This is a genomic window from Kribbella sp. NPDC055071 (genome assembly GCF_053608045.1).
The window spans coordinates 57,672-113,817 of the sequence record NZ_JBSGUS010000018.1; the positions used below are offsets into that span (position 1 = coordinate 57,672).

The window sequence follows — 56,146 nt, forward strand, 5'->3', positions numbered from 1 at the left end:
GCGACCAGCACGGCTGGCAGGGCAATGTGCTGATCGGCAACATCAACGGCGGCGTCGCGCGGATCGGCAAGACGCGCGCCTTCGACACGATCGAATCCGGTCCGCTCTTCGGAACCTACGCCTGTGCGGCGGCGGGGGAGCGGCATCGCGACGCGAAGGTGATCGCGATCGACGTCGGTGGTACGACGGCGAAGGTGAGCGCGGTCGAGAACGGCCGGGTGGTGAATCGGACCGAGGGCGACCTGTTCGGCATTCCGCTGAAATTCGACTTTCCGCTGCTGCGGTCGATCGCCCTCGGCGGCGGCTCGGTGGCTCGCGTCGCCGACGGTGCCGTGACGCTCGGCCCGGACAGCATGGGCGCCGCGCCGGGGCCCGCGGCGTACGGGCTCGGTGGACGGAACGCGACGGTGACCGACGCGTTCGTGGTGGCCGGATTCGTCGAACCGAACGGCTTCCTCGGCGGGAAACGCCAACTGGACGTCGATCGGGCCCGCAAGGCGCTGGACAAGCACATCGGCGGCCCACTCGGGATCTCCACCGAGGACGCGGCGCAGAAGGTCGTCGACGCGGCCTGGGACACGGTCGCGCAGCTCGCCCGGGAGACCGCCGAGGAGATCGGCTGGGATCCCGCGGACACCACGATCTACGCGTACGGCGGCAACGGCCCGCTGTTCGTGACAGCAGTGGCGGACCGCCTCGGCGCAACGGAGGCCCGCTTCTTCCGCTACGGGAACGTCTACTCGGCGTTCGGATCGGCGATCTCCGACGTCGTCCACGTGTACGAGTCCGCCGTACAGGACGCCGATCACCTCGTCCGGATCGGCGGCCGGCTGGCCGATGAGGCGACCCGGGACCTTCGCGGCGAAGGCTTCTCGCCCGAGCAGGCGAGCCTTCAGTGGGAGCTCCGTTCGGCTGGGCACATGGTGCGCGGAGAAGGCGGTACGCCGGAGGGACTCGTTGCCGACCTGGACGGCGAGGCGAATCTCGTCCGCCTGACGGCGCGGTACCCGCTGCCGTCCTTGGAACCGCTCGCGGCCGAGACCGGCACGACCGGCGCCTCGCGCACCAGTCGCGGCGGCATCCCGGCCTACACCGAGGCCGACCTCGTCGACTCGCAGCTCAAGGGTCCGCTGCTGGTGGACGGCGGCGAGTACACCTGGCTCGTCACCGACGGGTGGTCGATCAGCACGGACGCGTACGGCGACGCCGCGCTGCACCGAGAGGAAGCATGATGCCGAAACTTCACGTCGCCGAGTACCTCGACGCCGACCTGGACGCCGAACGCTGGCACTGCCACGACTGTGGACACGACCTGGGCGATCTGCGCGGGAACTACAAGCGCGGCCTGCTGGTCGCCGAACGCGACCCGCGGGAGATCCACGACCCGGTGCTGGAAGGCAAGTACACGTTCGCTCCCGATCCGGAGTGGATCCGGATCATCGAGTTCTACTGCCCCGGCTGCGGGCGCCAGGTCGAGAGCGAGTACCTGCCGCCGGGCCATCCGCTCACCCAGGACACCACGCTCGACGTGGACGCCCTGAAGACCCGCCTCGCCGCCGGCGACGTGCGGATCAACGACCACGGGAAGATCGAGGTGGCGCGATGAAGGCGATCGACATCGACGTCGGCGGCACGTTCACCGACCTGGTCCTGACCTGGGACGACCAGCGCTACGTCGCCAAGGCGCCGACCACGCCGTACGACCTCTCGGTCGGATTTCTCGACGTGCTGACGGCGGGCGTCGAGCAGCTCGGCCGCCCGTTGGGCGACGTGCTCCCGCACATCGACATCGTCCGCTACTCGACCACGGTGGCGATGAACCGGCTGATCGAACGCAAGGGTCCGCGCCTCGGCCTGATCACCACCGAGGGCCACGAGGACGCGGTGCTGATCGGTCGCGGCGCGCAGTGGACCGACGGCACCCGGATCGGCGAGCGGCGCAACCTGGCCGTGCAGTCGAAGCCGGAGCCGCTGGTCGAGCGCGATCTGATCGTCGGCGTGTGCGAACGCATCGACTCGGCCGGCGCCGTCCTGCGGCCGCTCGACGAGGACGACGTACGCCGGAAGTTGCGGCAGCTCGTCGACGGGGGTGCCCGGGCGATCGCGGTGTCGCTGTTGTGGTCCTTCCAGAACCCGGAGCACGAGCGGGCGGTCCGCAGGATCATCCGCGAGGAGTACAAGGGCTATCACGTCGGCTACCTGCCCGTCGTGTTGTCGCACGAGGTCGTCGGCAAGGTCGGTGAGTACGAGCGGACGATGACGGCGATCCTCGACGCCTATCTGCAGACCAGCATCAAGTTCGAGCTGGAGACCACCTGGGACCAGTTGCGCAGTCACGGGTACGCCGGAACATTCCTGCTGACGCACAACACCGGCGGCAGCGCGGAGATCTTCAAGACCACGGCGTCGCGAACCTTCAACGGCGGTCCGGTCTCCGGCCTGATGGGCTGCTACCACATCGGCCAGGCGCTCGGGTTCCGCAACGTGATCGCCTCGGACGTGGGCGGCACGAGCTTCGACACCGGCATGGTGGTCGACGCCTCCGTCCGCTCGTACGAGTTCCGGCCGGTCATCGACCGGTGGATGGTCGGCATCTCGATGCTGCAGACCGCGACGATGGGCGCCGGCGGCGGATCGATCGCCTGGATCAACGAACTGCTCGGCGGCCGGCTCGAGGTCGGTCCGCGCTCGGCCGGCTCGTACCCGGGCCCGGCGTGCTACAACCTCGGCGGCACCGAGCCGACGGTGACCGACGCCGACGTGGTCCTCGGCTACATCGCGCCGGACGGCTACTTCGGCGGCAAGATGCCGCTGGATCGCGAGCTGGCGGTCCAGGCGATCCGGACGAAGATCGCCGAGCCGCTCGGGCTCGGGGTCGACGAGGCCGCGGCGATGATCCGGCGGATCGTCGAGAGCAACATGGCCTCGGCCATCAAGCGCGAGGTCCACCTGCGCGGCTACCATCCCGAGGACTTCGCGTTGTTCGCCTTCGGCGGTGGTGGACCGACGCACGTGGCCGGCTACCGCGACGACGTACCGACGGCGGTCATCTTCCCGCAGGCACCGGTGTTCTCGGCGCTCGGCAGCTCGGTGATGGACATCATGCACGTCTACGAACAGAGCGGCCGGATGCAGTTCATGGCCCCGGCGACGCAGGAGCTGGTGCTGGACCGGGACGCGTTCAACGCCAAAGTCACCGCGATGATCGAGAAGGCGAAACTCGATCTCGACGCCGAGGGCCTCGGCGACGCGGAGACGGTGTTCAGCGTCGAGCTCGACATGCTGTACGGCGGTCTCGTGCAGGTGAAGCGGGTGTCGTCGCCGGTCCTCACGATCGACTCCGAGGACGACGCACATCGGGTCTACGCCGACTTCGAGAAGGAGTTCGCCGAGGCGTTCAGCCCGCACGTGATCAACAAGCCCGGCGGCGTGTACATCGACGGGATCGTGCTGAAGGCAACGGTGATCACCGAGAAGCTGGCGCTCGCGGTCCAGGAGCTGGAGGGGCCGGATCCGGCCGCGGCGCGGACGGGCACCCGGTCCGCCTACTGGCCGGAGCTCGGGCAGGGCGGCCGACGCGCGGACACCGACGTCTACTCGTTCGACGCGCTCCGGCCGGGGAACGTGGTGGTCGGCCCGGCGATCGCCGAGATGGACTTCTCGACGATCGTCGTACCGCCGCGGCAACAGTTGCGGATCGATCCGCACGGCCTCGGAATCCTCGAGGACGAAGGCACCACGGCGAAGGAGACGGCCCGATGACCTATCCGTCACTGGAAGAGAAGCTCGCGGCGCTGAAGGTCAGCGAGCCGACCGAGTACGAACTGAAGTGTGCCGGCCTGCTGCGGCCCGGCGACTACGAGATCGGGGTGCAGCGCACCGCCGACATCCTGGACGAGGGCTACGAGATCTTCATGCGCAGCTCCCGGTCGTCGATGGGGGTCGCGGGCGACTCGATCGTTGCCATCTTCAACGCGCAGGGCGATCTGGTGAACGCCTCCGCGGGGACCTACCTGCACGCGGTGATCCCGCCGATCGTGATCAAGTACATCCTCGACCGGCATGCGGTGAACCCGGGGATCAACGACGGCGACGTCTGGTACACCAACGACGCGCTGTACGGCGGTATCCACAACCCTGACCAGGTTGCGATCATGCCGGTGTTCTACGAGGGCGAGCTGGTGGCGTGGACCGCGGCGCTTTCGCACACGACCGAGACCGGCGCGATCGAGCCCGGCGGGATGCCGCTGACGGCGACCTCGCGCTTCGAGGAGGGGATGAACCTTCCACCGATGCGGGTCGGGCAGAACTTCGAGATCAGTCAGGACGTGCTGGAGATGTTCGCCGCGTTCGGTATCCGTGCCGAGGCGAACGTGACCGTCGACATGCGGGCGCGGGCGACGACCGCCGACCGGGTCCGGGTCCGGCTGCTCGAGATGTTCGACCGCGAGGGCAAGGACTTCGTGGTCGGCCTGCTGCGGCGGATGCTGATCGAGGCCGAGCAGGGCGCCCGTACCCGGATCCAGCACTGGAGCGACGGCGTGTACCGGGCCGTCACCTTCAGCGACGCGGCGGGTCTGCAGCCCGGGCTGATCCGGAACTGCTCGATGACGATGACGAAGAAGGGCGACCGGCTGGTCTTCGACTTCACCGGCACCAGTCCGGAGAACCCGTCGTCGTACAACGCCCATCCGCAGGCGGTCATCGGCCATATGGCCAACTACATCTACGAGTACGTGTTTCACGACCTGCCGGTCAGCTCGGCGACCTTCCAGCCGATCGACTTCGTCTTCCCGCCGAACTCGATGCTCTCACCGGACGCGCGGGCAGCGACCTCGTGCTCGGTGATGGCGGCCACCGGCGCGATGAGCGCGGTGGCGAACTGCGTGAGCCGGGCGCGGTTCGGCTCCGACGAGTGGAACCAGGTCGCGGCCAGCCAGGGCAACGGCGGGAACGCGATCGTGCTGGCCGGCATCAGTCAGTGGGGTGCGAATTTCGCCGACATGATCGCGTATCCGATCAACACCGAGGGTCAGGGCGCCCGCGCGGTCAAGGACGGCATGGACGCCTACGGCTTCCCGTGGTGCGCGTTCGGCCGGGCTCCGGACGTAGAGAGCATGGAGAACGAGTTCCCGATGCTGATCCCGTTCAGCTCGCACTGGAAGAACTCAGGCGGAGCCGGGAAGTACCGCGGTGGCGTCGGTACGGCGCAGCTGTGGGTCACCCACCACGTGCCGATGCTGTTCGAGATGGCGATCGCCGACAACTCGGTGATCCAGACCCCCCAGCCGCTGTTCGGCGGGTACGCGCAGCCGACCGTGCCCGGGATCGTGCTCGACGGCGTCGACGTGAAAGCCGCGCTCGAGACGGCCGCCTCCGGTTCGTTGACCCTGGAGGCGCTGCTGGCCGGCACGTTCGGTGGAACCGTCGTGTCGCAGCCGTACGGCAGCTCGATCCATCCGGTGATGGACGGACAAAGCGTGCTCGTCGGCCTGTCGACCGGCGGAACGGGGTACGGCGACCCGCTCGACCGCGATCCGGTCGCGGTGGAACGGGACGTGACCAAGGAATTGGTGTCCCCCGAGGTTGCCCGGCGCGTGTACGGCGTCGTGATCGACTCCGCGAGTGGTCGCGTCGACCCCGAGGCGACCAGCGAGCTCCGGGCTACCATCGTCGGCCAGCGTCTCGGACGCGGTGTCGGGTACGACGAGTTCGAGGCACAGTGGTCCCAACGCAAGCCGGCCGACGACATCCTGCGGTTCTTCGGATCCTGGCCCGACGGCGCCGTCGTCACGCCCGTGATGCGGCCATGAGCAGGACGCTCGCCCGCTCGCTGCTGGCCGGGGGCGGGGGCACCCTTGCGGTGCCGCTCGCCCTCGCGCCGGCGGCGCGGATCCAGGAGCGCGCGTGGCCGGGGTTCCTCGACGACGCGACGCAGCTCGCCAACGGGCTGCGCGATCTGGTGGACGCGATCGGGCCCGACGGTGTTGCCGTGAGCAACGACGACGTACTGGTCGAGCAGGCTGCCGGCGCAGGTCTGGCCCACGGGCCACATGCGCTGGCAGCCGTGGAGGCGACCGGGCGGCTCCGGCAGAGCCTCGGTGACCGGGTCGCTCTGGTCGCCGTGCTGCCGGGGCCGGGCCGGTCACCGGACACCGATGTGGACGCGGTGAACGACCTCGCCAAGCGGTTCCTCGCTGCCGGGGTCGATGTCCTCGTCATCCGCACCGCGGACGTCGGGGCCGATCTCGGCACGCTGGCGAACATCGCTCGCTTCCACCAGGCCCTGGCGGTCGCCTACGACGAGCCCGCATCGGGCCTGCCACTCGTGTCGAGGGTCCCGGTGCGTGCGCCGGTCTCGCGTGCGGGAGTCGTCCTGACCGACTGCCACCTGGACCGTGATATCGACTTCAGCCACCTCGAGGACTGGGTCGCCGACGTCCACTGACGTCGCCGCCCTGGAAGGAGTTCTGCCAATGAATGGTCAAGGCGTTCTGGTCACCGGAGGTACGTCGGGACTCGGTGCGGAGACCTGCCGAAGGTTCGCCGCGCTGGGCGCGAGTGTGGTGGTTGCCGGACGCAACGTCGAGGCCGGAAAGACGCTGGCCGATCAGATCGGCGGCCGCTACGTGCGCTGCGATGTGACGGACGAGGAATCCGTGGCCGGGGCCGTCGAGGCAGCGGCCGCCGCTGTCGGTGGGCTGCGCCTGGCAGTGTCCGCCGCCGGTATCGCGGCAGTGGCGAAGACCGTCGGCCGGGACGGGAGCCCGCATCCCATCGAGTCGTTCCGGCAACTGATCGACGTGAACCTGGTCGGAGCCTTCAACCTCCTCCGGCTGTCTGCCTCGGCGATGACCGGCAACGAGCCGAACGAGGACGGCTCTCGTGGTGCGATCGTCCTGACCTCCAGCGTCGGCGCGTACGAAGGCCAGATGGGTCAGGTCGCGTACGCCGCTTCGAAGGGCGGCGTGGTGGCGATGGTGCTGCCGGCCGCCCGCGATCTCGCCCGGAGCGGCATCCGGGTCGCCGGCATCGCGCCCGGAGTCTTCGACACGCCGTTCATGGACATCCTCAGCGCGGAGGCGAAGGCGGGGATCGCCGCGTCGATCCCGCACCCGTCCCGCCTCGGCCGGGCGTCCGAGTACGCCGCTCTGGTGCAGCACATCGCGGAGAACCCGATGCTGAACGGCGAGACCATCAGACTCGACGGGGCGCTTCGGCTGGGGATGAAGTAGGGGTTGCGGTGACCGTTGCGAAGCCGGCGATCCATTCGGGGACCGCTCGGTAGAAGCGGGACGTCAGCTCGTACGGCCCCGCGGCCGCCAGCGATGCGAAGGTGGCGATCCAGGTCCGGACCTCGTGACTGGATCCGCCGCCCTGCGCGCTCATCCCTTCGACCGTCCAGTCGTCGAACTGCTCCAGGGCACCCTTCTCGACGATGTCCAGCAACAGGTTGTCCCACTCGGGATTGATCGGGATCATCGTGGTGTCGCCGGCGGCGTACGCGCGACCCGCCTCGACGACCCGCTGCTCGCCCTTCAGCCGTTGCTCAGGAGTCGGCGGATGTCCCTGAATGAGCGCCTCGGCGACCCGCGGCGGTGCACCGTCGAGGACGGGAACCGGCGGATCGTGCGACAGGCCGCCCGAGCCGAGGAACAGGACCCGCCGGTCCAGGTTGGCGATGGCTCGGCCCACCGCCGTACCGAGGGCACGGATCCGCGCGACCGGTCCGAGCGGGGTCGCGACGCCGTTGACGAAGATCGGCACGACCGGCACCTGGTCGATCCCGCCGAACAGGACCTCGAGCGGCTGCACGAAACCGTGATCGACGACCATCCGCGCCGACACCGTCAGATCGATGCCCTGGGCAAGTACTCCCGCGGCGAGCGCGCGCGCCGCGCCGGCGTCGACGAGCAGCGGACCGGCCGTCGAGCCGAAGTCACCGACCGACTCCGCGGCGGTGGCCAGGCAGAACGGCGGCATCTCCTTGTAGAAGAAGCCGTTGTAGTGGTCCGGCGCGTACAGGACGACGAGATCGGGATCGAAGTCGCGGACGAAGGCACGCGTGTGCTCGACCGCCGCCGCGACGGCCGCGAGTACGTCGGGCGCCGGATCGTTCTTGCCGATCAGCGGGGAGTGGCTGAGCCCGACGGCGGCCAGTGCGGGGGATGCGGTCATGCCGGTTCCTTCGTGTGGTCGAGGACAAGCTTCCCGGTGAGATCACCGTCGATCAGATGCTGGAAGCCCTTGTGGATCTGGGTCAGCGGAAGCGTTCGGTCGATCACCGGTCGGACGCCCGTCGCCTCCATCATCCGGAGCATCGCCACCAACTCACTGCGGGTCGCACCGGTCGAGCCGATGATGCGCTGTTGGAGGTAGAAGACGCGGTTCAGGTCGGCCGGCGGGTTGGCGCCACTGGTCGCGCCCGCGACCACGATCGTTCCGCCCGGCCGCAGACATTTCAGCGAGTGACTCCAGGTGGCCTCGCCGACCGTCTCGATGACGATGTCGACGCGTTCGGGCAGTCGCTCGCCGGTGCCCACGGCGAGTCGGGCTCCCCAGGACTCGGCGTCGGAGCGCTTCGACTCGCTGCGGCTCGTCGCGTACACGACCGCACCCGCCGCGGCGGCGAGTTTGATCGCGGCCGACGCGACGCCGCCACCGGCGCCCTGGACCAGAACCCGGTCACCGGCTTGGACCCGTGCCTGGGTGAACAGCATCCGGTACGCCGTCGTCCACGCGACCGGTAGGCACGCGGCTTCCTCGAACGACAGCCACTCGGGTTTGGGCACCAGATTGCGGCTGGGGACCGTGACGTACTCCGCGAACGCGCCGTCGTGCCGCTCGGACAGCAACGCGCGACCGGGGTCGAGAGTCTCGTCACCCATCCCCGCGTCGGGGTCGGCGATCACCGGGTAGACGATCACCGCGCGGCCGTCCTCGTCGAACCCGACCGCATCGCACCCGAGGACGATCGGCAGCCGTTCGGCCGGATGGCCGACACCGCGAAGGGTCCAGACGTCGTGGAGGTTCAGCGATGACGCGACGACCCGGACGAGCGACCACCCGGGCGGAACCTGCGGTACGGCGATGTCGTCGAGGACGAGACCGGACAACGGATCCGATGCGCTCTGGCTGACGGCGCGGGCAGCGATCATGACCCTACGGTGCGCGGGCGATCGGCCGATGCCCACCGGGTGTGCCGCTCGACGGAACACGGGCTGGAAGCGGGCCCCGTCGTACCGTGAACTGTCGGCATGAGGAATCGTCCGCGCGAGCTCACCAGGAACCTCGACGTGTCGGGTTTGGTCGACAGCGATCGAGGCCTGATCGACCGGGTGATCTTCACCGACCAGACGCTGTACCAGCAGGAGCTGCGGCGGGTGTTCGCACCCAGCTGGCTGTTCCTGGCCCACACCGACCAGTTCCACAAGCCCGGCGACTTCTTCGCCACCTACCTGGGCGAGGACCCGGTCATCGTCACGATGACGAAGGACCGTCGGATCAAGGCGTTCCTGAACTCGTGCCGGCATCGCGGTGCGCGGGTCTGCCGCGCGGACAGCGGAGCAACACGCAACTTCACCTGTAGCTATCACGGTTGGTCGTACGACCTTGACGGCCGGCTCGTCAACGTGCCCAACCAGCCCGGTTACCCCGAGTCCTTCCGGACAGAGGACTGGGGACTGCTCGAAGTACCCCACGTCGAGTCGTTCCACGGTCTGATCTTCGGTACCTGGAATCCGGAGCCGCCGAGCCTGCGCGACGCGCTGGGCGACATGGCCTGGTACCTGGACGCGATGCTGGACCACGACGACCAAGGCACTGTCGTCGTGGGCGGGATTCACAAATGGATCCTCGAGGGCAACTGGAAGCTGGCCGCCGAACAGTTCGCCACCGACTGGTACCACGTGAACATGAGTCATGCCTCGGCGCTGATGGTGATGACGCCGGCGGGCAAGAAGCCCAAGGACGAGATCGTGCACCGGACCGGGCGTCAGTACGTCGATCCCAACGGTCACGGCGCGGGCTTCCCGGTGCATCCGAAGAACCGGTTCGACGCCGACGTCGTTCATCGGTGGACCGACTACGACGCGTTGCGGGAGCGCCTCGGCGACGCGCGGGTCGAGGGACCGTTGACCAACGGACACGCGACCGTGTTCCCGAACTTCTCCTACCTCCCGGTCAACGGCTCCGTCCGCGTCTGGCATCCGAAAGGACCGGACCGGATGGAGGTTTGGGCCTGGACGCTCGTGGACGCCTCGATGCCGCCCGAGGTGCGCGAGGCCCAACGGCTGTACAACCTGCGCACGTTCGGGCCGAGTGGGATCTTCGAGCAGGACGACGGCGAGAACTGGTCGGAGGTGCAGGCCATCTCGCACGGGTTCGTCACGAACGGCGTTGCGCTGAACTATCAGATGGGCATCGGCTCGGAGCGCGAGGACGGGACGTATCCGGGGCGCACGAGCGAGCTGTACAGCGACGCGGCCGGCCGCTCGTTCTACGCCCACTGGCGGGACCTGATGAACACGCCCGCCTGGCACGAGTCGGAGGAGGGGCGATGAACGAGACCACGACCGGTATCCGGGTGGCCGCGGTCGACGACATCGAGATCGGGGCCGGCCTCGCGATCGACAAGACCGTCACCGGAACCGATGACGACGTGGCGCTGCTGCGCGACGACGACGGCACGGTGTACGCCCTGGACGACACCTGCACTCACGAGACGGCGTCGCTGGCCGAGGGCTGGGTCGAGGACGGTCACGTCGAGTGCCCGCTGCACTCGAGCCGCTTCTGCCTGGCCACCGGTGCGGTCGAAGGGCTGCCCGCCACCCGCGACGTCGGTTGCCATCGGGTCGAGGTCCGTGACGGCGAGGTCTACCTCTTTCCCGGGCAAGCATGACCACGACAGTTGGGCGAGTGGTCGTCGTGGGCGGCGGGATCGCCGGCGTCAGTACGGCGGCCGCCCTCCGGGCCGAGGGATTCGACGGCGAGGTCGTTCTCGTCGACGCGGGGGAGCGGCCCTACGACCGGCCACCGCTGAGCAAGGACTTCCTGGCCGGCGAGGCCGACGTCAAGGAGCTCACCCTGCAGCCACCGGAGTGGTACGACGATCACCGGATCGAACTGTTGTCGTCGACGGTCGCGACCCGGCTGCGCCCACACGAAGCCGTCGTCGAACTGGGCAGCGGTGTGTCGCTGCGGGCGGACCGAGTTGTCCTGGCGACGGGTGGACGGGCCGCGCGACCACCGATCGCCGGGGCGGACAGCTCGCTCGTGCACACGCTGCGGACGGTCGAGGACGCCGACCGCCTGCGCGATCGGCTGGTGTCCGGTGCACGGCTGCTGGTCGTCGGCGCGGGCCTGATCGGCGCAGAGGTGGCGTCGACAGCGCGCTTCCTCGGCGTCGATGTCGTCCTGGCCGATCCGGTCGAACGACCACTCGAGGCCGTCATCGGTGCGGAGGCGGCCGAGCTCTTGCACGGTATGCACGTCGATCGCGGGGTCCGCACCGTTGCGGCCGGCGTCAGTTGCTTCGAGCAACGAGGCGACGAGATCCGGGCCGAGTTGCAGACCGGCGAGATCGTCACGGCCGACGTCGTCCTGCTGGGCGTCGGGATGCTGCCTGCCGTCGAGCTGGCCCAGGACGCGGGGTTGCGGATCGATCGCGGAATCGTGGTGGACGAGACGATGACGACATCGAACGCCGCGGTCCTCGCGGCCGGCGATCCGGCGCGGGTCCGCAGCGGCGGCCGATTCGCCGAGCCGGCCGAACACTGGGACGCGGCCCAGGTCGAGGCACGCCGCTGCGCGGGGACGATCCTCGGCAGGCCGCCGCAGCCGGCCACCGCTCCGTGGTTCTGGACCGACCGGCACGGCCATCACGTCGAGGTGGTGGGCCGGGTCGCGCGCTGCGATCGAACGGTCGTGCGACAGGCGCCGGGTTCGTTCGCGGTGTTCGGCCTGTCCGGCGGCCTGGTGGCCGGCGCGATAGCCGTTGACGACTCGCTCCTGGTCCGCGCGGCCCGTCGAATGATCGACCGTGGCGTGCGCGTCGATCCGGACGCACTGGCCGATCCCACCACCGATCTACGAAAGTTGCTCCGCCGATGACCACGACAGACCATCGAGTCCGGGCCGGCCGGCTCGCGGACCTGGCCACGCATTTCGCCGTACAGCAGCTGTACTACCGCGAAGCCGAGCTGCTCGACGACGGCCGGTACGCCGACTGGCTCGGGTTGCTGGCCGACGACCTGGAGTACTGGATGCCGACCCGGACCAACCGGCTGCGTCGCCAGCAAGCCCTGTCGGTGGCCAAGCGGGGCGAGGCCGCGTTCTACGACGAGACGAAGGATAGTCTCGCCTGGCGGATCCGGCGGTTCGACTCGGGCATGGCGTGGGCCGAGGATCCGCCGTCGCGAACCCGGCACCTCGTCACCAACGTCGTTGTGCATCACGTGGATCCGGCCGACCACCCGGGATTCGCCGCGACCGATCTCGCCGTTCGCAGTGCGTTCCTCGTCTACCGCAACCGCCTGGAGCGCGAGCAGAACGTGTTCGCCGGTCGCCGCGACGACATCCTGCGCGCGGCCGAGGACGGCTACCTGGTTGCGCGGCGCACGATTCTGCTCGACCAGAACCTGTTGCTGTCCAAGAACATCAGCACCTTCTTCTGAGAGGCCTCGATGACAACGACCGCTGAGACCGCCGTACCGGTCATCCGTCGTACGGTGACGACGTCCCTTGGCGACATCGCCGTGGCCGAAGCGGGCGAGGGACCAGCCCTCGTCATGCTGCACGGCGGCGGGCCGGGTGCGTCCGGGATCTCCAACTACCACCAGAACCTGGCACAGCTGACGCGGCACTTCCGGGTGATCCTGCCCGACCAGCCGGGGTTCGGTGGCAGCTACCGCCCGACCGACGACGATCTTGACGCCAGGTCGATCACCGAGATCACCGTGCACGCCCTGACGGAGACACTCGACTCTCTTGGCGTACCGACGTGTCATCTGCTCGGGAACAGCCTCGGCGGTGCCGCGGCGATCGCGTTCGCGCAGACGCAGCGGGACCGGGTCGCACGGCTGGTCCTGATGGCGCCTGGGGGTGGCTGGCTGCCGTTCGGCCCGACTCCGACCGAAGGACAGAAGGAGATGTTCCGGTACTACGCGGGGAGCGGACCGAGCGAGCAGAAGATGGCGAATTTCATCCGGACGATGGTCTACGACCACAAGCAGTTCGGGGACAGCGTCGTCCGGTCGCGGTACGAAGCATCGCTGGACGAGAGCCACATCGCGTTCTACCACCGGTACAACGCGGCCTTCACGAAACGGCGCGGCATGGATCCGCTGTGGCGGGACCTGCACCTGATCAAGGCGCCGACCCTGCTGCTGTGGGGACGGGACGACCGCACGATCACCCTCGAAGGCGCGCAGCTCATGCTCAAGCAGATCCGCGACGTACAACTGCACGTCTTCGGCAACTGTGGTCACTGGGTCCAGCTCGAGCGGCAGGCGGAGTTCGAGCAGCAGGTCCTCAGCTTCCTGGGAGCGTCGGCGTGAGCGGCTGGCTGGAGGGATACGTCGCCCTGGTGACGGGCGGGGGATCCGGGATCGGTGCGGCCGTTGCCGAGCGATTCGTTGCCGAGGGCTCCTGTGTGACGATCGTCGGACGGGACAAGGATCGGCTGCGGCAGATCGCCGACCGCAGCCCGGCGCGGATCCACCCGGTGGTCGCGGATGTCCGCAGTACCGAGCAACTGCACGCCGCCGTCGACGAGACCGTCGCGCGCTTCGGCAAGCTCGACACGTTGGTGACCAACGCCGGGGTGTGGGACTACCAGCGCCAGCTGACGCGGTTGTCCGGCGACCAGCTGAGCGCGACCTTCGACGAGTTGTTCGGGATCAACGTCAAGGGTTACCTGCTGGCCGCGGAGGCTGCCTGGCCCGAGCTGGTCAAGACCAGCGGGAGCATCGTGATGACGCTGTCGAACGCCTCCTTCTACGTCAACGGCGGCGGGCCTATCTACACGGCCAGCAAGCATGCCTGTCTGGGGCTGATGAAGGAGCTCGCCTACGAACTCGCGCCGAAGGTCCGGGTGAACGGCGTCGCCTGCGGTGCGATGAACACGGACCTGCGCGGGCCGGACGCGCTGGAGCTGAATGCGCGGTCGATCAGCGCCTCCTTCGCCAAGCGGACGGCAGACTCGCCGCCACCGCCGATCCCGTTGCACGATTCGAGCATCGACCCGAAGGACTTCACCGGGCCCTATGTGCTGCTCGCCTCCAAGGAGCAGAGTGGACCGATCACCGGTCACGCGATCAGGGCAGACGGTGGCATGGGGGTGCGGGGTTTCCAGCACGATGCAGGCGGTGAGCACTTATGACCTTCGCCCATCCGGTGAACTCGGGCCACCGCGTGGACATCAATCCGGCGACCGCGGTCGCCCGGAACGCCCGCTACTACCCCGGAACGCTCGCTGCGGTGTACTCCGGCGGTGACCTGACCTTCGCCCAACTGGACGACAAGGTCGCCCGCTGCGCCCGGGTCCTGGTGGACCGCGGCGTCGAGCTCGGTGACCGGGTCGCCTTCCTCGGAATGAACAGCACGTCGTTCCTCGTCACGATGCTGGCCGCGTTCCGGGTCGGCGCGATCTTCGTGCCGGTGAACTTCCGGCTGGCGGCACCTGAGCTGGCTCGGGTACTCGCGCGCAGCGGCGCGACGCTGATCGTGTCCGAGCAGGGCCACCGGGCCGTGACCGACGCGGTCAGCGGGTCCACCGCGCTGCGGCGATTCCTCTTGGTCGACGACGATCCCGAGATTCCGGCGGAGCCGGCCGACGAACAGTGGGAAGGCTGGCGGGACCTGCTGGCCGCCGCCACGCCGTGGACCGGGAACGAGCCGCGCACCTTCGACGACCCGGCGATCCTGATGTTCACGTCCGGTACGACGGGGACCCCGAAAGGTGTGGTCCTGACCTTCGGGAACGCCTGGTGGAACTCCGTCAACGTCGAGTGGATGGTCGACAGCCGCCGCGGCGACGTCACCCACGCGGTCGCGCCGATCTTCCACATCGGCGCGCTGAACTCGTTCGTCCTGCGTTCGTTGGTCCGCGGCGGCACCGTCGTACTGCGCAGGTCGTTCGATCCCGAGCTGTGGCTGAAGGATCTCGTCGAGTACCGGGTGAACAACCTGTTCGCTGTGCCGGCGATGCTGCAGGCGCTCGGCCGAGTGGCCGGCATTTTCGCGGCGGACCTGTCCGCACTCCGCACTGTGGTCGTCGCGGCAGCGCCGGTTCCACTGTCGCTGATCGAGTCGTACGCGCAGCACGGCGTCCTTCTGCAGCAGGCATGGGGCCTGACCGAGACGGCGCCGTTCGCGACGCACCTGCCGGCCGAATGGACGCTGGACAAGGCCGGCTCGGCAGGTATTCCGATGCCCTACACGCAGATCGGGATCGTCGACGTACACGACGGTTCAGTGCTCCCGGTCGGCGTCGCCGGTGAGATCGTCGTCCGGGGTCCCAACGTCACGCCCGGATACTGGGAGGACCCGGCCGCGACCGCTGCGGCGTTCGACGCGGACGGCTGGTTCCACAGCGGTGACATCGGCTACCAGGACGAGGACGGATGCCTCTACATCGTCGACCGCCTGAAGGACATGATCATCACCGGCGGCGAGAACGTGTACCCGGCGGAGGTGGAGTCCGCCCTGGCCGACCTCCCCGGGTTGACGGACGTGGCGGTGATCGGCAGGCCCGACCCGAAGTGGGGTGAGGCGGTGGTCGCGATGATCTCGGTCGAGCCCGGTGCCCGGCCCAGCCTCGAGGACGTCCGTGAGTATGCCGGGCGCCGGCTGGCGCGGTACAAGCTGCCAACAGCACTCGAGATCGTCGAGGTCGTTCCGCGCAACGCGTCGGGGAAGCTCGACAAGGTGGCTTTGCGCGCCCTGCCGGGGAGCAAGTGATGCGCGCGCGGCTCGAGCGCTGCCTGACCGGCCGGCTGCGTGACACCTACCCTCCGAGTGAGCACGATCTGGAGGTTCGGCTGGATCGCACCGATCCTGCCCAGGCGGTGACGGCCACGCTCGGCTCGGTGATCCGTCAGGTCGAGCACGAACATCCCGAGTGCCGCCGGCTGGTGTTCGCGGCTCCGGAGGAGGCCCACGACGTGATCGCTGCCGCGGTCGAGGCAGGCTTCCGCTACGTCGTGGATGTCGACGTGGACGGGGAATCGCTGAGCCTGATGGTTGCGGAGCCTTCCTGGGTCACCGCGGTCGACATGGACCTCGATCGAGTCCCGCAGACCTGACGAATCCGCCGCCGGTCAGGCCGTTCGCTGGCCGCGCCGCATGGCGTCGTGGGCGATCAGCCTGCTCGCACCGGACACCACCAGGCGCAGGGTCTTCTCGACGTCGTGGAGCTCACGCCGGCCGGTGCCGATCGACACCGACAACGCCGCGACCGGTCGGCCGCTCGGATCCAGGACAGGTGCCGCCACACAGGTCAGCCCGATGCGCACCTCCTCCAGGTCGTAGGCGACCCCTTCACGACGTACGCGGGCGAGCTGGGTCACCAGCTCGCCGTGATCGGTGATGGTGTGTGCGGTCAGCGGCTCGAGCTCCGCCGTTCGCAGACGCTCGAGCGACTCCGGCGAGTGCGCCAGCAGCGCCTTCCCGACCGCGGTGCAGTACGCCGGGACCCGGCCGCCGATGCGGGACGGACACGGTACGCGGCGGTGCCCGTACAGCTTGGCCAGGTAGGTGACGTCCAGGCCGTGCAGGGCGGCCAGGTGGACCGTCTCATGTGTCTGCTCATAGAGATCACTCAGATACGGGATGAGCAGATCCCGGATCCGATCGTGGTCGGGGGAGTAGACGTTGCGTCCGAGATCGTGCAGCTTGGCCCCGAGGCGGTACTGGCGGCCGACGCGCTCGACGACGCCGTTGCGCTCGAGCAGGCCGAGGACCCGGAAAGCTGTCGACTTGCTCAACTCTGCCCGGCGGGCCAGCTCGGCGACCCCGACCCCGGAGCTCGCGTCCGATCCGAAGCACAGCAGCAGGCTGACCGCCTTGTCGACGGCGGCCCGATCGTCACGGTCGTGGCTCGTGGTGGTATGCATCGCCGTCCTCGTCTGCCCGGCAGGGCCGTCACTTCGGATAACCCTGAACGTCACTTCTACGTGACATGATGGAAACGACGCGGTAGCCTGTCAAGAGTGACGCGCTGGCTATTAAAAGTGACGGTCGTTGATGAGTGACGAGAACGAGCTGGTCGCCCAGAACGTGCGGCGGTTCCGCCAGGAGCGGGCGATGTCGCTGGGTGAGCTGGCCCGGCGCGCCGGGCTGTCGAAGCAGACGCTGTCCAAGATCGAGCAAGGCATCGGCAACCCCACGGTCGAGACGCTGGGCGCGCTGAGTTCGGCGCTCGATCTCAGCCTGCGCCGGTTGCTCACGGTCTGGGGGACGCCGGTCTTCGTGCAGCGCGAGGCGGACGGGAAATGGTCGGACGGCGAGGGCTGGTCCGAGCGGACGCTCGACGAGATCTACGGCTCGGGTTATGTGCGCACACTGCTGCTCCGGCTCCAACGTGGGGTGCACGATGCGGCGGAGATCTCCCCGCACCCGCCCGGGACCCTGCATCACCTCTACGTCATCAGCGGCAAGCTCCGCACCGGCCCGGTCACCGAGCCGGTGAACCTCGCCGCCGGTGACTTCGTCCGGTTCCCGGGCGACGTCGCGCACCGTCATGTCTGCCTGAGCGAACGGGTCGTGGCGCACCTGGTCACGACGCTGCCGCAGACCCGGCAGTTCAGCTCCAGCGTCAAGCGGCCGGTCGAGAGTTGAACCGGCTGTGCCGCTGGCTGGAACTTCGGTGTGCCTCCGGCTGCCGGCACGTCGACGCTGGAGGTCATGACAGATGAGTCGAACCTCGAGGACGCGGTCCGGAGGCTGCAGGCAGCGGCCTCCAATGGACAACCGTGCGCACCGGTCAGGGATCTGATCGGTGCCGACGATGCCGCTACGGCGTACGCCGTACAGCAGCGGGTGAATCACGACCGGGCCGCGCGCGGCGCTCGGGTGGTCGGACGCAAGATCGGCTTGACCTCAGCCGCCGTACAGCGCCAGTTGGGCGTTTCGCAGCCCGACTTCGGCGTCCTGTTCGACGAGATGGACGTGAGTGGATCGGCGCCGATCCCGCTCACCGGGCTGCTGCAACCGCGAATCGAGGCCGAGATCGCGTTCGTCCTGGGCGCCGATCTCACCGACGGTCCGCTCGACACCGGCCAGGTGCGCGCGGCGGTGGCGACCGCCGTGGCCGCACTCGAGATCGTGGACAGCCGGATCGCCGGCTGGGACATCACCTTCGGCGACACCGTGGCCGACAACGCGTCGTCCGGACTGTTCGTCCTCGGCGACAGACCGCTCACGCTCGACGAGGTCGAGCCGGTCGCCGTGGAGATGGAGATGATGTTCGACGGTGAGGTCGTGGCCAAGGGCAACGGCGCTGCGTGCCTCGGCGATCCGCTCGCTGCGCTCGCTTGGCTCGCGCGGACTGCGCGTGACCTCGGCGATCCACTCAGAGCCGGGCAGGTGATCCTGTCCGGGGCGCTGGGTCCGATGGCGCCGGTGACACCCGGGCTCACCGTACGGGCACAGCTGTCCGGGCTTGGCGAGGTCACCGCGATCTTCGGGGCAGGCGCATGAGCAGGACAAAGGTCGCCATCATCGGATCGGGCAACATCGGCACCGATCTGATGATCAAGGTGCTCCGGCTGTCCCAGACGCTGGAGCTGGCCGCGCTGGTAGGGATCGATCCGGCCTCGGACGGACTCGCCCGCGCCGAGCGGCTCGGGATCGCGACGACCGCCGACGGCGTGGACGGCCTGATCGGGCATGCGGACTTCGGCGAGATCGCGATCGTGTTCGACGCGACCTCGGCCGCCGCGCACCGGGCCAACGCGGCCAAGCTGGAGCCCTACGGCAAGCGCCTGGTCGATCTCACCCCGGCGGCGCTCGGGCCGTTCGTCGTACCGGCCGTCAACCTGGACCTCGAGGCTCTGCCCGCGAACGTCAACATGGTCACCTGTGGTGGGCAGGCAACGATTCCGATCGTCGCGGCGATCGCGCGGATCGTGCCGGTCGCGTACGCCGAGATCGTCGCGTCGATCGCGTCCCGGTCCGCCGGACCCGGAACCCGCGCGAACATCGACGAGTTCACCGAGACCACCTCGCAGGCGATCGTGTCCGTCGGGGGAGCGGCTCGTGGCAAGGCGATCATCGTCCTCAACCCGGCCGAACCGCCGCTGATCATGCGCGACACCGTGCTGGCGCTGATCGACGACCGGGACGCGGCCGTCCACGATCGGATCCGCGAGTCGATCGACGCGATGGCTGCCGAGGTCGCGTCGTACGTCCCTGGCTACCGGCTCAAGCAGCGGGTCCAGATCACTCCTGTGCCGGATGGCCAGCCCATCCACACCCTCACCGGCGGACGGCCGGCGAGTCACCAGGTCAGCGTGTTCCTGGAGGTTGAGGGCGCGGCCCACTATCTTCCGTCGTACGCCGGGAACCTGGACATCATGACCTCGGCAGCGCTGCGTGTCGGCGAACGCATCGCGGAGCATCTCGAACGGGAGCCGGCATGACCTCGATCTTCGTCCAGGACGTCACCTTGCGGGACGGAATGCACGCCGTACGGCACCGAATCGCACCGCAGGACGTCGGGCGGATCGTCTCTGCACTGGACGCGGCTGGTGTCGACGCGATCGAGGTGGCGCACGGCGACGGCCTTGCGGGCGGATCGCTCAACTACGGGCCGGGAAGCAACACCGACTGGGAGTGGATCGAGGCCGCGGCGGCGCACATCCACACCGCGCGCCTCACCACCCTGCTGCTGCCGGGCATCGGCACCATCAAGGAGCTCGAGCAGGCACACAACCTCGGGGTGCGGTCGGTGCGCGTGGCGACGCATTGCACCGAGGCGGACGTTGCCGCGCAGCATATCGCGACAGCGCGCGAGCTCGGCATGGATGTGGCCGGATTCCTGATGATGAGCCACCTGACGGACCCCGCGTCGCTGGCTGCGCAGGCCAAGCTGATGGAGTCGTACGGCGCTCAGTGCGTGTACGTCACCGACTCCGGTGGACGGCTCACGATGGACGGCGTACGAGCGCGCATCCGGGCCTATCGCGACGTGCTGGATCCGGCGACCGAGCTCGGTATCCACGCGCACGAGAACCTGTCCCTGTCCGTGGCCAACTCCGTCGTCGCGGTGGAGGAAGGCGTGACCCGGGTCGATGCCTCGCTGGCCGGCCACGGCGCGGGCGCGGGCAACACGCCGATCGAGGCATTCGTTGCCGTTGCCAACCTTCAGGGCTGGAAACACGGTTGCGACCTGTTCGCCTTGCAGGACGCTGCCGACGACCTCGTCCGGCCGTTGCAGGATCGCCCGGTGCGCGTCGACCGGGAGACGCTGACACTCGGGTACGCCGGGGTCTACTCGTCCTTCCTGCGGCACGCCGAGGCCGCGTCGCAGCGGTACGGAATCGACGTTCGTGACATCCTCGTCGAGGTCGGTCGCCGTGGTCTGGTCGGTGGCCAGGAGGACATGATCGTGGACATCGCGCTGACCATGACGGGAACGACATGAGTATTGGGAGTCACCTGATCCAGCGGTGGCTGAAGCTGCCGGCGCCACCGACGCGGAAGCTCACGGTCGATCGCGGCCTGCGGGTGCCGATGCGCGACGGCGTCGAGCTGCTCGCCGACCACTGGCGTCCGCAGACCGGCGGCGCGGGACTCCCGACAGCCTTGATTCGTACGCCGTACGGCCGCGCGGGAGTCCTGGGCATCATGCTGTCCCGGCCGCTGGCGGAGCGCGGGTTTCAGGTCCTCATCCAGTCGACCCGTGGGGGTTTCGGGTCCGGCGGGACGATGGATCCGTTCCGGCAGGAGCGGGACGACGGACTCGACACCATCGAGTGGATGCTTGCGCAGCCGTGGTTCGGCGATGCGATGGTGCTGACCGGGGCGAGCTATCTGGGCTACGTCCAATGGGCGGTGGCGGATGCGTTGCCTCCGCAGGCCAAGGCGATGGTGCCGGTCGTCACCGAGTCGGCGCTGACCAAGGAGTTCATGCGCGCGGACGGGGTCGCACTGGAGCCGCCGTTCGAGTGGGCGGCTCAGATCGCCACGCAGGAAGGAGCGTTCGCGCTGCTCCGCATGCCCGTCCAGAGCCGTCGGACCCGCCGGGCGATCAGGACGCTGCCCCTGCGCGACGCGGATGTCGCGGCCGTCGGCCGGCAGTCGGCGTACTTCCAGAACGTCCTGCGGTACCGGGCGGACGAGCCGTTCTGGGATCGCATGGATCACTCCCGGTCGGTCGCGGACACGCAGGTCCCCGTATCGCTGGTGGGCGGCTGGTACGACATCTTTCTGCCGGGGCAACTCCGCGACTTCGAGGTGCTCCGCGCGGCGGGCCGGTTCGCCCGCCTGACCGTCGGCCCGTGGACGCACAGCCAGCCCCTCGGCAGCGTCGTGACCGAGTCGCTCGACTTTTCGTTGCCCTTGGCAAGAGGTGAGCAGCCGGCCGAGCGCGCACCGGTGCGGTTGTATGTGATGGGGGAGGAGGTCTGGCGGGATTTCGCGTCCTGGCCACCGCAGGGCTATCCGGCCGTGAGCTACTACCTCGGCGCCGGTCGCACACTGTCCACCAAGCCGACCGAGGGCGTCGACCGGTACCGGTACGAACCGAGCGACCCGACTCCGGCAGCCGGTGGCATCAGCATGAGCCACGGTGGCAAGGTGGACAACACGTCGCTGGAAGCCCGGGCGGACGTCCTCACCTACACCACCGACATCCTCACCGAGGACGTCGAGGTGGTCGGACCGGTGAGCGCCACGATCTGGTTCCGGTCGAGTCTGCCGTACGCCGATGTCTTCGTCCGGCTCTGTGACGTCGACGCCGGCGGACGGTCGTGGAACGTGTGCGACGGCCTGACCAGCGTGACGGGAGCCGACGAACTCACCGAGGTCGCCGTCCGGCTGTGGCCGACGGCGTACCGCTTCAAGCGCGGCCATCGGATCCGCGTCCAGGTCTCGAGCGGGGCTTTCCCTCGCTACGCCCGCAACCCCGGCACCGGGGACGCGCTCGGGGACGCGATCACTCTGCTGCCGGCCGACCAGGAGTTGCACTTCGGACTGGATCACCCCTCGGCGATCCTGCTGCCGGTTACAACCGAGCCCGACCAGCCGCGACCGACTCCGCAGAGCTGAGCGTCAGGGGGGTTTGCTGCTGAGGTCTTGTGTTCCGCTGGCTAAGCGCTTAACTTCGGCGCGTGACGACGATGCAGGAGGTTGCGGATCGGGCCGGGGTCTCGATTGCGACGGTGTCGTACGTCGTGAACGGGACGAAAGCCGTGACGCCGGCGACGCGGGCCAAGATCGAAGCCGCGATGGTCGCGTTGAACTTCCAGCGCAACCGGGCCGCGCGAGCGCTGGCGATCCGGCGTACGCAGAATCTTGCGCTGGTGTATCCGTCGCTGGAGCGGCGCCTCGGGACTACGTCGCTGGAGTTCCTCACCAGCGCTGCCACCGCTGCGAACCGGTCCGACTACCACCTGACGTTGTGGCCGATCAGCAACGATGCGGTCGGGCTGACGGACCTGCTGTCGGCCGGGCTTGTCGACGGGGTGCTGCTGATGGAGGTGCTGCTCGACGACCCGCGGGTGACCGCGCTGCGAGCGGCGGGTACCCCGTTCGCGATGATCGGTCGGACCGCTGATCCTTCTGGTGAGCTGTACGTCGACATCGACTTCGACGCCACGGTGTCCGGCGCCCTCGATCAGCTGGAGTCGCTCGGGCACCGGCACGTTGCGCTGATCGGTGAAGAAGGTGGCCGCGGGGCTTTGCCTGGGTACGGACCTCAGGTCCGCACCGACGAGGCCTTCGCGCGTCTCGTCGCCGCACGCGGCTTGCGGTCGATCACCGTCGGGTGTGAGCAGACGGCGTCGGCGGGGGCCGACACCACCCAGACTCTGCTTGCCGAGCATCCAGATGTCACTGCGATCCTGGTGCGCAACGAGCAGGCGACGCTCGGGGTCATGGTCGGCGTCCGTCAGGCGGGGCTGCGGGTGCCGGAGGACGTGTCGGTGATCGCACTCGGTACGACGGGGGAGATCTCGACCATGTCGTCCCCCGCCCTGACGATGATGCAGTCTCCCGGTGCGGAACTCGGGCGGCTCGGCGTCGCGCTGTTGGTCGACCACCTGGAGTCCGGGACGCGGACTCCACCCCAGCTGGTTCCCTGCACCTTCCTGCCCGGCGCCTCGATCGCGCCCGCCCGCCGAACTCACTAGGAGCACGCGATGCCGCCCATCAGCTTCAGAGCTCTGTCCCGGACCGGTCGATTGCTGCTGATCGGGTTGTGCATCCTTGCTCTCGTCCCGCTCATCGCGCCGGTCCCGGCCAGCGGCGTGTCCGCCGCCACCGGCCACGAGCTGGTGGTGAACGGCGGGTTCGAGGCGGGCAGTGAGCCGTGGAGGTTCACCGCCGGCGCAGGACGCGCCACCAACAACCCGCACTCCGGACAGGGGTTGGCCTATCTCGATGCCGGCACCGGGTACGAGGTGGCCCAGAGCCTGACGGTCGATGCCGCCGGCAACTACACCGCGTCGGCCTGGATCGGGGTGAACGGCGCTGGTGGCGTCTTCGGGCTCCGCGACACGGACACCGGCCAGGTGCTGGTGTCCAGGACGTTGCCGGTCGATCCGTCGTACCACTCCTATTCTCTCGAGCCGGTGGAGCTGTCCGCCGGGCAGCACGTGGAGGTGTTTGTGTCGAGCAGTACGGAGAACTGGATCAACCTCGACGATGTGTCGGTGTTCGACGACCTGCGCGAGCTGCTGAGCTTCACGGTGAACGGCCAGCAGGGTCCGTCGGTGATCGACCACGACGCCCGCACGGTGAGCGTCCAGGTGCCGTATGAGTCCTCTCGGAAAGCCCTGACGGCCGTCGTCGAACTTCCTGCGGGCAGCACCATCGCCCCGGATCCCGCGCAACCCCTGGACTACACCCAGCCCCGGCAGTTCGCGATCACCGACGGCCAGGGTCACCAGTCGTCGTGGACCGTGACCGTGGTCGAGGAACAGAAGAGCATCGTCATCAGCAGCTCGAACGACGAACTCGTCAACACCTTCAACTGGGCCAAGTGGCGCGCCCGGCAGCACGTCCAGACCGGCAAGCGTGGTCCCGTCGACGTCGAGGGACCCGTTCCGCCGGACGCACGCCAGGCCGACTACATCCCCTCCTACTGGGCCGGCTACGCCAACCGGACCGCCTTCTACATCAGGGACTACGCGCATCAGGCCGCTGGAGCACACCTGCTGGGGCTGGACCTGGAGAACAAGTCGATGCTGCAGGCGTACGCCGCCACCTCGACCGAGGCGCGGAGCTGGTACCCGTTGTGGGCGCTCAACTTCGACGGCAGCCCCTACTTCCTGGACCACCCGAGCGACGACTACTTCGTCCGCGAGGTTCCTGCCGTCTTCGAGCTGGTCGACAAGGCCGCCGAGCAGTACCGCTGGACCGGCGACCGTACGTATCTCGACGACCCTGTGCTCTGGGACTTCTACACCAAGGCCGTGACCAAGTTCGTCGAGCTGCACGACAAGCAGTTGCCGAACGGCGTGGCAGAGGGGACCGGCCAGGGGATCTGGTACGGCGCGGCCAGCTACAACGAGCGGGCCGACGCCGACATGATCGAGGCGGGAGACGGCATCGCCACGCAGTACCAGGCGTTCCGTGGGTACGCCGACCTGGCACGCGCCCGGGGCGACGTCGCGCTCGCCAAGCAGTTCGACGCTCGCGCTGCCCAGCTCTTCACGTACTTCAACAAGGACTGGGGGACCGCGCTCGGCACCGACGAGTACGTCCGCGGTCGCACCCCCGACGGCGCGAAGGTCGCCGGGTGGGGTCAGGAGAACTCGATGTTCATGGCGTACGACGAGATCATCGACCCGAACAGCCGCAAGACCGACGAGTTCCTGGACTACATGTACACGAATTACGTCGCGAACCGGCCGACCAACATCGAGTCCAGCACGTATGTCCCGGACGTGATGTTCAAGTACGGACGGACTGAGCAGGGCTGGGCGTGGATGAAGGACATCATCGCCGTACTGGGCAAGCCGCACGAGGTCCCGCAGCAGGGGACGAACGGCGACTATCCCGAGGTCAGCTACACCCTGCTGTCCCAGACGGTCGAGGGGCTCGCGGGGATCGTGCCGGACGCCCCGGCGCACGCGGTCTCTACCCTGTCCCGGCTGCCCAAGGAGATCGGCTGGCTCAACCTCGACCACGTCACGGTGGGGGCGAATGATCTCGGCGTACGGCATGAGGGCGCTACTCGGACCACAGTGACCCACAACAGCGGACCGCAGCCACTGAAGACCACGATCAGTTTCTACGGGGGCTATCAGCAGATTGCGGTCAACGGTCGCCGCGTACGCGCGGAGCACACCCTGCAGCGTGGGAAGGCTGTCAGCTCGGTCACTGTCTCCCTACGCCCTGGAGAGCACGTAACCGCCGAGGCGGTTGGCCGGAACGACCAGAAGCGGTGGGGCGACGCGATTACGACGGCTCCGGATGACTTCACGCTGACGTCTCCGACGGACGGCGGTGACCGGGTCGCTCCTAGTCATGCTGTGCTCCAGTGGAGTCGGTCTGTGAACGCGACCGAGTACCGGGTCACGGTGGCCAAGGACGCCCAGCTGAAGGACGTCGTTCGCAGCTGGACTGTGAACGGGACGACGGCGGTGGCTCCGCGGCTTGAGGCTGGTCGTACGTACTACTGGTCCGTGACTGCGGTGAACGCCCGGACTCATCAGGAACAGCCGGTGCGCGGCCTTCCGCACAGCTTCCGGACCATGCCTGCGGCGGCGCCCGCAGCTCCGACTGGTCTCGGTGCGTACCGGTCGGGGGACCGGGTCGCCCTGAGCTGGAAGAGCGCTGCCGACGCGCTGACCGCCACTGTCGAACGGGCGCCGGCCGGGTCGGACACCTTCGTACCGGTGGCCTCGACCGTCGTTGGTGACGGTTGGGTGGATCGCAACGCGGCCGGCGGTCCGTGGCGGTATCGGGTGACGTCGACGAACGAGCGTGGGGCCGGACGTCCTGCGGTGGCCGACGAGCAGCCGCTGCCGACGAACCTGACCGCTACCGCACTGGGCGACCGAAAGGCGGACTCGGCAACCATCGGCTGGGGCTCGATCGGCCACGACCGCGCGGTCTCCGGAGGCCCGATCTCCTTGGCCGGTGTGGAGTATCCGAAGGGGATCGGTACGCACGCGAACTCCGAGATCGTCTACACCCTCGATCCGTCCGACGTGCGTTTCAGCGCCACGGTCGGAGTCGACGACTTCCAGCGGACTTCGCCGTACTCCTCGATCGTCTTCCAGGTGGAGGCCGACGGAAAACTTCTGTACGAGTCGCCGGTGCTGCACGGCGGCTCCGAACCGCAACAGGTGAACCTGGACGTGCTCGGCGTCCAGCACCTGACCCTACGAGTCACCGACGCCGGCGACGGCAACAACTCCGACCACGCCGACTGGGCGGCGCCCACCCTCTACCGCTTGCCCTGACCACCGGCTCTGCGTGAACGCTTGGCGGGATGATGCAACCAACTTCGGGGTTGTAGGCGTGTCTAACCCGGTAGCGAGGATGGGGGAGACAGATGAGTGATCGGGATGCTGCGTTCGAGGCGTACTTCGCGGCACGGTCCGACGCTATGCGTGGCACGGCTTACCTGCTGTGTGGTGACTGGCATCGGGCGGAGGATCTGGTCCAGCAGACGTTCACGAAGATCTATCTGGTGTGGCGGCGGATCCAGCGGCACGAGGCCATGGACAGTTACACCAGGCAGACGCTCGTACGGACGTTCTTGTCCGAACGGCGGCGTGGGTGGTTCCGGAACGAGTCGGTCGGGTCTCAGGAGATCGATCGGCCGGCGCCGTCGTCCGCGCGCCCCGACGACCGGCTCATACTGCTGGACGCCCTCGCGAAGGTGCCGCCGAGGCAACGCGCCGTTCTGGTGCTGCGGTACTGGGAGGACCAGTCCGTCGAGCAGACGGCCGCAATGCTCGATTGCTCGGAAGGAAATGTGAAGAGCCAGGCCGCGCGCGGGCTCGCAACGCTGCGCGGTCTACTTGACGAGGAGAAGGTTCGATGAACGAAGAGGATCTCAACGAGGCCCTGCACGACGTGATGGTGCGCAGCAGTCCGCCGCCGTCGATGGATCCTGCGCGCGCTCTCGACCAGGCCCGCCGGGCGCGGAAGCGGCGTACGGTGACGCTGAGCGTGGCAGCCGTCGTACCGTTGATGGTCGGCGTCGCGGCCGCTTCCGCAGTGGTCGCCAACTACAGCGGCGACCGGTCGTCGGGGCCGATGGTTGCGGGCAGCACCGGTACGACGCGGCCCGGCTCTACGGCGCCGCCAAAGGCTACGACCCCCACCGCGGCGCCGACGACGCGCAAGTCGGGTGACCCGTGGCCGGAGGGCCAGGTGGACCGTACGGCGACTACCGGTCCTCGCGTCGATCGGGCGGTGACCTTGCTGCACGACCTGACCGCGTCACTCCCCGCGGGGTTCACCGCGCCGAACCTGAAGTTCCCGGACGGCCGCCCGATGAACTGGCCGGAGGCCCAGTACGCGTCGGCTGACGGTGAGCCGGACTACTGGGCGTACTTGGCCTCGATCCCGGTGCAGAAGGACAACGGGGTCGGCCAGTTGCGGGTGCAGTCGACCACGCCCGACAGGAAGAAGGCGACGACCCCCTGCAAGCTGGCCCTGCGGTTCGGGAACGGTACCTGCACCGTCGTGAACGCCGGCGGTCAGAAGGTCGGGGTGGTGACGGCCAAGGAGCGGGTCGGGTATGACCAGTGGGCCGCCTACCGGTACGACGACGGGACCGTCGTGTACCTCGCGCAGGTCAAGAAGAGCGACAGCTCGGGCCGGCCGGCGTTGACCCAACCGGTGTTCACCACCCAGCAGTTGGCCGAGGCCGTGCTGTCCCCGAAGTTCAAGATCAGCAGCTGATCGACTGTTCGATGTTTATCGGTACTACGACACGGGTCAGGATCTGGTCGTCCGGGAAACGATTCCAACGGCATGCAGAAGAGGACACCTGATGCTCGATCCCGTCGTCGACAAAGGTCAGCTGACCGAAACCGATCGCTTCATCTTCGAGTCGTGGGGCTACTTCGTGATTCCCAACGTCTTGACCAAGGACGAGGCCGCCGAGGCTTACGAGGTGTCGCGGCGTCTGCACGAGAGCCGGGACCGCGAGTTCGGTCAGATCGGCCGGACCTACGAGAGCGAGCCGGTTCTCGAGCGCCTCATCGATCACCCCGACGTCCTTCCGAAGGTGCAGGGCCTGCTCGGCGACCGCTTCGTCCTGCAGGCCGGCTGGAACACCATGCAACCGGCCCATGCGGGGAACGGCGGTTGGCACCAGGACGGTTCGTCCGCCTTCGACTTCAAGGACCTGGGCTACCCCGTTCCCTTGCTTCAACTCCGGGTGTCCTACCTGCTCACCGATCAGACCGTGCCCGGCATGGGCAACCTCGAGCTGATCCCCGGCAGCCACCGCTCGCGGGTCGGTCTCCCCGACTCGATCCGTGCGAGCAAGGGCGACATCGCGATCGGCCACGTCGTCTGCGCCGAGGCCGGCGCCGCCCTGGTGTTCCACAACGGCGTCTGGCACCGGACCTTCCGCCACGACGGCGACTACGACCGCTACACCACCCACTACGTCTACAGCCCACCCTGGGTCCGCCCAGCCGACCGTCTGAGCAACGACCCCGACTTCCTGGAGCGCACCACGCCCCTGCGGCGAGCCCTCATGGGCGAGTTCACCCGCCCGGACGCCCCCTTCGGCGCCAACTACGACCCACTCCCGATCTGATCCTGAAGGGCCCTGACCTTCCACGCCCGGGCGGTAGAAGGTCAGGGCCCTGGCTCAGTGGTCGGTCAGGCGTTCCAGGACCTCGAAGACGCCGGCGATGTCGCGGCGTTCGTAGCCGAGGGCTCGGGCGAGGGTGAGCATCTCGTCCGCGCTGGTGGCGGTGGGCAACGGGACGGCCAGGGTGCGGCCGGCTTCGAGGGCCAGGACCAGGTCCTTCTGCATCAGGCGGATGTCGAACCAGGCCTCTTCGGGGAGATCGAGCAGAAGTGGCTCACGGGCCTGCAGCATCGGCGAACCGATCGGGCTGGCGGTCATGACCCGGAGGGCGAGCTCACGGTCGACCCCGGATCGCTCGGCCAGCAGCAAGCCTTCGGCCATCGCCAGGACCTGCACCGCGAGGCTGATGTTGATTCCGAGCTTCAGCGCGAGGCTCTGGCCGTTTCCGCCGATGTACGTCGGACGCCCGAGCTCGTCGAGGATCGGCTCGACCCGGTGGTAGGCGTCCTCGTCCCCGCCGACCATGATCGTGAGCGTTCCGGCCTGCACCTGGGGGACGCTCCCGGACACCGGCGAGTCGAGGAACCGGGCGCCGGTGGCCAGGACACGTTCGGCCACGGCCCGGCTGGCCCGCGGGCTCACGGTGCTCATGTCGATCCAGACCTGACCCTCGGCCAGGTCCGGAATGATGCTGTCAGCAACCATTTCGAGAGCCGCGTCGTCCGGAATCGAGGTGAAGACGACCTCGGACGTCTTCGCCAGGGCTGCAACGTCGTCGATCCAGCGCAGACCGTCGGCAACAAGCTGTTCAGCCCGTGCCCGGGTCCGGCTCGTCCCGTACACCTCGTACCCGGCTCCAAGGAGCCGTCCGGCCATTGCACCACCCATGTGCCCAAGGCCGATGAAGCCGATGACCGGGCGGTGGTTCGCTGTGTTCGTCATCGGTCCGCTCCGATCGTGGCGAGATCGGCGGCGTCGAGTTCGAGTCCGGCCGCGGCCAGGACCGGGTCGACCTGATCGGGTCGGCGTGCGCCGACGATCGCTCCGTCGATGGCCGGATTGCGCAGCGTCCAGGCCACGGCCACCGCTCCCGGGGTCACGTCGTACCGGGCGGCAACGATCTTGAGGCGCTCGACCAGCGCGAGGTTCGCCGACAGATGTGGTTCGCGGAAGCGTTCGTCGGTCCGGCGCCAGTCGTCGTTCGGCAGTTGCGTGATCCGCTCGCGGGTCATGGCGCCGGTGAGCATCCCGGAGGCCATCGGTGAGTACGCGATCACGCCGATCCCGTGGGCGTCGGCGTACGGGAGTTCGCCCTCGATCCCGCGGTCGATCAGCGAGTACGGCGGTTGCAGCGTCTCCACCGGCGCGATCTCCTGGATCTGCCGGAGTTGTGGGATGTCGAAGTTCGAGACACCGATGTGGCGTACGACGCCCGCTTCCTTCAGTTCGAGCATCGCCGACCAGCCCTCGTCGAGATCCTCCTCGGGGTTCGGCCAGTGGATCTGGTAAAGGTCGATCGCGTCCACGCCGAGCCGTTTCACGCTCGCTTCGGCCTCGCGCAGGATCGAGTCGCGCTTCAGGCTGTGGACGACGGTCCGATACCGCCCCTCGAGCAGCGACGCCTTCGTGAACACGTACGGGCGTTCGTCGGCGGACATCCCCGCGATAGCGCGCCCGACGACCTCCTCCGAGCGTCCGAAGCCGTACGCCGCGGCGGTGTCGATCCAGTTCACCCCACCCGCCAGCGCCCGGTGGATCGCAGCGATCGAGTCGTCGTCGGCCTGCGGCCCCCAGCCGAACTCCCAGCCGCCACCGCCGATCGCCCATGCTCCGAACCCGATCCGGCTGATCTCCATCCCGGTGTCACCCAGTGACACAGCCTTGATTCCTGCCTGTCTCATCGTCTTCACTCACTTCCGTCGACTCGATGCTGTCCCCAGCATCGCCAGCCGGGCCGGCGGAATCGTCCCGGGCAGCCGTCCTCGTATGCCCCTGGTAGCGGGAACAATGGTTGTGCGGTCCGGACGGCGGTGGGACGCTCGACGAGTGCTGAGCCTCGGATGGTTGCGACTCCGCGGACCGTTGCTGCTGGAGTGTGTGGGCGCGTTGGCCGCGGGCGTCGTTGCGTTCGTCCTGGCCGCTGTCGTGTGTACGGCGGCTCGCGGTCACGTGCCCGTGGTCATCGTCGGCGTGGTCCTGCTGATCGTTGTCTTCGGCATCGCTCGGCTCAGCGGGATCATGTATGCCCTGCCGGTCGGCGTCGTCGTGATCCTGGCGTACGACTGGTACATCCTGCCTCCGCTGCGTGCGCTGGATGCGGCCACAGTCCTGCTGTTGGTGCTGTTCCTGGTGATGGCGGTGATCGTCGGCGCGGTGACCACCGATGCGGGCCGTCGGTCCGTCGAAGCCGAGAAGGCCAGCGGTGACATGGCCGACACGCAGGCCTCCTTACGTCGGCTGGCCCTGCTGGTCGCGGCCGGCGAAGCGCCTGCGGTGGTCTTCGGGGCGGTGACAGAGGAGGTGTTGCGGCACTTCGGCGGCGACACGGCCCGGATGATCCGCTTCGAGCCCGGCGGTACGGCGACCTTGGTCGCGAGCGAAGGTACGACCGGACCGCACGTGCGGATCGGTGAGCCGTGGGAGGGCTATCCGCCGACCGGACTGACCGCGACGGTCCAGCGCACCGGACGGGCCGCGCGGATCGACGACTACGCCGCGGTCCCCGGCGGCGAACCGTACCTGCGCGAAGGCCTCCGCGCGGCCGTCGCGATGCCGGTCCAGGTCGACGGGCGAGTCTGGGGCCTGATCGCCCTCGGATCCAGCGAAGGACCCCTGCCGGCCGGCGTCGAGGACAGGCTGACGGACTTCACCAGCCTGGTCGCGACGGCGGTGGCCAACGCGCAGAGCCGCGCGGAGGTGATGACCTCGAGGGCACGGCTGGTGTCGGCGTCGGACGAGGCCCGTCGCCGGATCGAGCGGAACCTGCACGACGGCGCCCAGCAGCGCCTGGTCTCGCTGGCACTCGGGCTGCGGTCGGCGGCGACCGGGTTCACCGGGCCGGAGGAGACCCGGGCCGAGATCGAGCAGATCGCCGCCGAGCTCGTCGAGGTGATCGACGAGCTCCGCGAGATCGCCCGCGGGATCCACCCGGCGGTTCTGTCGGAGTCGGGGCTGGGCCCGGCACTGCGGGCGCTGGCCCGCAGGTCGGTCGTGGAGGTGAAGCTCGAAGCCCGGATCGAGGGCAGGCTGCCCGAGGCGGTCGAGGTTGCGGCGTATTACGTCGTCTCGGAGATGCTGGCCAACGCGGCCAAACACGCGCAGGCGACCACTGTGCAAGTGAGCGCGGAGGTGTCCACCTCGAGGCTTCTGCTGGTCGTACGGGACGACGGCATCGGCGGCGCCGATCCCGCGCTCGGCTCAGGGCTGGTCGGACTCAAGGACCGGCTCGACGCTCTCGGCGGCTCCTTCGTCGTCGACAGCCCGCCCGGCCGCGGTACGACGGCCATCTGCGAGCTCCCGATCGGGAGCTGAGTTCCTGCTAGCGGGCATGCCTGGATTCCCGCCACCGGGCCTGTCGGTTGGGTGCTCACCGCGACGACGGCACCGCCTGCTCCGCGCGATGCTCCAAGGGTGCGATCACAGCGTAGTACCCAGGAGCTCAAGGAGCGATTCGAGGCCGAGGCGGTCCCGCTTCGGCAACGCTTGTACGTCGGTGCGCTGCGGCTGACCGGAAATCCCGCCGATGCGGAGGACCTGCTGCAGGAGACCTACCTGCGCGCCTATCGCGGCTTCGCGGGATTCGAGCCCGGAACCAACCTGCGTGGGTGGCTGTTCCGGATCCAGCGCAACGTCTTCATCACCAGTTATCGCAAGCGCCAGAGCGAGCCGGTGACCGTTTCCCACAACGACTGGCAGGACAACCCCGGCCCTGTCTTGCACAGCGTCGCGGCCTCGGCGGAAACCGCCGTGCTGGATGCGATCCCCGACCAGGGACTGCAAGCGGCGCTGACGTCGTTGCCTGAGCGCTACCGGCGCGTCGTCCTGCTCTTCGACGTCCAGGGATTCAGCTACCAGGAGATCGCCGACATCGTCGGGATCCCCCGGGGAACCGTGATGTCGAGAATCCACCGCGGCCGCCGAGCCCTGCGGGCAGACCTGGAGCGTGCGTCGTGACCAGCTTGCTGAGCGAGGCGTGGCATACCGCCGTACCGCGCGAAGGGGATCGGCACGGCCCGCTGCAGCCGTTGATGCTCGTGCTCACGGTGGTCACCGGCCTGGTCGACGCGTTCAGTTATCTGTCGCTCGGGCACGTCTTCGTGGCGAACATGACCGGGAACGTCGTGTTCGGTGGATTCGCGATCGCCGGCGTACCGGGCTTCTCGCTGCTGGCCGCGATCGTTGCGCTGCTCGCTTTCGCCGCGGGAGCCCTGGTGTGCGGGCGCATCATTCGCGGCGGTGACGCGCATCGGGCCCGAGTCCTGTACCACGCGCTGGTCGTCGAGGTAGTGCTCGTCGGCGCCGCGTTCGCAGTGGCCGCGGTGCTCGGAGCGGACGGCACCCGCTATCCGCTCCTCGTCCTGCTCGGCCTCGGGCTGGGTGTGCAGAACGCAGTGGCCCGGTGGCTGGCGGTTCCCGATCTCACGACCACAGTGCTGACGCTGACCATCACGGGTACGGCGGCTGACAGCCGCCTGGCAGGTGGTCCCGGATCGAGGGCCGGCCGCCGTCTGCTCTCCGCGTCGGCCATGTTCCTCGGCGGGCTGGTCGGAGCACTTCTGGAGCGCGCGGGCTGGCACACCGTGCCCCTCCTGGTCGCCCTGGTGCTGCTCGCGACGGTCTGTCTGACGGCTCAGCGGCTGGCGTCATCCCGTGCGCCCTGGACTCACGTCGCATGACGGCGTCATCGGGGATACTCTTTGCCATGACGACCGGCACGTCACCACAGCCGAGCGGCGCCAATGCCGCCGCTCCGACGCGGGTGCTGCTTGCCGAGGACGACGTACTCCTGCGCGAAGGACTCGCGAGGCTCCTCCAGCAGGCGGGCTTCGAGGTGGTCGGGCAGACCGGCGACAGCGCGTGGATCCTCCCGCTGGTGCGCGACGAGCAACCCGATCTGGTCGTGCTCGACATCCGGATGCCGCCCACGAACACCACGGAGGGTCTGGACGCCGCCCGCCAGATCCGCACGGAGCTGCCGGGGATCGGCATCCTGGTGCTGTCGGCCCACACCGAGGTCGAGCACGCGATGGAACTGCTGGCGACCGGTGAACGGATCGGCTATCTGCTGAAGACGCGGATCACCGATGTGGACGAGTTCCTCCAGACGGTGGAGCGGATCGTCAAGGGCGGTTCGGTGATCGACCCCGCGCTCGTGCAGGAGCTGGTCAGCATGCGCCGCCGCAACGACCCGCTGGGGGGACTGAGCGAGCGGGAGCAGGAGGTCCTCGCGCTGATGGCCGAGGGCCGTTCGAACGCCGGCATCGCCCGGCGGTTGTGGGTGACCGAGGGCACGGTGGAGAAGCACGTCCGGCACATCATGGCGAAGCTGAGCCTGCCTGCGACCGACGACGACCACCGCCGGGTGCTCGCGGTGGTCACGTTCCTCGAGACGCGCTAGGCCCAAGATCAGGCCCAGGATCAGGAGCAGGCCCAGGATCAGGCCCAGGATCAGGCCCAGGATCAAGCGCTGAGTCCCAGCACGCCGCGGATCGCCGGGACCGACAGTCTGGTCTTGGGCAGGAAACCGGCGACCGGGCTGGCCGAGATGCGGTCGGCGAAGTCCTCCTCGGCGTGGGTGGACACCAGGATCACGCCGGCCGCCTGCAGGGCGGTCTCGCAGGTCAACCGGCGGACGACGTCGAACCCGCTCTCGCGGCCGAGATCGATGTCGACCAGGGCGAGATCCGGCCCGAGCTCCAGGGCGAGGCGGACAGCCTCGTCCCCGGTCGAGGCCACGGCCACGACCTGCATGCCCTCGCGCTCCAGCAGACCGCGGGCAGCCGCCAGGAAATGAGGGCTGTCATCGACGATCAAGCAGCGCAACTCCATGGCTCCAGCATGCCGAACTGTCCGACGGCCGGACAATCCGGCTAGCTGCAACCGTGCCCGGGTCCGGGCTTCCGGCTATCCGGTACGACGGACGCCCGCTCGCAGTGACGAAATCCGGCCGCCCGATCGGCACCGTGGGAAGTGACAGAACCCTGGTGCCGTGGAGAGGTGTAGGTCGTGAAGATGGGATCGATGCTGAGGGCAACGGCCATGCTGCTCTCGCTGGCGTCGTACGGGCTCGGCCCGCAGTTGGCGCTCGCCCAGACGCCCGCCGTCGCGCACCAGGATCCGGTCGCCACGCAGTCACCGGCGGAGCGGGCAGGGGAGCGGTTGGACGCGATGTCGCCGACCGACCGCGACCGGGTGCAGGCCACGATGGCGGCGGCCGGCCGCGACGAGCGGCCGTACGTCGTCGACGTGGTCGCCGCCGGACATACCGCCGACGAGGTCGCCTCGTTCGCCGGTCTGATCCGGGGCAAGCGGCCACGCTGGCTGCACACTCACCTCGACCTGCTCGAACCGGACGGATCCGGCTGGGTGGCCTACCGCTCGGCGCCGGTGCAGCAGCCCGACGACACGAGCTGCGGGCCGATGACCCTCCTGATGGCGCGCGCGATGACCGACCCCTACTACGCGCTCTACCTCACGACCGGTGACAGCACCGCACGTTCGGACGCCGCCCCGGAGCAGTTCCAGGCGCGGCTGACCGCCGAGGAAGACCGCATTCACGCGGCGACCAACCGCTTCTGGCCGCAACGGCTCGGCTCGACCCCGCTCGGGATGAGCGCGGAGCTCAACCGGTACGCCGGCGTTCTCGGAACCCGCTACCAGCCCAGACTCGCTGATCGGTCGGCCCGGACGGACGCGGCCGAGGCGGCCGGCGAGGGTCACCCAGTGCCCGTCCTGATCGGCAACTGGGTCCCGCGGCACTACATCCTGCTGATCGGCCGCACCGGCGACGACCTGACGTACTACGAGCCCGGGTATGCGACGGTCGGCCACCTCAGCGTGCAGGCCTTCGAACACGGCGACCTCAGTGTGATCGGGTTCCACCACATCTACGCCGTGGTGACCCCGAAGCCCTGACAGCAGTTCCAGCTAGCAGGCACAGCAGAACTCCGGTCAGCACGCCCATCTACTTGGTGCTCACGTCGACGACAACACCACACGCTCCGCGCGATGCTTCAAGAGTGCAATCCCGCACTTCCGAGAGGTATCGAGATGAGACGCCGCACCCACCCCTGGCAGGTCTACCAGTTCGTCTGGAGCGTCGCGTGCGGCGTAGTCGTCGTACTCGGCGTGGTCGCAGGACTCTTCCTGGTATCGCCCGCCGGTGTATTCGGTCTCTTTTTCATCAGTGCGCTGATCGGATCGACCGTTGCGAGCAGTCGCTGGTCCAAGTCGCAGGGCGCACCTCTCGCCGCCAGAGCGTGGAACGCAGCTCTCACGGTCGGCGCGGTGATCGCAGCCGTCGTCGCGTTCGCGGGCTATATCGTCCTGCTCGGTATCGCGGGGCCGTCTTTGCTGGCTATTCTCGCTGTGACGTCACCGCCGGTCATGCGCCGGATCACTCGGCGACGCGGGCAGGTCGCCCACAGCCGCGCGCTGACTACGGCTGAGCTGTGCCGGCGTTGGCAGGAGAGCTACGAAGCCCTCCGTGGCGCCACCACAGCGGCCGCTCGGTTGCGCATCGTGGAAGCCAGACAGCACTATCTGGATGAACTCGAACGCCGGGATCCCCGCGGGCTGAGCGCCTGGCTGGAGCGGAACGCCAGCGCCGCGGGCGATCCCAGCCGGTTCCTCGCCGGCGAGGACGGCGGAGATCCTCGCTAGGACGGCACCGATCAGCCGACGAAGGGCGCCCTGACAATGCTCGGATTCCTGCAGCAGATCGGTGCACAGCTCGGGCCGTGGTTCTACGTCATCGCCGGCGCACTCGCGTTTGCCGAGGCCGCCGTGATGGTCGGGCTGGTTCTGCCCGGAGAGACAGCCTTGGTGGTGGCCGGATTCGCGGCCCACCAGGGCTGGATCTCGTTGTGGCCGATGGTGGCTGTGGCTGTCGGGTCGGCGGCCCTTGGCGACAGCGTTGGGTACGAGGTCGGTCGTCGGCTCGGCCCGAGATTGCGCTCGTCGGCGTTGGGTCGCCGGGTCGGTGACGATCGGTGGGTGCGTGCCGATGACTTCCTTCGCCGGTACGGCGGTCGCGCCGTACTGCTCGGCCGGTTCACCGCAGGTCTGCGGGCGTTGATGCCAGGCCTGGCCGGCATGGCCCGGATGCGGTATCTCCGGACCTTTCTACCGTGGAACGTGGCCGGTGCGGTGGTCTGGGGCGCGGGCTGTGTCCTACTCGGCTACGCCTTCTCGGCTTCGCTGACGCAGCTGGACCACTACATCACCTATGTGCCGCTGGCCGTGATCGCGTTGGCGGTCGCTGTCTTCGTCGTACTGCGCCGCCGGAAGAAGCGCCGGCTCACTGACGGCGGTGCGTAACGAGGTCTGCGGTAGCGATCAGCAAGGCCACGACCATGAGTGCGGAGGCGCTCAGCAGCGCGTCCGAGGCAGCTCGCGAGTAGTCGTGTGCAGAGCTCGTGAGCACGCGGTAGAAGATCGTCGCCAGTACGGCGGTACCGATCGCCGAGCCGATTCGCTGCGCGGTCTGCAGGGCGCCACCCGCCGCGCCGGCCATCTGGACGGGGACGTGCTGAAGGGACAGCGTCACGTTGGGGGAGGTGACCATGCCACCTCCGAGACCGGCCAGCAGCAGCGGTCCGGCGGCGACCCACGCCGCGGTGTCGCCACCGACATGCCGCAGCAGCAGCGCGGTGGCGACGAGCCCGACAATCGTTGCCGTCAGCCCGGCCACCGTCAGTACCCGACCGAATCTCGAGACCAGACGGCCCGCGATCGCCGCGGAGACCGCGATCCCGATCGCGAACGGAGTCACGGCCAGCCCGGAACGCAGCGGCGAGTAGCCGTACCCGTCCTGGAAGAACAGTGCCAGCACGAGCCAGATACCGGTGAATCCGACGAAGTAGACCATGCCGATGAGCGAGCCGGTGGCAAAGCCGGAGGTGTGGGCCAGATGTGGATCGAGCACCGGCTGGCGACCGCGTCGTACGGTCCGTAGCTCCCAGCGGGCGAAGGCGGTCAGCAGCACGACGGCGGCGACGAGCAGCCACCAGTCGTGGCCCAGACCGTTGCTCTCGGCATCCACTGCTGGGAGCAGCAGGCAGAGCACACCCGCTCCCAGCAGCATCGACCCGACCAGGTCCAGGTGGACACGGCGGCCGGCTCCGGAACGCCCCGGAACCCACCGCGCTGCCAGCAGCAGCGCGACCAGGCCGATCGGCACGTTGACGTAGAACACCCAGCGCCAGGCGTCGGCACCGGCGATCAGAGTGATGATCAGTCCACCGACGACAGGGCCGGTCGCGGTCGCGACTCCGACCGTTGCACCGAGGATGCCGAACGCCCTACCCCGTTCGGGTCCCTGGAAGAGCTCCTGGATCAGGCCCGAGTTCTGTGGCAGGAGCATCCCGCCCGCGATCCCTTGCAGCAGGCGTGCACCGATCAGCAGCCCGATGGTCGGTGCCGCGCCGGTGAGCGCGCTGGTCAGGATGAACGACGCCAGCGCGATCAGGAACATCCGGCGCCGTCCCAGCGCGTCACCGAGCCGACCGGCCGGTACGAGCGCCAGTCCGAAACTGAGCGCATACCCCGACACGACCCACTGCGCCGTTCCTGCCGAGACACCGAGGCCCCGCTCGATCGAGGGCAGCGCCACATTGACGATGCTGACGTCGAGCAGGGCCATGAACGCGGCGAGCTGACTGACTCCCAAGGTCCGCCAGCGCAGCGGATGTCCCGTCGCCGGCGAACCGTCAACGGCGGTGCTCATCCAATCGCCTGCCGATAAGGGATTCCGTACGGCGCGAACACCTCGTGCAACATGCGGTCGCTGTCCTCGTCGTACCGAACCGAGTAGACACCGGCCTTGCGCAGTTGCTGAATGGTCAACGGGACGCCCGACTTGTGAGCGACATGGAGCTCGACAGACACATGGATCGCCATCGCCGAAGGCATCACAGATCCCTGCCGAGCAGATTGCCAGATCCTCAGCCAGATCGGCTGGGTTGTATCGCTGCTGTTATCCACCCTCACCACGATGGCTGGCCAGGAGCGTGCCTGGCATCGCCATCAGCCCCCATTCGCGATGCTGGCCAGCGGGTATACCGCTTTGAAGTCAGCCGTAGCGACACGGAGGTGAGCCGTCGCGATGGTGGGAGTACGGGCTCGGACGAGTCCGTCATCACGAATCTGGAGAAGAGACGGCCTCATGAATCTCACCTTCGCGGCCTCACAATTTCCGCCGCTCGCCCTGGGCTTCTTCGGCCTGGGCACCGGCTATCTGATCTGGGGAACGCAGGAGCTGTTCGGATTTCCCCGCCGGGACGAGCGGGTCGACCGTTCGCTCGGCGTCTGGGGCCTGTGGATGCCGGGCCTGTGCCAACTGGTGACCGGCCTGATCCTGTTCATCGGATTGACCTGGTTCCAGGTCTTCGGCGCGGACCGGACCCTCTACATGGCGGCCCTCGCCTTCTCGGCGTACGGGATTCACTGGCTCGCCCTCGGCTGGAACCGCTACCGGGGCAACGATCCGCGGCCGAACGCCGGTATGTCGATCGCGTTCACGGTCATCTCCGCACTCGGTGCGACCGTCTTCTTCCACGCCGGGGACTGGCCGGTCGGACTGTTGTTCATCGGACTGGCCGGGGTCTACATCGCCGACTTCTTCGTCGTCTTCGGGGTGCGCTTCTTCGAGTCCGTCCTCGGCCTGATTCGCGTGGTGACCGGGGTGTGGCTGATGTATCTGACGTTCGCTGTCACGCTGAACCTCGCCGCCGGCTTCCACTGGACGGTCTAGCCGGCGCTAGTCGGACGTCGCCGACAGGCCGAAGGTGGTAGCGGCGCACACGACCAGCAGAACGATGCCTACGGCAAGGAGCCAGCCGGTTGGCGCGAGTACGGTCAGGCCCGCACCGACGAGCAGAGCGATGACTGCGACGGCGGAGAGCGTGCGGCGGTTGGGTTCGCGGGACGCCGTGGGTACGGCGGTCACCTGGCCGTCGGGGCTCTCCGCGGCGCCGAGGCGGCCGAGCAGGAACAGCCGGAACAGCAGGATCAGCGACGGGATCAGCACGATCGCGCCACCGGCGACCGCGACGAGGACGGCGATCAGCGTGGACCGGCCGGCCGCGGCCTGGGAGACCGTGAGGCCGGGCAGGAACTGTGGCCGTTGCGCCAGCGCCCAGCCGGCGATGATGGCTGCGACCGCGAGCGCCGCGGAGACGCGGGCCGGGCCGAACAGGCTGCGCCAGACCATCACCATCGTGGCCAGGCCTGCCACACCGGAGAGAACAACCATGGCCAGACCGCCGCCGTGCATCAGACCGTGGGACAACGCCGGAGCGTCGGCGTGCACGATGAACAGACCGGCGATCGCAAGCGCCCCGGCCACCACACCGGAGATCAGCGCACGGGCCCGGAAGTCTTGTTCCAGCAGGTCTTCGCCGAGCCGGTGGGCGTCGGCCGCCAGGTAAACGGCCGCGAGGTACCCACCGGTCACCACGGCCAGCACCCCGATGAAGATCGACGTGGGATTGAGCCAACTGGTCATGAGGTTCCCGGCGGCGTTGCCGACCGGGACGCGACCGCTTGCGATGGCGCCGACGACCGTCCCGAGGGCGAACGGCGTGAGGATCGACGACAACGCGAACAGGTTCTCGATCGCGCGCTGCCCCCGGCCCTGCTCGAGCTGTCCACGCAGCGCGTACGACGCGCCGCGCAGGACGATCCCGAGGGCGGCGATGAACAGCGGCACGGCGAGTGTCGAGGTGATCGATCCGAACGCCACCGGGTAGGTCGTCCAGCAGACCGCGAGGATGAAGATCAACCAAACGTGATTGGCCTCCCACACCGGGCCGATCGCATGCCTGGCGTGGTCGCGGGTCGCCTTCGAGCTGGCCCGCCCGCCACCGGACAGCAGTGTCCACAGACCCGCGCCGAAGTCCGCGCCGGCCAGCACGGTGTACGCGACGATGCCGGCCAGGATCAGGAGGATCGGGATGATGGTCATGGCAGCGCACCTGCCTCCGAATCGTCGTCGAGAGGCGCCCGGCTGAACCGGTGCAGCAACCACCCGACCGCCCCGGCCAGACCCAGGTAGACCAGGCACAGAGCGGCGTACCCGATCGGTATGCCGGACGCGCCCGTCACCGCGTCGGCGGTGCGCATGATCCCGTACACCACCCAGGGCTGTCGTCCGACCTCCGTGGTGATCCACCCCGCGATCAGCGCGACCACCGCCAGGGGACCGGCGAGTACGACGGCTCGGTAGAACCACCGCGACTCGGGCAGCCGCCGGCGGCGGAACCGGACGTACAGGAACACCAGGCCGAGCAAGGCCAGCAGCGTCCCGATCCCGACCATCGTCTGGAAGGCGAACCGGACTACGTTGATCGGCGGCTGATCCTCCACGGGGACAGTGTTGAGCCCCTGAACTGTTGCGTTCGGGTTGTGGAACGCGAGCAGCGACAGCAGCCGCGGGATCCCGAGCCCCCAGACCACCTCATGGCCGTTGTACCAGCCGAGCAGGTGCTCCGGCGCTCCGCGGGTGGTCTCGCCGAGGCCCTCCAAGGCGGCGAGCTTGATCGGCTGCTCCTCTGCGACCGTCCGCGCGGCCCAGTCGCCGATCACGATCTGCAGGGGAGCCGCCACGGAAGCCGCGGACAGTGCGACCTTCAGTGCGGTGCGGTGGTACCGGCCGCGTCGGCCGTGCAGGAAGCCCCACGCGTACGGGACAGCCACCAGGAATCCGGCCACGATGTACGCCGCGAAGTACATGTGCACGAACTCGTGCCAGAAGAACGGGTTGGCGAACAGCGCCGACCACGGGTGGGCATTGATCGCCTTGCCGTCCTGCAGGCCGAACCCGCCCGGATGGTTCATCCAGCCGTTCACCGCGATCACGAACATCGATCCGGCCACCCCGGCGATCGAGACCGGGATCCCGGCCAGAAAATGCATCCGCGGCGACAGGCGGTCCCAGCCGTAGATGTAGATGCCCACGAAGATGGCCTCGACGAAGAACGAGAAGCCCTCGAGCGTGAAGCCGAGCCCGAACACGTTGCCGAACCTCGCCATGAACTCCGGCCACAGCAGGCCGAGTTCGAAGCTGAGGATCGTCCCGGTCACCACGCCGACCGCGAACAGCGCGACCATCACCTTCGACCATCGCCGCGCCAGCGTCCGGTAGATCTGCTGACCGGTCCGCAGGTACCGCCACTCGCAGAACAGGATCAGGACCGGGAACGCGATCCCGAAGCAGACCAGCGGGATATGCACGGCCAGTGAGAGGGCCTGCATCTGTCGCGCCTCGAACAAGTACTCCTGGTAGTCCATGCTGACCCCCGTCAGTCTGGCTTCGGCAGAGCTGCGGGCAACGTCGCCCAATTGGGCACACCCAGGCCACTGGCCGGGTCGTACCCCACGGCGGCTTGGCAGCACCCGACCTTGGCCAGGTCGTTGGTGCCCTTGGTCACGTCGTAGAAGGTCGATGGTGTCGACTTGGCCTGGTAGAACCAGCCGTTCGCGAGCCCGATCGGGGGCCGGCCGGCTGTGCGTTCGTTCGCCGCGACCAGCGCGGTGGTCGCCGCGAGCAGCGGCGTCGAGCCGCTGGTGCCGCCGACGGGCTGCAGTGTCCCGCTGATCACGACCGGCCAGCCGGGCACGATGTCGGCGAGTGCGCTGACGTCAGGGACGACGCGGGTCGGTTGGCTGCTGACGCCGTTCTGGTACCACGGGCGCGCCTCCAACCGGCTGATTCCGCCGCCTCCGGCCCCGCTGACGCCGTACGGCGAGTCGTTCCAGACGGTCTCGGCGACGCGGACGTTTCCGGCGCCGAGTGCGAGCCTGGTCCCGCCGACCGCGGTGACGAACGGCGAGACCGCCGGATACGACAGCGTCGTACGGCCGAGATTGGTGCCGCAGGTGGTGGATCCGGCGTCACCGGCGGCAACGAACGTCGACACCCCGGTCATGGCGGCCACGGCGAGTACCGCGTCGATGACACCGGTGTAGGCCGGTAGTGCGTGCTGCTCGTCGAGGGCGCAGCCGCCGTACGACAAGGTGACCACGTCGGGCGGGCCGGCGGGGTCACCGATGGCCCGGCTGAAGGCGTCGAGCATGCCTGTAGGTGTCGTCTGGACCAGCCGCAGCTGCGCGGCCGGAGCGACGGCGATCGCGGTCTGCAGGTCCAGCGAGGTCTCGCCGTCGGCATTCGCGATCGTGGTCGGTACGCCGTCGCCTTGAGCCTGCTTGATCTGCGGTGGCTGGTAGCCGAAGCATTCGCCGGCGAGTTGGAGGTCGCTCGGCAACCAACCGCCACCGAGGTCGAGAACCGTGATGGTCGGTGTGCCGGACACCGAACTGCGCAGGGTGTCGATCCCGTACGCCTGACTGACCTGCTGGCCGGTGTAGACCTCCTGCTGCTGCAGTGGCGGAGCGGAGCAGCTCGCCGTCAGCGGCGTGCCGGTGTTGAGCGGCCAGGGCTGGGCCGGGGTGGACGGGGTGGCCGTCTTCGCGGCGGGCGTCGGCCGGTTTGCGCTGGGCGGGCGGTTGCCTTCGGCGGTGGCGTCGTACACCTGTGCCTGCGGGAAGATCACGGCACTGCTGGATGTCTGCAGTGCCGCGGGTAGTTGCTGCGGAAGGCTGTAAGTGGTGAACGGGCTGGATGCCGATGCCGCCTGGACCGTCAGCGGTGTGCCCAGAGCCGTTTCCCACTGGGACGTCGTACCGCTGACGCGCCCGAAGAGACGGCTCGGGTCAGCGGCGAACTGCAGCCCCAGCTTGGTGATCGAGGCGGTCACGTCCTTGATCTGGGCATCCGATGCGCCGTACTTCGCGCCGACCTCGGATTCCTTCGGGAAGTGGCGGTATTGGCCCGAACCGGGCGTCGCGACCGCTGTCGCGGCTTGCAAAAGGGCGGTCGTTGAACTGGGCAACGAGACGTAGAAGGTGACGACGCCGGCCGCGGGGGAGGGCAGCGAGACCGGGCTGGCTGCTGGGTCGGGTGTGCAGGCCGACAGCAGCATCGCGATTGCGACGAAGCCGCCGGCTCTCGATTTCATCAGCACTCCCAGTGCGTCAATCTCTTCACAGTGGCGGATCCGCGCCCACGCGGTCAACTGCTCTACCCGCCAGCAGGTATTTGTGCGGAGATGACTGGCGCGGGCGGCCGGAGGCTCCTACGCTCGATCGGGTACGGCGGCTGCGGGCGGCGTCGCCGGGCAAGGAGAGCGGCGATGTCAGCAGACGAGAAGCGCGACGCTGAGCTGCGGTTACTCGGCGCGGTGGCGGGCGTACCGGCGGTGGGATCCGGTCCGGTGCCCGACGGCAAGCACTCGCGGCGGGAGTACGACCACCCCGCGGCGGGCTGGGGTGCGGCCCGCAGCGTCGGGCGCATCATCGAACGGGCGCCGGAGCCCGTGAACGCGATGCACGCAATCCTCGTGATGAACCAGGAGAACGGCGGGTTCGACTGCCCGGGCTGCGCCTGGCCGGACGACCCGACCGGGTTACACCTCGACATCTGCGAGAACGGCGTCAAGCACGTCACCTGGGAGATGGCACCGGCCAAGGCCGACCGCGCGTTCTTCGCCGCGCACACGGTCACCGAGTTGGCCGGTTGGACCGACCACGACCTCGAGGCCGTCGGCCGGCTGGCCGAGCCGATGACCTACGACCCGGACAGCGACAAGTACCTGCCGATCACCTGGGAGGATGCGTTCGCCCTGGTCGGCGGGAGGTTGCGCCGTCTGTCGAGCCCACACGAGGCCGCCTTCTACACGTCGGGACGGCTGAGCAACGAGGCGACGTTCCTGTACCAGTTGTGGGTGCGGGAGTTCGGTACGAACAACCTGCCGGACTGCTCGAACATGTGTCACGAAGCCAGCGGGCGGGCTCTGACCGCGGCCATCGGGACGGGCAAGGGGACGACCGACCTCCACGACTGGGAGTCGGCCGACGCGATCTGGCTGATGGGCGACAATGCGGCCACGAACGCACCCCGGATGCTGACCTGGCTCGCGGAGGCCGATCGCCGGGGGGCCGCGCTCGTACACATCAACCCGATGATCGAGGCGGCCTCGCGGCGCACGATCGTGCCGCACGAGTTCGTCGACATGGCCACCTTCCACACCACCCGCACCGGGACGATGAACGTGCAGGTGCGGATCGGCGGGGACATGGCTCTGCTCCGCGGTGTCGCGAAGGCCGTCTTCGAGACGGCGGCCAAAGACCCCGGCGTACTCGACCAGTCCTTCATCGACGAGTCCACGGCCGGATTCGAGGCGTACCGCTCAGTGGTCGAGGAGACGCCGTGGGCCGACCTGGTCCGGGACTCGGGGATCGCGGAGGCCGACATCCGTCGGCTCGCCGACTCGTACCTGGCGTCGGAGCGGGTGATCATCGCGTGGTGCCTCGGGCTGACTCAGCACGAGCACGGCGTGGACACGATTCGCGAGATCGTCAACCTGCTGCTGTTGCGCGGCAACATCGGCCGGATCGGCGCCGGGCCGAGCCCGGTGCGGGGTCACAGCAACGTGCAGGGCAACCGGACCTGCGGCATCGACCACCGGCCGGAGGCGGCTTTCCTGGACCGGCTTCGCGATGCGTGCGGGTTCGAGCCGCCGCGCGAGCACGGGATGGGTACGGTCGACACGATCCATGCGATGCACCGCGGCGACGTGAAGGTCTTCGTGGCTCTGGGCGGGAACTTCGCCCTCGCGGCGCCTGACCTGCCGTACACGTTCGAGGCGCTGCGCAACTGCGAGCTCACCGTCCAGGTCAGTACGAAGCTCAACCGCAGTCACATCGTGCACGGCAAGCGTGCGCTGATCCTGCCGTGCCTCGCGCGCAGCGAGAAGGATCGGCAGGCCAGTGGCGAGCAGGGCATCAGCGTCGAGGACTCGATGGCGATGGTGCACATCTCGCGCGGCATGAACAAGCCCGCCTCGGAGCACTTGCGATCGGAGTGCGCGATCCTGGCCGGCATGGCCCGGGCGACCCTGCCCGACAGCGCGACGCCGTGGGAGCAGTACGTCGAGGACTACGACCGCATCCGGGACACGATGTCCCAGGCGCTCGCCGGCTTCGAGGACTTCAACAAACGGGTCCGGGCCCCGCACGGTTTCCGTCTCTCCCAGCCGCAGCGGGACCGCGTCTTCACGACCGCATCCGGCCGGGCCGAGTTCCTCGCCGTACCGCTGCCCGACGACGTCGATCCCGGCGAGGGCCGGCTGATGCTCACCACTGTGCGGTCGCACGACCAGTTCAACACCACGGTGTACGCGAACGACGACCGCTACCGCGGCCTGGCCGGCATCCGCACCGTCGTCTTCATGAACCCCGACGACATGAGCGACCGCGGCCTGGCCGACTTCGACCTCGTCGACATCCGCAGCTTCTCCAAAGACGGCACCACCCGATCCGTCTACGGCTACCGCGCAGTCCAACACAACCTGCCCCGCGGCAACACCGCCGGCTACATGCCCGAACTGAACCTCCTCTGCGGCATAGCCGACGTCAGCACTCAAAGCGAACAACCAATAACCAAACACCTCGTCGTCGAAGTTACCCCCAGCCAGTCCACTGAGTAGTCCAAACCCTCAAAGAAGAGCAAGAGTGGCTGGGTTAGAGGGAGTTGTAGTAGTAGAGCCAGTAGAGGGCGTTGCGGTCGTCGACGCCGGGGAAGTTGTAGGAGCCGCTGAAGTAGGTGTTCATGACGGATGCGGTCAGGTTGGTTGAACTGCTGAATTCGGCGAGGCCGAGGATGATGCCGATGGCTCTCGAGATGTTGTTGTTGCGGTGCTGGAGGGTGTCGGTGCAGGCTGCCGGACGGTTCGGCGAAGCGTTCATCCAGATGGTGGCCGGATTGTCGTAATAGCCGATGATGTCGACGGGCTGCGTGAAGTGAAAGCAGCGGCCGTCGTCCGTGCCGTACGCCTGGTAGTACAGGATTTGTGACGGTAGCCAGTCGCCACTGGACTCGCACGAGGCCGGCGTTCCGGTCGATGCGCCGTGGTTGTAGAACTTGACCGTTGACGTACCGGACTCGAAGCCCTGCTGCGCCTGCACGTAGTTCCAGTAGACCCCCAGGTTGTTCTGGAAACAGATGCTGCGGCGGTTGAACTGGCCGGGGCCGGTGTACCAGTAGCACTTGCCGTCCGGCTCCCACGTACACGACCGCGCCTCCTTCGACGGCGCGGAGGCCCTTGCCTTGGCGGCCGCGTTGAGTGGTACGACGGTGCCGTCGGGATTCACGCCCCAAGAAAGCACGACGCTCGGTCCGGGGCTCTTGGTCTGCACAGCTTGCGCCGGTGGCATCGGGACCAGCCCGACCAGGGCCAGGATGATGCCGAGCGCCACTGCAAGGAAACGCCTCATGTTGCTCCTTGATCCGAAGCGGCCGAAACACGGGCGGTACCAGGGCCGCTGCTAGAGCTTACGGATCATCGACGTGCCACGCACCTGCTAACTGCACGCCTGAGGTGGTGTGGGGTTTAGCGGTGGGCTTGTAGGAGGGTTATTGAGCGGGGGTGGATGGTTAGGTGGTCGCCTGGGGTTAGTTTGGCGGGGGTGGGGTCTTGGGGGGTGTAGGTGTTGAGGACTGGGGTCCAGGTCTCGGTGGGGTCGGTGGGGGGTATGGCGAAGTCGAGGGGTTCCCACCAGGCGTTGACCAGGAGGAGGAAGTCGTCGTCGACCAGTAACCTGCCGTCTGGGCCTTGGTCGGGGTTGTCGTTGCCGTCCAGGTAGAGGGCCAGGGCGCGGGCACCGGGGTAGTCCCAGTCTGCTTGCGTCATCTCCGTGCCGCTGGGGGTGAACCAGCGGAGTTCTTCGGCCGCGATACCGGTCAGGTAGCGCCGGCGTCGGAAGACCGGATGTGCGCGCCGCAAGGCGATCAGATCCTTGGTGAACGCCGTTAGTTCCTCGTCGGCGGTGGACCAGTCGAACCAGCTGATCTCATTGTCCTGGCAGTAGGCGTTGTTGTTCCCGCGCTGCGTGCGGCCCAGTTCGTCGCCGCCCAGCAGCATCGGTACGCCGAAGGACAGCAGCAGCGTGGTGAGCATCGCGCGACTCTGCCGGGCCCGCAGCGCCAGGATGTCCGGATCGCTCGTCGGGCCTTCGGTGCCGCAGTTCCAGGACCGGTTGTCGCTCGTACCGTCACGGTTCTCTTCACCGTTGGCCTCGTTGTGCTTGCCGTCGTACGCGACGAGGTCGGCCAGGGTGAAGCCGTCGTGGACGGTGACGAGGTTGACCGACGCGGTCGGGCGCCGACCGTCCCAGCGGTACAGGTCGGGCGATCCGCAGAACCGGGTCGCGAACTCGCCGATCAGCCCGTCCGATCCACGCCAGAAGTCGCGCATCACGTCGCGGTACCGGCCGTTCCACTCGCTCCACTGCGGCGGGAACTGGCCGAGGTCGTAGCTGTCGCCCTGGCCCACGTCCCACGGCTCGGCGATCAGCTTCGCCTGGAGACGACCGGGTCCTGCGCCACGAGATCGAAGAACGCCGCCATCCGGTCGAAGCCACCGTCCTCACGAGCCAGCGTGGGTGCCAGGTCGAACCGGAAGCCGTCGACCTGCATCTCCGTCAGCCAGTACCGCAACGAATCCATGATGAGCCGGAGGCTGAACGGGTTGTCCGCGTTGAGTGAGTTGCCGGTGCCGGTCGTGTCCATGTAATAGCGCTGGTCGCCGGGCACGAGCCGGTAGTACGCGGGGTTGTGCAACCCCCGATGGCTCAAGGTGGGGCCGAGGTGGTTGCCCTCGGCGGTGTGGTTGAACACCACGTCGAGGATGACCTCGAGTCCGGCACCGTGGAGCGTGTCGACCATGGCCTGGAACTCCGCCACCTGCCCGCCCGGCCGCTCGGCCCGCACCGCGGCGGAGTAACCGGCGTGCGGCGCCAGGAACCCGATGGTGTTGTAGCCCCAGTAGTTCGTCAAACCGTGGTCGACCAGCGTCCCCTCGGGCACATAGTGATGCACCGGAAGCAGTTCGACCGTGGTCACCCCGAGGTCGACGAGATGACCGACCGCCGCCTCGTGGGCCAGGCCGGCGTACGTGCCGCGAAGATCTTCCGGTACGGCGGGATGCGCGGCCGTGAAGCCCTTCACATGGACCTCGTACAGGACCGTGTCGGCGTACGAATGACGCGGCCGGGGCCGATCGCTCCAACTGAACGACGTGTCCGTCACCAGGCTGCGCGGTACATGTCCTGCTGAGTCCAGCTCGCTCGGGGCGTCGTCGACGGCGTACCCGAGCACCTCCGGACCGGATCGCACCTCACCGTGGATGGCCTTGGCGTACGGGTCGAGCAGTAGCTTCGCCGGGTTACAGCGCAAACCGCGCCGCGGGTCGTACGGCCCGGTGGCCCGGTACCCGTACGCCTGCCCAGGCCCGACGCCGGGCACGAGTCCGTGCCACACCTCACCGTCGCGTTCCTGCAGCGGGATCTGGGTCTCGTTGCCATCGGCATCGAACAGACACAGCAGTACGCCGTCCGCCGCCGAGGCCACCGCGAAGTTGGTGCCGTCGGGACCGGGCGTCGCGCCGAGTGGCGTCGGCCGGCCGGGCAGCGCCGTACTCATGACTTCTGCTCGCTCAGCGATCGGAGCACGTCGTCGAGGGAGGTAACGACACCGTGCCGGCGCCGGATCAGGTCAGCCACGAGTCCAGTCCAGCCGGTCTGGTGCGCCGCGCCCAGGCCGGCCGCGTTATCGCCGTGGAAATATTCGTGGAACATCAGATTGTTCCTCCAGTTCGGATCGCGCTGCAGCTTCTCGACTCCGCCGAAGCACGGTCGCCGGCCGTCGAGCCCGGCGAGGAAGATCGACACCAGTCGCGCGCGCAGGTCGTCGGCGATGGTGCCGAGGGTCTGCCGTACGCCGGAACCGGTCGGATACTCGACCGTGAGGTCGTCGCCGAAGAAGCGGTGATACCGACCCAATGCCTCGGCGGCCAGGAAGTTCAGCGGGAACCACACCGGCCCACGCCAGTTCGAGTTCCCGCCGAACATGTCGGTGGTCGACTCGGCCGGCTCGTAGTCGACAGACGCGCGGACTCCCTCGACCTCGATCGTGTACGGATGATCGCGGTGGAACGCCGACAAGGACCGCAGTCCGTTCGGCGACAGGAACTCACCAGGATCGAACAGCCGGTCGAACAGCCGCAGTACCTGCTCAACCCCCGCGGCGCCGACGAGCAGCAGCCGACGTCCGGGCTCGCCACGCAGCACTCTCGCCTTCACCAGATCCTCGAGCTCGCGAAACCCCTGCCGGTCGAGGAACTCGGCGAACTGCTTGCCCGGGGCAATGGATTGCTCGAGGTACCGCTCGTCGATCACGGCGACGGCCAGCAGCGGGATGATGCCGACCATCGAGTGCACCCGGACCGGCACGACACCGCCGGCCGGTACGGCGATCCGGTCGTAGAACAGCCCGTCCTTCTCGTCCCACATCCCCTGCGTGCTCATCGCGGCGCGGATCTCGGCGAAGTGCTCGAGGAACTTGTGCACCAGATCGTCGGCCGGCCGGTGTCCGGTCCGGTCCAGGATCGCCGCGATCGTCGACATCGCCAGCGCGTACATCGCCATCCATCCGGTGGCGTCGGACTGCTCGAGTACGCCGCCGACCGGCAGGTGTGAACGATCCAGCGGGCCGATGTTGTCCAGGCCGAGGAATCCACCCTCGAACAGGTTCGATCCGTCGGCGTCCTCGCGGTTCACCCACCAGGTGAAGTTGACCAGCAGCTTGTCGAAGACCCGGCTGAGGAAGTCGAGGTCACGGCCACCGTCGATCGCGAAGACCTCCAGCGCGGCGAACGCCTGGACCGGCGGATTGACGTCGCCGAAGTCCCATTCGTACGCCGGGAGCGCGCCGTTCGGATGCTGGAACCACTCGCGGCAGACCAGCAGCAACTGGTCCTTGGCGAAGTCAGGGTCGACATGTGCCAGGGCGATGCAGTGGAACGCGAGATCCCAGGAGGCGAACCACGGATACTCCCACTTGTCCGGCATGGACATGACGTCGAACGAGTTGAAGGTTCGCCATCGTGAGTTCCGGCCGGTCCGCCGTGACGCCGGCGGGTCCGGCTGGCCGGGATCGCCGTCGAGCCAGCGCGCCACGTCGTAGTAGTAGAGCTGCTTGCTCCACAGCATCCCGGCGAACGCCTGTCGCATCACCATCGCCTCGTCGGCTGAGGCCGCCGGGGGAGTGAGGTCGGCGTAGAACGCGTCGGCCTCGGCCCAGCGGGTCGCGACGACGTCGTCGAAATCCCGTCCCAGGGCGGCCGCCGGGTCGGAGCCCACTGGACGCAGCCGCAATCGCAGCTCAAGGGTGGCCTGAGGCGCGACCTCCGCTCGGTACCACGCAGCCGCCTTCGTACCCCGGCGGGCCGGATTGACCGTCTCGGCACCGGACACCACGTGGTCGTTGATTCCGTCTTTGGGGTACGGCGTGGTCCCGGCGACGCCGTACAGCCGTTGCGTGTTGGTCTCGTTCTCGCAGAACAACAGCGTGGGTGCGCTGCCGTCAGGATCCGGTCCGGCCAGCAGCTCCAGCTCACCGAGAGATGGGTGCGACACCCGGACGGAATTGTCCCCGGTGGCGGCGAGTTCGGGTCGGGGAGTGCCGGGGCTCCACGACCAGGTGTTGCGGAACCACGCCGTCGGCAGGACGTGGATCGTCGCCGGCTCGGGTCCGGCGTTGGTGACCTGCACGGTCATCAGCAGGTCGGTCGGGTCGGCCTTCGCGTAGTGCACTTCGACGATCCAGTACCGGTCGTCGTCGAAGACGCCGGTGTCCAGCAGTTCGTACTCGGGGTCGTGCTTTCCGCGTCGACCGTTTTCGGCGCGGAGGTCGTCGTACGGGAAGGCAGCCTGGGGATAGTGGTAGCGCCACCGGTTCCAGGCATGGTTCGGGATGGCGTCGAGGTACCACCAGTAGTCCTTGGCGTCCTCCCCGTGGTTCGCCTCCGCGCCGGTGAGACCGAACGGTCGCTCTTTCAGCATCGGATCGCGACCGTTCCACAGCGCGAGGCCGATGCACAGCCGTTGCTCGCGATCACTGAATCCAGCCAGCCCGTCCTCGCCCCACCGGTACGACCGGGAGCGGGCATCGTCATGTGGGAGGTAGCTCCACGCGCTGCCGTCCGCGCTGTAGTCCTCGCGCACCGTGCCCCACTGGCGCTCGCTCAGGTAAGGACCCCACAAGCGCCACTCGTCGGACCCGGCCATAGGTGCTCTCCCTCTCCTCCGACCATCTCCGCACGGTCGGGCGACCCCGCACGCAGCTGCGCCTACGATCGTTCCACGATGTGCCGAGCTTGTCCCGCGCCGTCGCCCAAGACGGGGGATGTGTGCGCTCAGATCAGGGGGAGGAAGAGCTCGTCGACGATCGACAGGATGCGGGCGGGTTCGACGGGCCGCGGGTTCATGAGCAGGTCGTGGCGGACGAGGTCGAACGGCATCATCAAGACGGCGGACGGGACCCGTTTCAGGTCGATTTCGCCGCGATCGTGGGCGCGTTGGTAGATGGACCGGATGCGCGGCAGCCGCTGGTCGCCGACGACCCGGTCGCGCGCTTGGGTGCGAGTGAGCCCGGTTTCGGCCAGTAACCCCGAGAAGATCGTCGCTGTGGCGATGGCGAAGAACTCGGCACGCGCCTCGCCCATGCTGGTCAGAGCGGCGAGAAGGTCGCCGCGCAGAGTGCCGGTATCCGGAACGTCGACCGGGTGCCTGGTCCGGTAGTGCTCAAGTGCCGCCAGAGCGAGCTGGTCTTTGTTCGGCCAGCGGCGGTAGAGCACGCCGACCCCGGTGTGGGCGCGGGTAGCGACGGACTCCATCGTCAGCTTGGCGAAGCCAACCTGCACCAGCTCATCCCACGCTGCCTCCAGAAGGGCGGCCTCGAGCTCCGGGCCGCGCCGGCGTGTGACTGTCACACCATCACCTTAAGGAAGGTTTGCATCTCTTACCAGACCGACCTACTCTCGTGGAAGAGATGAAAACAACTCTTAATCCGAGGAATCGATGACTGAGACGACTGTTCTGATCGTCGGTGCCGGTCCGACCGGGCTGACGCTGGCTTGTGAGCTCGCCCGCGACGGCGTCCCGTTCCGCTTGATCGACGCTGCTCCCGGGCCGCAGCCCGGCTCTCGGGGCAAGGGCATCCAGCCGCGCATTCTGGAGGTGTTCGACGATCTCGGCATCGGCGAGCGCGTCCGCTCTCACGGTCAGTTGGCGATGCCGATCCGTTCGACCGCTCCGGACGACCAGGTCACGTTGCACAGCGTCGACGCGGTCAGTCAACGCCCGGACATTCCCTATCCGGCCAGCCTGATCACACCTGAGTGGCGGACCGAGGAGGCGCTGAGGTTGCGGCTCGTGGAGCTCGGTGGCTCGGTCGACTTCGGCGTACTGCTGGAGGGTTTCGAGCAGTCGGACGAGGCGGTGACGGCGGTGGTCGTCAAGGACGGTCGGTCCGAGCGGGTCACCGCGCGCTGGCTGGTCGGGTGCGATGGCGGGCACAGCGTCGTACGCAAACAGGCGGGAATCGCGTTCGAGGGCGAGACTCGCGATGAAATGCGAATGATCGTCGCGGACGTCGCCGTCGACGGGCTCGACCGCGATGCCTGGCACATGTGGCAGCACCCCGACGGAATGGTCAACCTCTGCCCACTGCCTTCGACCGACCTCTTCCAGTACCAGGCAAGCATCGCCCCCGGTCAGGACTCCGGACTCGGCCTCGCCAACCTGCAAGCAATCCTCGAACGGCGCAGTGGTCGGACCGACCTCAAACTCCACGGACCCGAGTGGTCCTCGCTGTGGCGCGCCAACGTCCGCCTCGCCGATCGCTATCGGGCGGGTCGCGTGTTCCTCGCGGGCGACGCGGCACACATTCATTCGCCGGCGGGCGGTCAGGGGATGAACACCGGCATTCAGGACGCTCACAACCTCGCCTGGAAGCTCGCGGCCGTCGTACAGGGTGCTTCGGCGTCGCTCCTCGACACGTATGAGGCCGAGCGCCGACCGATCGCGGCCGGCGTGCTCGCGCTGTCCGAGCGCCGCCTGGCCGAGGCTGCCCGGCAGAAAGGCATCCCGACTCGTCGCGACGGGAGTACGACGCAACTCGACCTCGGCTACCGTGGCTCCGCCCTGGCGCGCGACGACCGTGACGAGACCGCCTCGCTGCGCGCAGGCGACCGCGCGCCCGATGCAACGAAGCTGAATGGCGACCGCCGCCTGTTCGACCTGATCGGCGGTGGCCGGTTCACGCTCCTCACCTTCGGTCCCACGCCCACGGTGCAGGTAGTCGGGGAAGCTGCTCCCCACGGCATTGCCGACACCGAAGGCCACCTCGCCGGCGCGTACGCCGCCACCGACCGCACTCTCGTCCTGATCCGCCCCGACGGCTACATCGCAGTGATCTCCGACCACGGCGACCTCTCCGCGGTCGCGGACTACCTCACGACGATCGGCCAGGCGTCGGCGCTATCTACGCGCCGTCAGATCGAGGATTTTGCGATCAGGTGATCGATGGCCTGGCGGGTTTTGCTGACCTGGCTGGTGTCGATCGGCAACTGCTGCTGGTGCACGAAGGCGGTCAGCGCGGCCTGAGCGGCGACGGCCTTCTTCGGCTTGGAGACGATCGAGAGCTCCAGGAAGTCGAGCCCGGCGCCGACCTGCCAGCGTTCGGCCCGTACCTCTGACGTCACGCCGTCAATGGTGAACTCCTCGAACCGCGTGGCGGTGATCGGCGGCAGTACGCTCACGGCCGCGAGGTTGACCCGGCCCACGCTGCAGGTGCCGAGGAAGTCGAGCTGCGTTTTGCTGAACAGTTCCGGCACCAGCCGCGCATCAGCCTGCGCGGCGGAAAGCCGAGAGTCCGACCACTCGACCTTCATCGACGCAGCCAGCGACCGCGACTGGCCCGCCCAGTCCGCCTCGATCTTCAGGTCCTCCGCGTCGTCCGTGTCGGCCTCGATGTTCTCGAAGTAGTGCGGATCGAGCTGGGACCAGCGACTCGGCCGGAGTTTGATCGTCGAGTCGCCGGTCGTGGCGGTCTTGCCCCGAATCCGCAGTACGACGCCGATGTCGAGCAACGCCGACGTCGCCGCGGCATCGGTGACGTCCTCGCAGAACACCACCGTGAGGGGCTCGCCGCCGCTGAGCCCGAGGCGGTCGATCGCCTCCTCGACGTGGTCGTCTGCGAGCGTGACCTTGATCTCTACCTTCTCCGGACGCATCTCGAAACACCCCCAATGAGTACGCGGGCCGGAAGATTCGCCGACGTACGTCGAATTCACCCTCCTCTCTGTCCCTATCACCGTCAAGGTCGTCCGGCGCACCGACTTCGGACATTTGTATTCACTGCTGATCTATCGCTCAAGCACATGAATTATTCGCGGTCACGCACTGCATGTAATCGCGTGGGAATTCGCTGTGACGTGGCGCCGAATTCCGGACGGAAAACGCTTTCGATTGGCCTGGACAAACAATTGAAAGAATCTCGTCCAAGGCAATTGCGCCGAGCTCTGTTGATCGCCGGGCGGCTGTGATGGAATGCGACGAGGGAGGGGGCTCGGGGTCACTTTTCTGCTCCCTGGAGCAAGCCGGGACACGCTTGCGTGCGTTCGTGCTGCCCAGAGACCGGAAGTGGTCGTCGGCGATCCACCATTCGACGGTGCCGGCGGTCGGCCGGCCCGCGGCTTTGATCGGCAGGGGGCAGCCATGGCGGTTGCAGGGAATTGGACGCTCCATTTCAGTTGGGGAGCGACGGGGAATTACGGGCAGACACTGATCACCTTCAACGGTGACGGTTCGTTCAGCGGCCCGTACTCGGGGAAGTGGCGGCAGAGCTCGGGCACAGTGATGCTCAGTTTCGACGGTGGTCCCGCGAAGTACGGCGGCACTGTCAACGGCAACATCGGGTCCGGCGCGATGAGTACCTTCGCCGGGCTGGACGGCGTCTGGTACCTGTCCAAGGAGGGGACCTCGGGTTTCCTGCCCGACGGTGCGCTGGTCGGCGAG

At 68.2% G+C, this 56,146-nt stretch carries 52 protein-coding genes (2 of these 52 only partly in view); 35 read left to right on the plus strand and 17 right to left on the minus strand.

Annotation, left to right across the window (positions count from 1 at the left end):
* The 6 genes in view from ACWF4Z_RS27610 to ACWF4Z_RS27635 are tightly spaced (at most 28 nt apart) and all read left to right on the plus strand, a layout consistent with a single transcriptional unit that may run on beyond the window.
* Positions 1-1,232, plus strand: partial view of a hydantoinase/oxoprolinase family protein gene (locus ACWF4Z_RS27610; RefSeq protein WP_452246052.1) — the 3' portion only. 652 nt of this gene lie to the left of the window's left edge; only the last 1,232 of its 1,884 coding nucleotides appear in the window; its start codon lies beyond the left edge, outside the window; its stop codon occupies positions 1,230-1,232.
* On the plus strand, positions 1,229-1,606 hold the full coding sequence (locus ACWF4Z_RS27615) for an acetone carboxylase subunit gamma (RefSeq protein WP_452246053.1): 378 nt from the start codon (positions 1,229-1,231) through the stop codon (positions 1,604-1,606). The genes ACWF4Z_RS27610 and ACWF4Z_RS27615 overlap by 4 nt, the downstream gene beginning before the upstream one ends.
* Positions 1,603-3,762, plus strand: a complete 2,160-nt coding sequence (locus ACWF4Z_RS27620) for a hydantoinase/oxoprolinase family protein (RefSeq protein WP_452246054.1) — start codon at positions 1,603-1,605, stop codon at positions 3,760-3,762. Before ACWF4Z_RS27615 ends, ACWF4Z_RS27620 begins: the two co-directional genes overlap by 4 nt.
* On the plus strand, positions 3,759-5,813 hold the full coding sequence (locus ACWF4Z_RS27625) for a hydantoinase B/oxoprolinase family protein (RefSeq protein WP_452246055.1): 2,055 nt from the start codon (positions 3,759-3,761) through the stop codon (positions 5,811-5,813). Before ACWF4Z_RS27620 ends, ACWF4Z_RS27625 begins: the two co-directional genes overlap by 4 nt.
* Positions 5,810-6,448, plus strand: coding sequence for a hypothetical protein (locus tag ACWF4Z_RS27630; protein ID WP_452246056.1), 639 nt, complete (start codon positions 5,810-5,812; stop codon positions 6,446-6,448). Before ACWF4Z_RS27625 ends, ACWF4Z_RS27630 begins: the two co-directional genes overlap by 4 nt.
* 28 nt (positions 6,449-6,476) lie before the next feature.
* A complete protein-coding gene (locus ACWF4Z_RS27635) occupies positions 6,477-7,235 on the plus strand; it encodes an SDR family NAD(P)-dependent oxidoreductase (protein ID WP_452246057.1) in 759 nt (252 codons plus the stop codon).
* Here the strand turns inward: ACWF4Z_RS27635 and ACWF4Z_RS27640 are convergent.
* Together ACWF4Z_RS27640 and ACWF4Z_RS27645 are read right to left on the minus strand one after the other, a co-directional pair.
* Positions 7,198-8,178 carry a 3-carboxyethylcatechol 2,3-dioxygenase gene (locus ACWF4Z_RS27640; protein ID WP_452246058.1) on the minus strand — a complete coding sequence of 327 codons (981 nt, stop codon included), beginning with the start codon at positions 8,176-8,178 and terminating at the stop codon, positions 7,198-7,200. The genes ACWF4Z_RS27635 and ACWF4Z_RS27640 overlap by 38 nt on opposite strands.
* Entirely contained in the window at positions 8,175-9,158 is a 984-nt protein-coding gene (locus ACWF4Z_RS27645; protein ID WP_452246059.1) for a zinc-binding dehydrogenase, read from the minus strand. The genes ACWF4Z_RS27640 and ACWF4Z_RS27645 overlap by 4 nt, the downstream gene beginning before the upstream one ends.
* Before the next feature lie 99 nt (positions 9,159-9,257).
* Here ACWF4Z_RS27645 and ACWF4Z_RS27650 point away from each other — a divergent pair, with 99 nt between their 5' ends.
* From ACWF4Z_RS27650 to ACWF4Z_RS27685, 8 genes are read left to right on the plus strand one after another with little or no spacing between them, the layout of a single operon-like run.
* Entirely contained in the window at positions 9,258-10,562 is a 1,305-nt protein-coding gene (locus ACWF4Z_RS27650) for an aromatic ring-hydroxylating dioxygenase subunit alpha (RefSeq protein ID WP_452246060.1), read from the plus strand.
* Entirely contained in the window at positions 10,559-10,900 is a 342-nt protein-coding gene (locus ACWF4Z_RS27655) for a non-heme iron oxygenase ferredoxin subunit (RefSeq protein ID WP_452246061.1), read from the plus strand. The genes ACWF4Z_RS27650 and ACWF4Z_RS27655 overlap by 4 nt, the downstream gene beginning before the upstream one ends.
* Positions 10,897-12,111, plus strand: coding sequence for an NAD(P)/FAD-dependent oxidoreductase (locus tag ACWF4Z_RS27660; protein ID WP_452246062.1), 1,215 nt, complete (start codon positions 10,897-10,899; stop codon positions 12,109-12,111). Before ACWF4Z_RS27655 ends, ACWF4Z_RS27660 begins: the two co-directional genes overlap by 4 nt.
* Positions 12,108-12,674: a 3-phenylpropionate/cinnamic acid dioxygenase subunit beta gene (locus ACWF4Z_RS27665; protein WP_452246063.1), complete on the plus strand. Its 567-nt coding sequence runs from the start codon at positions 12,108-12,110 to the stop codon at positions 12,672-12,674. Before ACWF4Z_RS27660 ends, ACWF4Z_RS27665 begins: the two co-directional genes overlap by 4 nt.
* Positions 12,675-12,683: 9 nt before the next feature.
* The gene (locus ACWF4Z_RS27670; RefSeq protein ID WP_452246064.1) at positions 12,684-13,556 is read left to right on the plus strand and encodes an alpha/beta fold hydrolase; all 873 of its coding nucleotides are present in this window, start codon (positions 12,684-12,686) and stop codon (positions 13,554-13,556) included.
* Positions 13,553-14,380 carry a 3-(cis-5,6-dihydroxycyclohexa-1,3-dien-1-yl)propanoate dehydrogenase gene (gene hcaB / locus ACWF4Z_RS27675; protein WP_452246065.1) on the plus strand — a complete coding sequence of 276 codons (828 nt, stop codon included), beginning with the start codon at positions 13,553-13,555 and terminating at the stop codon, positions 14,378-14,380. The genes ACWF4Z_RS27670 and hcaB overlap by 4 nt, the downstream gene beginning before the upstream one ends.
* Positions 14,377-15,960, plus strand: a complete 1,584-nt coding sequence (locus ACWF4Z_RS27680) for an AMP-binding protein (protein ID WP_452246066.1) — start codon at positions 14,377-14,379, stop codon at positions 15,958-15,960. The genes hcaB and ACWF4Z_RS27680 overlap by 4 nt, the downstream gene beginning before the upstream one ends.
* A complete protein-coding gene (locus tag ACWF4Z_RS27685) occupies positions 15,960-16,304 on the plus strand; it encodes a hypothetical protein (RefSeq protein ID WP_452246067.1) in 345 nt (114 codons plus the stop codon). Before ACWF4Z_RS27680 ends, ACWF4Z_RS27685 begins: the two co-directional genes overlap by 1 nt.
* A 15-nt stretch (positions 16,305-16,319) precedes the next feature.
* On the opposite strand, the gene ACWF4Z_RS27690 is transcribed toward ACWF4Z_RS27685, so the two are convergent.
* On the minus strand, positions 16,320-17,114 hold the full coding sequence (locus ACWF4Z_RS27690) for an IclR family transcriptional regulator (RefSeq protein WP_452246068.1): 795 nt from the start codon (positions 17,112-17,114) through the stop codon (positions 16,320-16,322).
* A 130-nt stretch (positions 17,115-17,244) separates the two neighbouring features.
* Between ACWF4Z_RS27690 and ACWF4Z_RS27695 the strand changes: the two genes are divergently transcribed.
* The 10 genes from ACWF4Z_RS27695 to ACWF4Z_RS27740 all read left to right on the plus strand — a co-directional run bounded on the left by ACWF4Z_RS27695 (position 17,245) and on the right by ACWF4Z_RS27740 (position 28,954).
* Entirely contained in the window at positions 17,245-17,838 is a 594-nt protein-coding gene (locus ACWF4Z_RS27695) for a helix-turn-helix domain-containing protein (protein WP_452246069.1), read from the plus strand.
* Between the two features lie 66 nt (positions 17,839-17,904).
* Positions 17,905-18,699 (plus strand): 2-keto-4-pentenoate hydratase, encoded by a 795-nt coding sequence (locus ACWF4Z_RS27700; RefSeq protein ID WP_452246070.1) that lies wholly within the window; start codon positions 17,905-17,907, stop codon positions 18,697-18,699.
* Positions 18,696-19,640 (plus strand): acetaldehyde dehydrogenase (acetylating), encoded by a 945-nt coding sequence (locus ACWF4Z_RS27705; RefSeq protein ID WP_452246071.1) that lies wholly within the window; start codon positions 18,696-18,698, stop codon positions 19,638-19,640. The genes ACWF4Z_RS27700 and ACWF4Z_RS27705 overlap by 4 nt, the downstream gene beginning before the upstream one ends.
* On the plus strand, positions 19,637-20,644 hold the full coding sequence (gene dmpG, locus ACWF4Z_RS27710) for a 4-hydroxy-2-oxovalerate aldolase (protein ID WP_452246072.1): 1,008 nt from the start codon (positions 19,637-19,639) through the stop codon (positions 20,642-20,644). The genes ACWF4Z_RS27705 and dmpG overlap by 4 nt, the downstream gene beginning before the upstream one ends.
* Positions 20,641-22,269: a CocE/NonD family hydrolase gene (locus tag ACWF4Z_RS27715; protein ID WP_452246073.1), complete on the plus strand. Its 1,629-nt coding sequence runs from the start codon at positions 20,641-20,643 to the stop codon at positions 22,267-22,269. Before dmpG ends, ACWF4Z_RS27715 begins: the two co-directional genes overlap by 4 nt.
* Before the next feature lie 71 nt (positions 22,270-22,340).
* Entirely contained in the window at positions 22,341-23,351 is a 1,011-nt protein-coding gene (locus ACWF4Z_RS27720) for a LacI family DNA-binding transcriptional regulator (RefSeq protein WP_452246173.1), read from the plus strand.
* A gap of 9 nt (positions 23,352-23,360) precedes the next feature.
* A complete protein-coding gene (locus ACWF4Z_RS27725; protein ID WP_452246074.1) occupies positions 23,361-26,633 on the plus strand; it encodes an NPCBM/NEW2 domain-containing protein in 3,273 nt (1,090 codons plus the stop codon).
* A 92-nt stretch (positions 26,634-26,725) separates the two neighbouring features.
* Positions 26,726-27,220, plus strand: a complete 495-nt coding sequence (locus ACWF4Z_RS27730; RefSeq protein WP_452246075.1) for a SigE family RNA polymerase sigma factor — start codon at positions 26,726-26,728, stop codon at positions 27,218-27,220.
* Positions 27,217-28,086, plus strand: a complete 870-nt coding sequence (locus tag ACWF4Z_RS27735) for a hypothetical protein (RefSeq protein ID WP_452246076.1) — start codon at positions 27,217-27,219, stop codon at positions 28,084-28,086. The genes ACWF4Z_RS27730 and ACWF4Z_RS27735 overlap by 4 nt, the downstream gene beginning before the upstream one ends.
* 91 nt (positions 28,087-28,177) lie before the next feature.
* Positions 28,178-28,954, plus strand: coding sequence for a phytanoyl-CoA dioxygenase family protein (locus ACWF4Z_RS27740; RefSeq protein ID WP_452246077.1), 777 nt, complete (start codon positions 28,178-28,180; stop codon positions 28,952-28,954).
* Between the two features lie 54 nt (positions 28,955-29,008).
* Here the strand turns inward: ACWF4Z_RS27740 and ACWF4Z_RS27745 are convergent, their stop codons facing one another.
* Both ACWF4Z_RS27745 and ACWF4Z_RS27750 read right to left on the minus strand, forming a co-directional pair.
* Positions 29,009-29,893, minus strand: coding sequence for an NAD(P)-dependent oxidoreductase (locus ACWF4Z_RS27745; RefSeq protein WP_452246078.1), 885 nt, complete (start codon positions 29,891-29,893; stop codon positions 29,009-29,011).
* Positions 29,890-30,852, minus strand: a complete 963-nt coding sequence (locus tag ACWF4Z_RS27750; protein WP_452246079.1) for an aldo/keto reductase — start codon at positions 30,850-30,852, stop codon at positions 29,890-29,892. The genes ACWF4Z_RS27745 and ACWF4Z_RS27750 overlap by 4 nt, the downstream gene beginning before the upstream one ends.
* A gap of 145 nt (positions 30,853-30,997) precedes the next feature.
* Between ACWF4Z_RS27750 and ACWF4Z_RS27755 the strand changes: the two genes are divergently transcribed.
* The 4 genes from ACWF4Z_RS27755 (at position 30,998) to ACWF4Z_RS27770 (ending at position 34,568) form a co-directional block, all read left to right on the plus strand.
* Entirely contained in the window at positions 30,998-32,482 is a 1,485-nt protein-coding gene (locus tag ACWF4Z_RS27755; RefSeq protein ID WP_452246080.1) for a GAF domain-containing sensor histidine kinase, read from the plus strand.
* A gap of 99 nt (positions 32,483-32,581) precedes the next feature.
* Complete coding sequence (locus ACWF4Z_RS27760) at positions 32,582-33,124, plus strand: sigma-70 family RNA polymerase sigma factor (RefSeq protein ID WP_452246081.1); 543 nt, start codon at positions 32,582-32,584, stop codon at positions 33,122-33,124.
* Positions 33,121-33,846 (plus strand): YoaK family protein, encoded by a 726-nt coding sequence (locus tag ACWF4Z_RS27765; RefSeq protein WP_452246082.1) that lies wholly within the window; start codon positions 33,121-33,123, stop codon positions 33,844-33,846. Before ACWF4Z_RS27760 ends, ACWF4Z_RS27765 begins: the two co-directional genes overlap by 4 nt.
* 26 nt (positions 33,847-33,872) lie before the next feature.
* Positions 33,873-34,568, plus strand: a complete 696-nt coding sequence (locus tag ACWF4Z_RS27770; protein ID WP_452246083.1) for a response regulator — start codon at positions 33,873-33,875, stop codon at positions 34,566-34,568.
* Positions 34,569-34,630: 62 nt separating this feature from the next.
* Here ACWF4Z_RS27770 and ACWF4Z_RS27775 read toward each other — a convergent pair whose 3' ends face one another.
* Positions 34,631-34,999, minus strand: coding sequence for a response regulator (locus ACWF4Z_RS27775; protein ID WP_452246084.1), 369 nt, complete (start codon positions 34,997-34,999; stop codon positions 34,631-34,633).
* A 177-nt stretch (positions 35,000-35,176) separates the two neighbouring features.
* Between ACWF4Z_RS27775 and ACWF4Z_RS27780 the strand changes: the two genes are divergently transcribed.
* From ACWF4Z_RS27780 to ACWF4Z_RS27790, 3 genes are all read left to right on the plus strand, one after another.
* Positions 35,177-36,085 carry a hypothetical protein gene (locus tag ACWF4Z_RS27780; protein WP_452246085.1) on the plus strand — a complete coding sequence of 303 codons (909 nt, stop codon included), beginning with the start codon at positions 35,177-35,179 and terminating at the stop codon, positions 36,083-36,085.
* Between the two features lie 135 nt (positions 36,086-36,220).
* Positions 36,221-36,832, plus strand: coding sequence for a hypothetical protein (locus ACWF4Z_RS27785; protein WP_452246086.1), 612 nt, complete (start codon positions 36,221-36,223; stop codon positions 36,830-36,832).
* A gap of 36 nt (positions 36,833-36,868) precedes the next feature.
* Positions 36,869-37,489, plus strand: coding sequence for a DedA family protein (locus ACWF4Z_RS27790; RefSeq protein WP_452246087.1), 621 nt, complete (start codon positions 36,869-36,871; stop codon positions 37,487-37,489).
* On the opposite strand, the gene ACWF4Z_RS27795 is transcribed toward ACWF4Z_RS27790, so the two are convergent.
* Positions 37,470-38,897: an MFS transporter gene (locus ACWF4Z_RS27795; protein ID WP_452246088.1), complete on the minus strand. Its 1,428-nt coding sequence runs from the start codon at positions 38,895-38,897 to the stop codon at positions 37,470-37,472. The two genes, ACWF4Z_RS27790 and ACWF4Z_RS27795, sit on opposite strands and share 20 nt — an antisense overlap.
* Positions 38,894-39,082: a hypothetical protein gene (locus ACWF4Z_RS27800; protein ID WP_452246089.1), complete on the minus strand. Its 189-nt coding sequence runs from the start codon at positions 39,080-39,082 to the stop codon at positions 38,894-38,896. The genes ACWF4Z_RS27795 and ACWF4Z_RS27800 overlap by 4 nt, the downstream gene beginning before the upstream one ends.
* 253 nt (positions 39,083-39,335) lie before the next feature.
* On the opposite strand from ACWF4Z_RS27800, the gene ACWF4Z_RS27805 reads away from it, so the two are divergent.
* A complete protein-coding gene (locus tag ACWF4Z_RS27805; RefSeq protein WP_452246090.1) occupies positions 39,336-39,923 on the plus strand; it encodes a hypothetical protein in 588 nt (195 codons plus the stop codon).
* A 6-nt stretch (positions 39,924-39,929) separates the two neighbouring features.
* Here ACWF4Z_RS27805 and ACWF4Z_RS27810 read toward each other — a convergent pair whose 3' ends face one another.
* Genes ACWF4Z_RS27810 through ACWF4Z_RS27820 form a run of 3 tightly spaced genes read right to left on the minus strand, consistent with a single transcriptional unit; the run spans position 39,930 to position 44,187 of the window.
* Positions 39,930-41,135, minus strand: coding sequence for a cytochrome d ubiquinol oxidase subunit II (locus ACWF4Z_RS27810; protein ID WP_452246091.1), 1,206 nt, complete (start codon positions 41,133-41,135; stop codon positions 39,930-39,932).
* Positions 41,132-42,460: a cytochrome ubiquinol oxidase subunit I gene (locus ACWF4Z_RS27815; protein WP_452246092.1), complete on the minus strand. Its 1,329-nt coding sequence runs from the start codon at positions 42,458-42,460 to the stop codon at positions 41,132-41,134. The genes ACWF4Z_RS27810 and ACWF4Z_RS27815 overlap by 4 nt, the downstream gene beginning before the upstream one ends.
* Before the next feature lie 11 nt (positions 42,461-42,471).
* Positions 42,472-44,187: a S53 family peptidase gene (locus ACWF4Z_RS27820; RefSeq protein ID WP_452246093.1), complete on the minus strand. Its 1,716-nt coding sequence runs from the start codon at positions 44,185-44,187 to the stop codon at positions 42,472-42,474.
* Positions 44,188-44,361: 174 nt separating this feature from the next.
* On the opposite strand from ACWF4Z_RS27820, the gene ACWF4Z_RS27825 reads away from it, so the two are divergent.
* A complete protein-coding gene (locus ACWF4Z_RS27825) occupies positions 44,362-46,716 on the plus strand; it encodes an FdhF/YdeP family oxidoreductase (RefSeq protein ID WP_452246094.1) in 2,355 nt (784 codons plus the stop codon).
* Between the two features lie 34 nt (positions 46,717-46,750).
* On the opposite strand, the gene ACWF4Z_RS27830 is transcribed toward ACWF4Z_RS27825, so the two are convergent.
* The 5 genes from ACWF4Z_RS27830 to ACWF4Z_RS27850 all read right to left on the minus strand — a co-directional run bounded on the left by ACWF4Z_RS27830 (position 46,751) and on the right by ACWF4Z_RS27850 (position 53,058).
* Positions 46,751-47,503, minus strand: a complete 753-nt coding sequence (locus ACWF4Z_RS27830) for a hypothetical protein (RefSeq protein ID WP_452246095.1) — start codon at positions 47,501-47,503, stop codon at positions 46,751-46,753.
* A 116-nt stretch (positions 47,504-47,619) separates the two neighbouring features.
* Positions 47,620-48,561, minus strand: coding sequence for a hypothetical protein (locus ACWF4Z_RS27835; RefSeq protein WP_452246096.1), 942 nt, complete (start codon positions 48,559-48,561; stop codon positions 47,620-47,622).
* Positions 48,562-48,578: 17 nt separating this feature from the next.
* Complete coding sequence (locus ACWF4Z_RS27840) at positions 48,579-49,709, minus strand: glycogen debranching protein (RefSeq protein WP_452246097.1); 1,131 nt, start codon at positions 49,707-49,709, stop codon at positions 48,579-48,581.
* Positions 49,706-52,354 carry an MGH1-like glycoside hydrolase domain-containing protein gene (locus ACWF4Z_RS27845; RefSeq protein WP_452246098.1) on the minus strand — a complete coding sequence of 883 codons (2,649 nt, stop codon included), beginning with the start codon at positions 52,352-52,354 and terminating at the stop codon, positions 49,706-49,708. Before ACWF4Z_RS27845 ends, ACWF4Z_RS27840 begins: the two co-directional genes overlap by 4 nt.
* Positions 52,355-52,482: 128 nt before the next feature.
* Complete coding sequence (locus ACWF4Z_RS27850) at positions 52,483-53,058, minus strand: TetR/AcrR family transcriptional regulator (RefSeq protein WP_452246099.1); 576 nt, start codon at positions 53,056-53,058, stop codon at positions 52,483-52,485.
* Between the two features lie 88 nt (positions 53,059-53,146).
* On the opposite strand from ACWF4Z_RS27850, the gene ACWF4Z_RS27855 reads away from it, so the two are divergent.
* Positions 53,147-54,649 carry an FAD-dependent oxidoreductase gene (locus tag ACWF4Z_RS27855; protein WP_452246100.1) on the plus strand — a complete coding sequence of 501 codons (1,503 nt, stop codon included), beginning with the start codon at positions 53,147-53,149 and terminating at the stop codon, positions 54,647-54,649.
* On the opposite strand, the gene ACWF4Z_RS27860 is transcribed toward ACWF4Z_RS27855, so the two are convergent.
* Positions 54,622-55,362 carry a hypothetical protein gene (locus tag ACWF4Z_RS27860; protein WP_452246101.1) on the minus strand — a complete coding sequence of 247 codons (741 nt, stop codon included), beginning with the start codon at positions 55,360-55,362 and terminating at the stop codon, positions 54,622-54,624. The genes ACWF4Z_RS27855 and ACWF4Z_RS27860 overlap by 28 nt on opposite strands.
* Before the next feature lie 484 nt (positions 55,363-55,846).
* On the opposite strand from ACWF4Z_RS27860, the gene ACWF4Z_RS27865 reads away from it, so the two are divergent.
* Positions 55,847-56,146 carry the 5' portion of a hypothetical protein gene (locus tag ACWF4Z_RS27865; protein WP_452246102.1) on the plus strand. It continues 144 nt past the right edge of the window, so only the first 300 of its 444 coding nucleotides appear in the window; the start codon lies at positions 55,847-55,849; its stop codon lies off the right edge, out of view.

Bases quoted from the DNA above. Each gene is read 5' to 3' on its own strand.
- ACWF4Z_RS27615 (WP_452246053.1), top strand. From the start codon at position 1,229: ATGATGCCGAAACTTCACGTCGCCGAGTACCTCGACGCCGACCTGGAC.
- ACWF4Z_RS27620 (WP_452246054.1), top strand. From the start codon at position 1,603: ATGAAGGCGATCGACATCGACGTCGGCGGCACGTTCACCGACCTGGTC.
- ACWF4Z_RS27625 (WP_452246055.1), top strand. From the start codon at position 3,759: ATGACCTATCCGTCACTGGAAGAGAAGCTCGCGGCGCTGAAGGTCAGC.
- ACWF4Z_RS27630 (WP_452246056.1), top strand. From the start codon at position 5,810: ATGAGCAGGACGCTCGCCCGCTCGCTGCTGGCCGGGGGCGGGGGCACC.
- ACWF4Z_RS27635 (WP_452246057.1), top strand. From the start codon at position 6,477: ATGAATGGTCAAGGCGTTCTGGTCACCGGAGGTACGTCGGGACTCGGT.
- ACWF4Z_RS27640 (WP_452246058.1), bottom strand. From the start codon at position 8,178: ATGACCGCATCCCCCGCACTGGCCGCCGTCGGGCTCAGCCACTCCCCG.
- ACWF4Z_RS27645 (WP_452246059.1), bottom strand. From the start codon at position 9,158: ATGATCGCTGCCCGCGCCGTCAGCCAGAGCGCATCGGATCCGTTGTCC.
- ACWF4Z_RS27650 (WP_452246060.1), top strand. From the start codon at position 9,258: ATGAGGAATCGTCCGCGCGAGCTCACCAGGAACCTCGACGTGTCGGGT.
- ACWF4Z_RS27655 (WP_452246061.1), top strand. From the start codon at position 10,559: ATGAACGAGACCACGACCGGTATCCGGGTGGCCGCGGTCGACGACATC.
- ACWF4Z_RS27660 (WP_452246062.1), top strand. From the start codon at position 10,897: ATGACCACGACAGTTGGGCGAGTGGTCGTCGTGGGCGGCGGGATCGCC.
- ACWF4Z_RS27665 (WP_452246063.1), top strand. From the start codon at position 12,108: ATGACCACGACAGACCATCGAGTCCGGGCCGGCCGGCTCGCGGACCTG.
- ACWF4Z_RS27670 (WP_452246064.1), top strand. From the start codon at position 12,684: ATGACAACGACCGCTGAGACCGCCGTACCGGTCATCCGTCGTACGGTG.
- ACWF4Z_RS27680 (WP_452246066.1), top strand. From the start codon at position 14,377: ATGACCTTCGCCCATCCGGTGAACTCGGGCCACCGCGTGGACATCAAT.
- ACWF4Z_RS27685 (WP_452246067.1), top strand. From the start codon at position 15,960: ATGCGCGCGCGGCTCGAGCGCTGCCTGACCGGCCGGCTGCGTGACACC.
- ACWF4Z_RS27690 (WP_452246068.1), bottom strand. From the start codon at position 17,114: ATGCATACCACCACGAGCCACGACCGTGACGATCGGGCCGCCGTCGAC.
- ACWF4Z_RS27695 (WP_452246069.1), top strand. From the start codon at position 17,245: ATGAGTGACGAGAACGAGCTGGTCGCCCAGAACGTGCGGCGGTTCCGC.
- ACWF4Z_RS27700 (WP_452246070.1), top strand. From the start codon at position 17,905: ATGACAGATGAGTCGAACCTCGAGGACGCGGTCCGGAGGCTGCAGGCA.
- ACWF4Z_RS27705 (WP_452246071.1), top strand. From the start codon at position 18,696: ATGAGCAGGACAAAGGTCGCCATCATCGGATCGGGCAACATCGGCACC.
- dmpG (WP_452246072.1), top strand. From the start codon at position 19,637: ATGACCTCGATCTTCGTCCAGGACGTCACCTTGCGGGACGGAATGCAC.
- ACWF4Z_RS27715 (WP_452246073.1), top strand. From the start codon at position 20,641: ATGAGTATTGGGAGTCACCTGATCCAGCGGTGGCTGAAGCTGCCGGCG.
- ACWF4Z_RS27720 (WP_452246173.1), top strand. From the start codon at position 22,341: ATGCAGGAGGTTGCGGATCGGGCCGGGGTCTCGATTGCGACGGTGTCG.
- ACWF4Z_RS27725 (WP_452246074.1), top strand. From the start codon at position 23,361: ATGCCGCCCATCAGCTTCAGAGCTCTGTCCCGGACCGGTCGATTGCTG.
- ACWF4Z_RS27730 (WP_452246075.1), top strand. From the start codon at position 26,726: ATGAGTGATCGGGATGCTGCGTTCGAGGCGTACTTCGCGGCACGGTCC.
- ACWF4Z_RS27735 (WP_452246076.1), top strand. From the start codon at position 27,217: ATGAACGAAGAGGATCTCAACGAGGCCCTGCACGACGTGATGGTGCGC.
- ACWF4Z_RS27740 (WP_452246077.1), top strand. From the start codon at position 28,178: ATGCTCGATCCCGTCGTCGACAAAGGTCAGCTGACCGAAACCGATCGC.
- ACWF4Z_RS27745 (WP_452246078.1), bottom strand. From the start codon at position 29,893: ATGACGAACACAGCGAACCACCGCCCGGTCATCGGCTTCATCGGCCTT.
- ACWF4Z_RS27750 (WP_452246079.1), bottom strand. From the start codon at position 30,852: ATGAGACAGGCAGGAATCAAGGCTGTGTCACTGGGTGACACCGGGATG.
- ACWF4Z_RS27770 (WP_452246083.1), top strand. From the start codon at position 33,873: ATGACGACCGGCACGTCACCACAGCCGAGCGGCGCCAATGCCGCCGCT.
- ACWF4Z_RS27775 (WP_452246084.1), bottom strand. From the start codon at position 34,999: ATGGAGTTGCGCTGCTTGATCGTCGATGACAGCCCTCATTTCCTGGCG.
- ACWF4Z_RS27785 (WP_452246086.1), top strand. From the start codon at position 36,221: ATGAGACGCCGCACCCACCCCTGGCAGGTCTACCAGTTCGTCTGGAGC.
- ACWF4Z_RS27790 (WP_452246087.1), top strand. From the start codon at position 36,869: ATGCTCGGATTCCTGCAGCAGATCGGTGCACAGCTCGGGCCGTGGTTC.
- ACWF4Z_RS27795 (WP_452246088.1), bottom strand. From the start codon at position 38,897: ATGAGCACCGCCGTTGACGGTTCGCCGGCGACGGGACATCCGCTGCGC.
- ACWF4Z_RS27800 (WP_452246089.1), bottom strand. From the start codon at position 39,082: ATGCCTTCGGCGATGGCGATCCATGTGTCTGTCGAGCTCCATGTCGCT.
- ACWF4Z_RS27805 (WP_452246090.1), top strand. From the start codon at position 39,336: ATGAATCTCACCTTCGCGGCCTCACAATTTCCGCCGCTCGCCCTGGGC.
- ACWF4Z_RS27810 (WP_452246091.1), bottom strand. From the start codon at position 41,135: ATGACCATCATCCCGATCCTCCTGATCCTGGCCGGCATCGTCGCGTAC.
- ACWF4Z_RS27815 (WP_452246092.1), bottom strand. From the start codon at position 42,460: ATGGACTACCAGGAGTACTTGTTCGAGGCGCGACAGATGCAGGCCCTC.
- ACWF4Z_RS27820 (WP_452246093.1), bottom strand. From the start codon at position 44,187: ATGAAATCGAGAGCCGGCGGCTTCGTCGCAATCGCGATGCTGCTGTCG.
- ACWF4Z_RS27825 (WP_452246094.1), top strand. From the start codon at position 44,362: ATGTCAGCAGACGAGAAGCGCGACGCTGAGCTGCGGTTACTCGGCGCG.
- ACWF4Z_RS27830 (WP_452246095.1), bottom strand. From the start codon at position 47,503: ATGAGGCGTTTCCTTGCAGTGGCGCTCGGCATCATCCTGGCCCTGGTC.
- ACWF4Z_RS27840 (WP_452246097.1), bottom strand. From the start codon at position 49,709: ATGAGTACGGCGCTGCCCGGCCGGCCGACGCCACTCGGCGCGACGCCC.
- ACWF4Z_RS27845 (WP_452246098.1), bottom strand. From the start codon at position 52,354: ATGGCCGGGTCCGACGAGTGGCGCTTGTGGGGTCCTTACCTGAGCGAG.
- ACWF4Z_RS27855 (WP_452246100.1), top strand. From the start codon at position 53,147: ATGACTGAGACGACTGTTCTGATCGTCGGTGCCGGTCCGACCGGGCTG.
- ACWF4Z_RS27860 (WP_452246101.1), bottom strand. From the start codon at position 55,362: ATGCGTCCGGAGAAGGTAGAGATCAAGGTCACGCTCGCAGACGACCAC.